Source organism: Exiguobacterium sp. s124 (assembly GCF_018617485.1).
Lineage (GTDB): Bacteria > Bacillota > Bacilli > Exiguobacteriales > Exiguobacteriaceae > Exiguobacterium > Exiguobacterium aestuarii.
In genome coordinates, this window is sequence record NZ_JACSKH010000001.1 from 1,780,396 (window position 1) to 1,838,066 (window position 57,671).

Sequence of the window (57,671 nt, forward strand, 5' to 3'; positions counted from 1 at the left end):
TTTTCTTAGCTTTCATTTTGAAGACAGTGATCTTCTTAGCGCGGCCGTGTTTTACCACAGTACCGACAACTTTAGCGCCTTCTACGAGTGGAGCGCCGACTTTAACATCGTCACCACCAACGAAAAGAACCTCACCGAATTCTACAGTACCTTCGACATCAGCATCGAGTTTTTCGATGTAGATCTCTTGACCTGCTTCAACTTTGATTTGCTTACCACCAGTTTTGATGATTGCGTACATATACGTGCACCTCCTTGTTAAACTCAGACTCGCCATCCTGGGCAGGGCAAATACCTTTAAAACCCGTTCTGTGCGGTTGTAGCCATTTGGGTGCTTCCAAACGAACTAACGTTATAGATAATACCACTCTCAATTATTCATTGTCAACGGCGAGATAAGAAATTCTGACATTCTGCAGACGTCCCGTAAAAGGCAAACTTCGGATCCCCTTCGATGAGGTGGACGTCGATGTCGAATTCATGCCAGGAAACGTCGTGCCACTTTTTCGGTAACGAGAGGACGACCGCCTCGTATTGCCCGCTGAGATCGAGGAGCGCACGTTCAAACTGCGAGAAAACGGCTAGCTTCGACGACTTGCCCGCATAGGTCATCCGGTCTTGAATCGAGCGCCCGGTCCGCTCCCTCGACAACTCGAACAATCCCATCAATGTGAATCCATACACTTCGACGCGACGTGGGTCGCGTGCCCCGAGTTCTTTCATTTTCTTGAGAAGTCGGGTCTGTCCTTCTTTCGAACCACGGAGGAAGTCGATGACGATCATCCCGCCAATATTACGTAAGCGCAACTGTTCCATAATCGTATAGAGTGCCGCTTCATTGATCGTATCGGCCGCACGTCCTTTATCTTTGACGGCGACGTTCTTCCCGCTGTTGACGTCGATAACGGTCATCGTCTCGACTTGTTCGATCAAGACGAACGCCCCTCCATCCAACCAGACGGCACGACTTTCGAGCTTTTCAATCATCCCATCGAGACGTTTCGCCTCCGGGATTCGTCCTTTGCCGATATGACGTTTCACAGGGACGTCGAGTCGCTCAATGCGCGCCTGTCCTTCCTTGTCGTTCAAAAGGACTGATTCGACCGCATGACGGCGTACGAAATGTTCACATAGTAGCTCGTCTTGACCGTAGCGCTGTTCAATCACGGTTTTCGCACGATCACGAAGCAAGTCGAGTTCTTCCTGTAAGGCGTCTGGTGCCACTTGGCCGGCCTCCGTCCGAAACAGGACCCCTTCCTCTTCTGAAAGGGCGACCGACTTCGAGAGGCGGTCCTGCGTGACGAGGTCGAGCTTTCGACTGAACAACTTCCGACGACCGTATGGGAAGTAGACGAGATAGCGTCCACCGAACCGAATGTTCTCCGTCACCTTATGATGCTTGCCATTGATGCCTTCTTTCGTCACTTGCACGAGTCGTTTCTCCCCGACGACAGCCGCTTGTCCGATCGCCGGCACGTCCGGATACGAGGCGAGCGCGCGAAGCGTCTCCGCAATCGGTAAAAAGAACGTCGTCTCCCCGTCCGTCAAAAAAGCCGCCCCGAGTGACGGATGAATCCGTTCAATCGCAGCCTCGACGATTGTACCGACCGACAACTGGTCGACGAAGCGTTCCTCGACTTCGAGCAAACGTTCCCCGTCCACGAGCATCGCCCGTTCGATGGAAGGTGTTCGTTCGTAGATTAACTTCATGTGCACCTCTCCTTTCGACAGAAAAAGGCAACTTTCGTTGCCTTTACGCTTTTTTCATTCCAAATTTCATCATGAGTCGTGCCCAGAAGCCGACCGGTGCCGTCTCCGTCTGAATCGACATGAGCGGGACCGATTCACCAAGGATGCGGCGCGTGATGTTGCGGTACGCTTGTCCGGCATTGTTGTCCGGGTTCATCGTGACCGGTACCCCACGGTTCGCAGCGGCAATGACTTCCTCATCATCGATGACGACGCCAAGGAGGTCGATCGACAAGATGCGCATGATGTCATCGATATCGAGCATATCACCTGATTCGACGAGGTGATTTTTCACCCGGTTGACGATCAGCTTCGGCGCTTCGATGTGATTCGCTTGTTCGAGCATCCCGATGATGCGGTCTGCGTCTTGGACGGCCGCCTTCTCTGGCGTTGTGACGACGATCGCCTCGTCCGCCCCCGCGATCGCGTTCATGAATCCTTGCTCAATCCCCGCAGGGCAGTCAATCAAGACGAAATCATATTCCGTCTTCAATTGGTCGACAATCTCTTTCACTTGCTCAGGATTGACCGACGTCTTGTCTTTCGACTGCGCGGCCGGAAGCAAGTACATCTCTTCGAACCGTTTGTCGCGAACGAGCGCCTGGTTCAATTTACATTGTCCTGTAATGACGTCGACGAGGTTATAGATGCTCCGGTTGTCGAGTCCGAGAATGATATCGAGGTTACGCAACCCGATATCCGTATCGACGAGACAGACCGAGTGTCCAGACAAGGCGAGCCCCGTCCCGATGTTGGCGGTCGTCGTCGTCTTGCCGACGCCCCCTTTTCCTGATGTCACGACGATGGCTCTGCCGTTTTTCACTTCTTTTTCTGTATGTACAGGCTCCACTACTTGCTCCATTCCACTCACCCTCTCTGTAATTCCATTGCATATGCGTCTTTCAGACCGGTCATGACGTGGCGGAGACGTGTCATCTCGATCCCGTCATTCGTCTGGTACGCACAACCCATCTCAATCTCAGGAAGTTCTTCTTCATCGTCGGACGTGAGAACGTGTTCGCCGATTGCCAAAAACTTCGGATGGAGTAGGCTCGCGGTGATGACCGCTTCTTCCCATCCTTCGACACCCGCACGCACATTTCCTCGTATCGTGCCTAAACAATAAATACTTCCTGTCGCCCGGACCTCTGAGCCAGGGTTGATATCCCCGATCACAAGCACCGAACCATCAAACGTGAGGACCTGCCCACTGCGAATCGTCCCGCTATGGTAGTGGAACGTCTTTCTGCCGTACGTTGCTTTCGCTTCTTCCGTCAACATGACATCGCTCGACAAGTCTTCAATATAAAAAACGCCATGACGAGCGACGACCTCACGAATTTGACGTATCAGCTCCTCGTCAAGATAACGAGTACCCGCGTGCAACTTCAGGGCAATCTTACCGGACGGCGGCTCCATTTCTTGTAATGTCGCTTCAAAGTCCGTAAGCACCTCGTCGATGCCACTCTTCGGATTGAAGTGGATGGCAATTCCGTTGCGATGTCCTTTAATCGTAATGTGTCGTTTACGCTCCATCATGGCTACCCTCTTTTCACAACAGGTCGGATCGTCACATACCGCATCATCGGATAATAAAGAATCACGATGGCGATGGCATTGACGAGCACGGTCCCTGGAATCTGTTCAATCAATAGTGTTTGAATCGTCATCAACGTCCCACCGATCGCCGCCATGATCCCGTATATCGCAACTGTGAATACGACAATCATGAACGTAAAGGTGATGGTGACGGAGAAGAAGTTCTCACCTATATATTTTAACACGAAGCTGGCTAAGAGAGGAATGAGTGAAAAAGTAAATACATAAATTCCAAGCAAGTCGGTATAGACGATATCGTACAGCAACCCGAATACAAGACCGAACCCGAGCGCCGTCTCCCATCTGCCATACAGACTGACGAACATCAGCCCAATCAACGTCAATAAGAGATAGGGCGTGGCATAGTGCCACGAGAAAATCGATGCCCATGTTCCTTCAATAAGAAAAAGGAGGAACAGGGCGATGAACACTTTCATGTTACTCACCCGCTGTTCCTCCTTCCTCGGGACCCGTTAGAAACGGTTCGTCTAGTGTCCGATCAATCACGTACATTTGTGAGAACTCATTGAAGTCGGCCTCCGGTTTGATCCGGGCGACTTGCGAGACGCCATATTCATCCGTCTCGATCGACTCGATCGTACCGATGACGAGTCCGGCCGGGTAACGTCCCCCGAGTCCAGAGGTCGATACGATTTCTCCTTCTTTCAACTTGACGCTATTCGATACTTTCGTGAAGAATAACTCGTTCGTCTCCGTATCGAACCCGTCAATCGTCCCATATGTCGCTTTGCCGTCCGCATCTTTGACGACAGCCGAGACGTTGTTCGTCCGGTTGTTGTCGCTGAGCAGTTGCACTTGTGACGTATAGGCACTCGTTTGAATGACACGACCGACCATTCCGCTCGCTGCGGTCACGGCCATGCCTTTCTCAACGCCGCGTTCAGAACCGACGTTGATGGTGACGTAGCGTTGCCAATCGTTCGGTGTCCGACCGATGACCTCCGCAGGAATGAGGTCGAAGTCGCGTAACGACTTGTCTTTCGCTTCGACCATTTTTCGAAGCTCCTCATTCTCACGGCGCAAGTCATCTGCCTCAACCGATACCTCGGCGTACTTCGCCAAATGTTCTTTTAGTTGGCGGTTCTCTTCGTAGATGTCGCGGACGTCCGAGATGGATGAGACCGTCGAGTCCATCCATCCGATTGGTACCGCGAACACTCGCTGGAACGTGCCGACCACATCACGCGTGACGTCTTGGTACCAGGCTGATTCCGATCGTCCTCGAATCGAAACCCCTAAAATAACGAAAAACAAGATCAGTACAATTAGCGTGATGATGAGCTTTTTATTGCGTACGAATCGGCTCATCGTGTCTCACCTCTCATCGACGTGACGAGATGCCTGATTTCGAACGGAGGACGTCCATCATTTCAAGAGATTTTCCTGTACCGACTGCTACACAGTCGAGTGGCTCATCCGCAACGAGTGTCGGGATGTGCGTCTCGTCTGAGATGACGTCGTCCAAGTTTTTGAGGAGCGCGCCGCCGCCTGTCAAGACGATTCCACGGTCCATTACGTCAGCCGCGAGTTCTGGTGGTGTTTGTTCAAGGGTCTGCTTGACACCTGCCAAGATGGCTTCGACTGTATCCGAGAGTGCTTCGCATACTTCTGTAGACGACACTTCGATTTGTTTCGGAAGTCCCGTCACGAGGTCACGACCACGGATTTCCATCTTCTCCGCCTCGTTCGATGCGTCGATGCGCGCCGAACCGACTTCCATTTTGAGCGTCTCGGCCGTACGTTCCCCGATCATGAGGTTGTACTTGTTTTTGATGTAACGAATAATGGCGTCGTCCATTTCGTCACCACCGACACGAATTGATTGGCTTGTCACGATGCCGCCGAGTGAGATCACTGCGACTTCGGTCGTACCGCCACCGATATCCACGACCATCGAGCCAGTCGGTTCCCAAACCGGGAGACCTGCGCCGATTGCTGCCGCGAACGGTTCTTCGATTGTGTATGCTTCACGAGCCCCTGCTTGTTTCGCAGCGTCTTCGACAGCACGTTTTTCAACAGACGTGATACCACTTGGTACACAAATCATGACGTTCGTCTTCGATGAGAACAAACCGCCTTTTGATTTTTGAGCTTGTTCCATGAAGTATTTAATCATCGTTGCTGTCGTTTCAAAGTCAGCGATAACGCCGTCTTTCATCGGACGACGAGCAGAGACGTTCCCTGGCGTACGTCCAATCATATCTTTGGCCTGGTTACCAACGGCCTCAATTCTACCTGTATCTGTACGGAACGCCACAACGGACGGTTCACGAACAACAATTCCTTGACCCTTTACGTAAACGAGCGTGTTAGCCGTTCCAAGGTCGATTCCGATTTCTCGGTTAAAACTACGAAACATAGGTGTTGCTCCTCTCTTCGTTACACTATTTTTTATTATAACGGAAAAATCATGTTTGAAAACGTTCATTCGATTACAGGTTATTTACAATAACCGCATCTCAGTCCTGTCTCACCGTCTACTAGTTTGCCTTCTTTTGAGGAAAAAGGCAAATCAAAAAAAGCAGACGCGAGTAGGCGTCTGCCTAAGAGAGAACGGTTACAAACCTGGTTGGAGCGGGAGGAGTAACATCGCGCCGTAGAAGAAGACAGAGAAGATCAGCACCGGTCGAAAGAAGCGGGACGGTTTCACACGCGTCGCTCCGGCTAAAAAGCTTGTCGTCGTCATCACGAATATATAGATTCCAACATACATGAGAAGTAAGCGGACGAGCACCGTCCAGATTCCGAGTTGATCGAGTTCATTGAAAGAGACTACCACCAGACCAAGATAGCCGATGAGTGATAGAACACCTACTCCGACACCGACGATTGGTGAGACACGGTCGAGCCAGTGGTCCTCGTCGAACCGAAGGAATAGTGCCGTACTCACGAATAAAAACAGGACGAACAGGACGAGCGAGAAGATGGTCGCGTCTAGTTGGACGTAGCTCACGAGGAGCGATACGCCAAGCATGAACAACCAGATGATTTTTTCCATGTTGAACACCTCACCTGATATTTTATCAAAGTCCACGAATCAATTGGAGGAAATTGTATATTCTTTCTCCCTCGTCACAGTTTCTTCAATAAATGAAGGATAGATTGTTGCAAGGAGATGTGGAGATTGTCTTCGTTTAATCGGATGTACAGACTTTTCAAAAATGTTTTCACGTTATGAACGACATACCAATACGATTCCTCATCAAGATGTTGTTTACGCTCCTCCAGAAGATGTGGGAACCGCTCTACATGATGAAGGAGGATTTCAGAATCCAACCCCCGTTCGAGTAAACGTAGGACTGGATTGATAAGACGTTCGTCTTCATCATGCGCCAATATGTCGGAACGCATGATTTGTTCGATGATGATATTGAAAAGTTCAGGAAATGACTTCGGATTGAGTTTGGGATTTGCGATGAGCTCGTCTACCGCATCTGCAGCATGGGCAATCGAGTGGGCCCATCCCTTCCCATTTACGTATCCTCTTGTGTCTTTCTCTAATGTTAAATATTGAATAAGAGCAGTCGTTGTCCGCTTAAACTGCTCCTCTGCCAAAAAGTCCTCTTCTATATCCCGATGGAGGATCAATGCTATCATTAAAGTCGTGAACGCTCTCGTGAAAACCGCATCCGACTCTCTTTCCTCAATAATTATTACAATGCTCTCTGTGATATCTTCCTTACTCACAATTTAAGGTTAGAATTTATTATCTTCACCCTAACTATATAAACAATTTAAGAATAGAAACCGATTTTTTTTAAATGTTCATCTCTTACTCGGATTAATTCAAAAAGAAACTTTCTATCTTCATCCAAGAATTTTTCATCGTTTGAATATGAACTTTCTTCACCTGTCAACAAAAGTTTCACTTCAAATTCTCTACGTATTTCGTCTTGATACCTCCATAAGATATTATAAAGATTTGAATCTACAAGATGGCGATTTCTTGAAAAAATTAAATCAATTTTCTTTACGTCATTCATGGAAAGACCTTCATAATAACCATTTTGAATAATGTATTTTTCGATGTCTACAAGTATAGGACTATATATTTCTTCTACTGCCTTTTCAGATAATTTCAAAGAAAAATCAACTCTTTTATTTTTCTCATAGTAACGTGCGGCTAAAATTGCCGCCAAAGCAACTGTAAAAATCGGCGATACCATTTTGCCTATCTCAATCCAAGTCTGAGTCGTCATTAAATCACCACTTTTTTAATAATAATTACGCAATAAAGTTCAATGAACCTAATTACCGCTATCTATCATTATAAATATATCACTCAATTAACCATTTTCGCTTCTGTCTTTCACGTGATTATCTTCTACTATTTTCCTAATTAAAAACTTATACTAACATCATGAAATATTAAAGGAGTCTACATATGAAACGTGAGCATATAAATTACCCAATGATTCTCAAGTCCGCAAAAGACATGGATTTCAAAAAGATTATTGCTGATACGCTAGATTTTGGCATTTCTTCAAATTTGAGTTTTCCTTTACCTGCACGCGCGATTTTAGACCACTGTGAAACATTTCTGCAAAGTCTTCGCGTAAACTATCTAGATGTTTTGATGGCAAAAGTATATATCGATTGCGAGCGTGATCAAGACTATTTAAAAGAATTATTTTCACAACTGACAAAAAATGAAGCACTCATTGCTTATATCGGTAGAGCTTCAGAAGTCTCTAAACAAACTCATAGCAATCAAGCAACTATACTTTTAGGAATATATTCAGGACAAATAGTTGTAAAGCCCGAACTGTTAGAGAATCATATTTCTATAGTAATGTTAGAAATTCTATCAAGTTTGAATGATACTGATATTAATCATTTTTGCTTATTATACGATTTCTTAATTTGTAATCCAGAGTCGGATATCGTTTCACACCAAGCCTATTATGGTTTCAATGAAATGAAACACGGATCATTCCTCAAAGAACAAATACAAGTTGACCCTAATTTAGTTTCATATTTTACAAGCGCTAATAAATTTATAAACTTGGGATTAATATCAAAAGGTGCTAGTACTTGGGGTGCTATTGATAATTTTATAGTTACAACCAATATTTATAGCACTTCTCTTAAAGATTTGATTCTAGAATACGAAGAACTTTCAAAGTATAAGATATCACCATAATTTGAAAACTTCTGCAATCAGTATACAAAGTCCATACAGAACATTATAGTTCGTGGAATTCTCCTTCTATATTTGCAATCCCAAATTCTCAATCACTCTTAAGACAAGTAATTGCGAATTTCATTCACACAATCAGCTCTATTTTTAAGATCATTTAGTTCACGCCTTGCACCCACAATCAAATGAAAAGCAGGCACCCTAATGCCTGCTTCCCACTCCTCACCCATTCATATATCCCCGCTGCTTCATGCTGACGTAATGGTCTTCCCCGATGATGACGTGATCGAGACACGCGATGCCGACGATGTTCCCCGCTTCGACCAACCGCTCGGACACTTCGATGTCTTCTCGACTCGGCGTCGCGTCACCGCTCGGATGATTGTGCACGGCGATAAAACACGCCGCCGATAACTTGAGCGCTTCTCGGAACACATCGCGCGGATGCACGATCGACGAATTGAGTCCACCGACAAAGAGCGTCTTCCGGGCGATGAGTTGATTCTTCGTATTCAAGTACAGACAGACGAAATGCTCCTGATTCAAGAGCCTTAACTCATCTCGCAACAACTCATACGCATCCTGGGGCGACCGAATCGTGGGCATACTCGCTTTCGGTTCTTCGACGTATCGAATCCCAATCGTGAACGCGGCGAGGAGCTGCTCCGCTTTCTTCTTCGTCATCCCTTCGATTTTGCACAAATCATGGACGGATGCCTGTGACAGCGCCCGTAACGTCGGATACACGTCCGAGATGCGGCGCGCCGTCTCCATCGGGTCGGGTCCCCGTCCTCCGATTTGAAGCAATCTGGCGATAGCGGTCTCTACACTACGGTCAAGCACCATGGTCATTCCTTCACCTACTTTCAAGGCATTCACAGGAAGCGAGGCGTCACCCCATGCCGGTCGAGCGTCTTGACGAGCGGATGGATCGGTAAGCCGACGACGTTGTAAAAATCACCTTCGATTTTCTCAACGAAAAGACCACCCGACCCTTGGATGCCATAGGCACCTGCCTTATCATACGGCTCTTCTGAATCGAGGTAGTCTTCCATCCAACTCTCGGGAATCACATCGAACGTTACATGCGTCGTCGTAACGAACAAGTCTTGGGTCGCACCGATGATGCTCACGCCAGTGAGCACTTCATGAGTCGAGCCGGATAAGCGTTCAAGCATCCGTTTCGCATCCTCCCGGTCAGTTGGTTTTTCCAAAATGACACCGTCTAAGACGACGACTGTATCCGCACCGATCACGATGGCATCTCGATGATCACGCGCCACGTCCAACGCTTTTTCGCGGGCGAGACGCCCGACATACTCACTCGGAGATTCCTTGCCGTCCGTCCCTTCCGTCACGTTCGATGGGATAACTTCATGCTCAATTCCTGCTTTACGCAGTAGCTCGGTGCGTCGTGGTGACATCGAGGCGAGGATGACACGCTTCTGTGTTGTATTCATTGTATCGACTCCTTCTCTTCTTCTGAAACGGGCTTCCTTGCCGTTTCTCACTTCTCTGTTGATTGTAGGCAACACGCGTCATAAACACAATCACTCGGGTCGAAAAAAACGCCCCTTCATTTTGTGAAGGGACGTGTCGATTCATGGTGTCGTGTAATCATAGACCGGGATATCCTTTTGCTCGAACGCCGGTTCTGGGATGTAGCGATCTGGAACAAGCTGATCGAGGTCCGGGCGATAGAAAGCATCCAGTTCGACCGTAAAATCAAGCGCCTGTACTTCTTCGACCGTATTCGGTCCCGTCTCGGCAGGTCCTGTGAACTGGACCGTCCGCAAAACATGGATGCGGTTCATCGACTCGATTGATTCTAAGAACGAGACGAGGGCATCGTATGTCTCGGCCTGAAGGGTCACGGTTGAACGAACGGTCGAAGCATTGACCGGTGCAACGTCTGTCGGTTCAGCCGGTTCGTTCGTCTCACTGACGTCAGCCGGATTGAACGGTTCGACCGTCTCGGGTACTTCCGACTCAGCCACCAAACCGTCCGCGAAGGCGATGCTTGTCACATCAACACCAGCGAGCAGGCTCGCCTGAGACAACGCCTCGACGACCGTGTCGAGTGCAGGGGCTGTCGGAACGCGTGTCTGGAGCGTTTGTGAGTCCGCCACATCAACGGCTTTGCCTTCCTGACGCAACAGTTCAAGTTTCGTCCGTTCAAGCGAGAGGTCGCGTTCAAGCGCCTCGACTTCACCTTGTTTGATGAAATACGTATATCCGAAGTAAGCCGGTGCTACGATGGCTATGAGGAGGCAAATCGCAAATAACGCATAAATTGTCGAACGTTTCATTGACTCACCACCTCCGCATCTGCTTCCTCTTCTTCAGTCAATTCTTCCTCCACGTCTTGGAACATGAACGTGAACTCTCCGATATAACGTGGAAGGGGATCTTCTTCGAATGAATTCTCCTCTTCCTCTTCTGCCGCCTTCAATTCGGTCGTCACGCCGAGGAGCTTCACGTCAAGGAAACGTTCATCGGTCATGAGCGAACGTTGGAAGGCGTTCAGATCCTCAAGCGTCTCAAACTGAGTCCGCACGCTCATAATCGAGCCGTCCGCGTAGTTATACGTCAAGACGTATCCCGTCGGAGGCAATTGTTCCGTCAACGCCCGTAGTGCCGGTACCGCATCTTTCTCCATATCCGTCAACGCCGTCACGGTCTGGTCGAGGGCGAGCACTTGTTGCGCCTTCGAGTTCACCTGTTCCGTTTGATAAATCTCCACGAGCTGAAGTTCTTCTTCGATACGTGCCTGATCCGCTTCCAATTGACCGACCTCATAGTACAGGTAACCGGCAGCGCCTCCACCGAGGAGTAATGCAACGAGCCCGGTCACGATCGGCCAGCGGAGCGTCACATCGGTCGAGTTGATGAAGTTCGTATTCTGATCACGTTGCAGAGTCGCCATCCCGAGTAGTGGGAGCATCTGATGCGAGAGCGGCGTCCCGTGCGCAATCGCGAGCGGTTGTTCGACCCGTGTCACGGGAACAAGAGATTCAGTTTGAATCATGCGGACCAAGTCGTCCACTTCAGGTACCGTACCCGAGACGTACAGGTGGTCAATGGCACGACCATCCGTCCGTAGCGAATAACGATAGAAGTCGAGGAAACGGGCGAGTTCGTTCAACCAGTCGTCCATCTGGTTCGCTTTCATCTCATCCGTCCCATTGTATGTATACGTCACAACGCCATCTTTCGTCCCGACTTGGTACGGGAGGTCCGACTCGATGGAACGAATGAAGCGAATCTGCCCCTCTTCAAGTACAAGCAATTGATGCGAGAACGGGGTCACATGCCAAATCAACGTCGACTGAAGCGAATCGATCTCCGATAAACGCATGACACCATTCGCGACCGCGACGGAACGTGGCGTGATCTTCTTCAAGGCGAGACCACGTTTTTTCATATAAGACCGAAGCGACTTCGTCAGCTCGATCGATACGGCATGAAGCATGACGTCCGTTTTGACACCATCTTCGCCTAACACTTCATAATCGAACGACACGTCATCGAACGGTAAAATGATGGAACTGCCGATTTCCATGAACAAGTAGCCACGGATTTCGTCTTTCGGAATCGTAGAAGGAATCTCGACTTTCCGAGATAACACTTCGGTCTCATCCAATGCGACCGCACACGTCATGCCACGTCGGACTTTCAACTTGCGACAAAGTTCGTCGAAAGCGAGGCTGAACGCGGTCTCGTCGAGGATTTTTCCTTCTCCGTACGCATCTTTCGCCAATTGAACCGAGGCGCTTCGCTTGAACACTCCTTGCTTGATGACGGCACCGTGGATGCTGAGTGCATCAAACGAAAAATAGGTGACCGTCCCTTTCTCTATCCCACGACTCATGATCGTTTTCCCCCTACATCAACTCAAAATACCAATCAAAAAAGCTTTCACTAAACCAAAACGTCAACATCGTCCCGAGCGCGATTGATGGCACGAACGGAATCGGTTGTTTACGTCCAATTTTTTTCGAAGCGATCAAGCCCATCCCGACCACGGCTCCAATCAAGCTCGACAAGAACAATGCGACGAGCACATCCCGTGGACCGAGCACGAGACCGATCATAGTAAACAATTTGACGTCCCCTGCCCCAAGTCCCCCTTTTGACACGAAAAAGACAGTCGCTAAAAGAGAAAATCCGAGAAGCGCCCCAGCAAGCGGTGACCACCACGTGGCCCCTGCCACATAGGTAAGGACGAGTAATACCGGTGCCGTGATCCGCAAGATGACGTTCGGCACAAGCATCGTCGATAGATCAGATACTGCGAGCGCCAATAGCGTCGATAAGAAGGCGAACGCAAGGAGCGTCGTCATGCTAAATCCGTAGAGCGTATAGCTATAGCCATATCCAATGGCTCCGAGCAATTCAAAGATTGGATACGTCGGCGCGATCCGCTCGCCACACCCACGGCATCTCCCACGAAGGGCGAGATAGCCGAAAATCGGGATGAGTTCCCACGGTGACAATTCATGACCGCAAGACGGACAATGTGACCGTGGCGTCACGATTGATTGTTTGCGTGGCACGCGGAGCCCGACGACGTTGGTGAACGACGTGATGACCGCCCCGAGGATGATGCTATATAAGAATCCAATCAATTCGATCAAGGGAGGATCCTCCTTTTGTCAGTATATGCCAAAAACAGAAAACCGGCTAGGCTGAGCGAGTGCCCAGCGCCAGCCGGAGTAAATAGTTACGGTGTTGATAAAGAAGATTTACTTAGAGAACCTTCTTCTACACCATTAATATTAAATTTTGAGCCTTTAAGAGTAACAGTGTAAGTATACTTACCTCCAGACTCAGCAATTGCTACTGAACCAGCTTTATAAGATGCATCATTAAAAGGATCTTCTAATTTAGAAATATACTTATATCCCTCTTCTTCAGTTGAGTCATCAGAAGCCGTTGCTCCTGCTTTAAGGAATACCAAATCATGATCTCCTGGATTTGAAGCACTGTAGAGTTTTGCGGCCGAAATCATTTGTCTAGCATCGGCAACCATTGCATCCTTCTTCGAGTTCTCAATAATCCCACCAATCGCAACAACCGCAATCGCTGCGATAATCCCTAAAATAACGACGACGACGAGCAACTCGACGAGTGTGAGTCCACGCTCATCTTTTAATTGTTTGGCATCTTGCCAAATCATTTTCAACTTCTCTACCATGATTCATTCTCCCCTTTTGTGTGTTGTGCTGCATGTAAGCTAGATTCATTACGAAAGACCTAAACTAGAAGTAGAACAATTTTACTATACCTTCTAATTTTAGTATTGAAAAGGTATATTTTCAAAACTTTGCATATTCATTTTATTGATTTTGAATATCGCCATAGATTTGGAACATCGGGACCACGATGGAGATGACAATCACCCCGACGACACTCGCGAGAACAACGATGAGAAGCGGTTCGATGATGGACTTCAGTCGGTCCGTTGTCGTCTCAACTTCGGTCTCATAAAACTCGGCGACTTCGTTCAACATCGAGTCCAAATCTCCACTTTCTTCCCCGACCGCAATCATCTGTGTCATGAGCGGAGGAAAGTTCGAGTTACGCATGAGCGGCTCGTGGAGCGGAATCCCTTGTGCCATCATTTCCCGTGCCTCCGTCAATCCTTTGCGGATCACGCGGTTCGACACGATGCGTTCCGTAATCTCAATGGCTGTTAAAATAGGGACTGCCGCCTGTAACAGAACGGCTAAGCTTCGTGTGAGCAACGCGATTTGAGACTTCGTCACAATCGGTCCGAAAATCGGCATCTTGAGCAATAATCGGTCAATGACATATCGTTCCCGGTCCCGTTTCAGCATCCATGTGAACACAAATACCCCAAGCATCGCGATAGCGAGTAAGAGCCACCAGAATGCTGCGATAAAGTCCGAAACGGCGACGACGATTCTCGTGATGAGCGGAAGCTCACCGCCAAGTTGCCCGAAGATGCTCGCAAACGTCGGGACGACGTTCACCATCAAGAACGCGACCACGCCGATGGCGACGATTGAGACGACCAACGGATACGTGAGCGCGGAGATGACTTTCCGCTTCACATCATACTGCTTCTGGAGTTGCAGCCCGATTTGGTCGAGTGCCTCCTCCAAGTTCCCGCTCGTCTCCCCGGCGAGAGCCATCGAACTAAAGAAGTTCGAAAAGACGCGCGGATGTTTCTTGATCGCCTCGGAGTAGGCAATCCCTTCTTTCAAATCGTCTTCAACCTGACTGAGCGTCTTCTTCAATACTTTCGACTCGGTCTGGACTCTCAGAATCGAAGTCGCACGTACAATGGGTACCCCTGCACGGATCAGCGTCGCAAACTGTCTGACGTACATGATCAGATGTTCAATCTTGACGCGTTCTGGCAGGATGTTGACCTCTTTGTTCAGTCCGGTCGACTCGAGCTCGGACAAATCCGTCACGAGAATCGATTCTTGTCGTAATTTATCTTTCGCCTCCCGAAGCGAGACGGCCGTGATGCGACCTTTCTTACGCTTCCCGTTCAGGAGCTTTCCTTCATACTGAAATATCGCCATCACTCATCACCTCATCTCTTCTGTCGGAACGGCGTTCGGATTGATGATTCCTTGCCTTACGAGTTGTTCAATTGCGGCATCCATCGACTGCATGCCGTGCTGGCGACTCGTCTGGATGACGGTCGGAAGCTGGAACTCTTTTTCATTTCGAATCAAGTTGGCGACAGCCGGGTTCCCTAACATGATTTCCATCGCAGCGACACGGCCTTTCGGGACATCGATCCGTGGGAACAACCGTTGACTGACGACCCCGAGTAAGACGTTTGCGAGTTGCGTCCGGATTTGATCTTGTTGCTCGGCCGGGAACGCATCGATGATTCGGCTCACCGTCGACATTGCACTCGACGTATGAAGAGTCGCCATGACGAGATGCCCTGTCTCGGCTGCTGTCATCGCCGTCGAAATCGTCTCTAAGTCGCGCATTTCCCCTAGCAAAATGACGTCCGGGTCTTGGCGAAGTGCTGCGCGGAGACCGCTCACGAACTTCATGACGTCCGAACCGATCTCCCGTTGGTCGACGATGCTTTGGTCGTGTGAATGCAAATACTCGATTGGATCTTCTAATGTGATGATTCGCTTCCGTTGCGTCCGGTTGATTTCATGGATCATGGCCGCAAGCGTCGTCGATTTCCCTGAACCGGTCGGCCCCGTCACGAGGATGAGACCGTGCGGTTTTTCAATCAATCGCTTCAACACCGTCGGCAAATTAAGTTCATTCAATGTCGGGATTTCCCCGGAAATGGAACGGAATGCGATCGCAATCGTCCCCCGTTGATAGTAGGCGTTGACACGGAAGCGTGAGACACGCGGCACCCCGAACGAAAAGTCGAGATCACGTTCATGCTCGAGGCGTTCACGCATATCCTCCGTCATAATTTCTTTTAAAAACCCTTCAAGATGATGGGGCAGCACTTTCTCCTCGCCCATCGTGATAAGACTTCCGTCCACTCGAATGATTGGTGGCGAACCCGCCGTCAAATGAATATCTGAGGCTCGTCGCTCGACCGCATTCGTCAAGATGACTTCAATCGATTGATTAATCATATGCACTCTCCGTAATGACCGTTCGTAATATTTCTTCAGTTGTCGTCAAACCGGCGGCGACTTTCTCTAACCCGTCAGCCAGTAAGAACGTCGCTCCTTGCGACTTCGCATACTCCACCATCTCCGACTCGGTCGCCTGGTTCATGATCATTCGGCGTAACCCTTCGTTGATCGGAATCACTTCATGAATGGCAAGACGCCCTCGGTAGCCTGTCGAGTTACAAGATGAACACCCTTTACCGCGTACAACCTGATCGATATGAACGCCTTCTGCCTCGAATAGGCGTTGTTCACTTTTTGAGACCGGTTCTGCCTGACCACAGTCGCGACAGACACGTCGTACAAGACGCTGTGCGACGAGTCCGGTCGTCGAAGCGGCAACAAGGAACGGTTCGACCCCCATATCGACGAGACGGGTGATGGAACTGATGGCCGAGTTTGTATGTAATGTCGATAGGACAAGGTGTCCCGTAAGTGAGGCGCGAATGGCAATCTCGGCTGTTTCGGTATCACGAATCTCCCCGACCATGACGATGTTCGGGTCTTGTCGCAAAATCGAGCGGAGACCGGACGCGAACGTCAATCCGACTTTCGAATTGACCTGGACTTGGTTGATACCATCGAGCTGATACTCGACCGGGTCTTCTACCGTGATGATATTTTTCGTCTCATCGTTCAATTCTTTGAGTGACGCATATAATGTCGATGACTTCCCAGAACCGGTCGGGCCGGTGATAAGGATGATGCCGTTCGGACGTTTCAGCATCTCACGGTATGCTCGCTCGTTCTGCTCCCCGAACCCGAGTTTCGTCAAGTCCGTCAGACCTTGCGACGAGTCGAGCACTCGAATAACAATCTTCTCCCCATACATCGTCGGGAGCGTCGACACACGGAAGTCATACGCACGATTTCGCAACGTATACTTGATCCGTCCGTCTTGTGGTAGACGACTTTCGGTGATGTCGAGGTTACTCATCACTTTGAGGCGTGTCAGCATCACGCTCTGAATCTTCTTCGGATAGATTGTTTCCGTACGTAAATCCCCGTCAATCCGAAAACGGACGTGAAGTTGTTTCTCATGCGGGTCGAAGTGGATGTCCGATGCGCGTTGGTCGATCGCGCTTAAAAAGATTTGGTTCACGAGACGGATGATTGGCGCATCGTCTCGACTGATTGTTTCTTGCTGATCGATTTCCGGTGCATCTTCTTTTAAAATCTCGACGAGCGAGTGATCCATCTCATAGTAACGACTGATCGTCTTTCGAATTTGTTCACGCGTCGAAATCCCAATCTCAATGTTCATCCCGGTCTGCAATCGGACATCATCGATCGCAATCAAGTCGAGCGGGTCGGCCGTCGCAACGTGAAGCGTATTCCCAATCAGTTTATATGGCATAACGTCGTGTTTTTGCGCTAACGCTTTTGGTACGAGTTTCGTCACCGTCACGTTAATATCTTGCGAATACAGTTCGATAATCGGAACGTGTAACTGTTCATGAATCATTTGAATCAATTGCGTCTCGGTAATATGGTTCAATCGGATAAGTGTATCCCCTAACTTTTCACCGATGCGCTTTTGTTCGAGTGCCTCATCAAGCTGGCTCTCCGTAATCAGCCTTGCCTCGATTAGCATCTCGCCGAGTCTTCGTTTCGTTCGTCTCACGTTACTTCACCATCCTTTGAGGAGCCTCCTCTTGCTCGACTTCCCTCTCTTCGACGAAAGTACTAGCCGTCACTCCACCAATCAATATGACAACAAGTATGAGCCACGTCCACCATGCCTCGGTCAAATTCTCCGTGATCATAAAGTAAATCCCAGCAGATAGAAGAGCCGTCCATAAACTGATAAGTAATTTCGTTTCACGCTTTTTCATCGATGGGACGGACAAGGCGAACAGCGTAAGCGTCGCCAATACCCAAAAGCCGAGTAAAATCATATAACCGATCATCCGACCGCCTCCTGATCTGCAGGATATTCTTCAAAAACGGGTGGTTCTTCGAAGTTGTCATCTAATTCATCGTCAAAAATCGGGTCTTCTTCCACCTCTTCATCCGGGAAAGTTGGAATGACCGGTTCGACCGGTTCAGGTGGCGGAAGCGGTACCGAACTCTTCGTTACGATTTCCGGTGTCGGTGCATAAAAATCAAAGCCGAGCAACTCCATCGTTTCTCCTTCTTCCGTCACTTTGACGCGGTAAAGTTTGCCTGACTGACCAGTTTGTCCGGACTGCGTGACAGATGAACTGCCTGAAGGAAGGGATGAAGAAAAACGGACGACTTTTTGATAAGGAACCGACGTCACCTCTTCCACTCGTGCCTCGTAAGCCGAATCAAACGGTTGACCGAGTAATTGGACGGTCACTGCATCTCCTTCATTCAAGACGAGAATGGCGTATGACGACTCCTCACGATTTTGCACCGCAAAGTTTGATCGGGCATCCACTTTCGTGTCGTATCCGAGTTCCATCCCAGAAGGAAGCGTCTCGTGTGGTACACGTTCGAGAATGGCGAACGGCGTGGCAGCAAACATGCGATAGAACGAAGAACCGAGCGTCGTGAGTGCCTCAAAGTCTTCGCCGAATGATTTGAGGCTGAAGATATCCCCTGCTGCCATCTCGAATCCGTTCATTCGGTCGAGTGTCGACTGCATCGCCGGAGTCGGACTCACGGTAAATGAGGCTACGACTTCACTTTCCGCCGCGACTTGTTCTAAAGTGACCGTCGACTCGAGCATCGATGCCGCATCCATCAGTGCCGGTGCAATCATCGTCATCGTCACGGGTTGACCATCAAGATATGGCTCGACTTTTGTTTCATCGATTGCAGCCAACAATGGATAATCTCCCGCCTCGGTGATGGAATCGAGCGTATTCGGCACATCGAATGTCACGACCTCTTTTCCAATCTCGATGATGGTTCCGTCCATCAAATTGACCGAAAACGGTAGCGTATTAAAATCTTTAATTGCGTTATCGAGGCGGACGTCAGCTTCTTCCTTCGTCATCTCGGAAACGTCTACACCGGCGACCGTTGTTTCTGTATATGTAGCGCTTGACTCGGCGGACGCATCTAAGTAATTGACGAGTCCGATTGTCGGCAATGTCACGAGTGCGACGAGTCCAATCAAAATGAAAAGATGCATCCCATACCGCTTCATGTAAAAATCCCCCTATGTCTTATATGTCTACTATTCTATGTATCCGTTCAGTGTATAACTTTAGTATAATATGTCTTGTACAAAAAATAACAATTTATTCATTATTCCATACGTTATTTACCGATTGTTTCACTTTTTTTGAATAGGAGGTCAACGTTTTGTCGCATAACGAAAAAGGATTTACGCTCGTTGAAGTGCTCGTCTCGATTGTCGTCGTCTCCATCTTGGCAGGAGCCATGATGAGTATCTTCTCGAAAAGTCTTCAAATTACCTCTTCTGATTTAGATCGAACGGTTGCAAATCAAATTGCGCAAAACACGTTACATACGATTGAACGTCGTTCGAAGGAAATCGACACCGCATTTTCCATTGATGCATTGAAGACAGATGTGAATGGCATATGTGATTTATGTTCGGCCACAATCAACGGTCGTGATTATTCGATTGACATTGATTCTATTCAAACTTCTTCGAACGTCATGGACGTGACGATCATTGTCGACTCCGATACGTTGCTCCAACCAATCACATTGAAAGGAGTCGTGACCGATGCAAGTCTTCATGAAAAGTTCCCTGAAACGAGCAATCCAGAAGCTACAACGCTCTGAAGAAGGTGTCACACTCGTCGAATTGTTATTGGCGCTTGTCATTTCCACCATCTTCGCCGGAATTATCATTACGGTGTTTTTATCTGGTACTCTCGGCTTTCGGTTAACCAATGATTCGAGTTCCCTTCGAGCCGAAGCGGACTATTTGATTGCTTCGGTCATGCAGGACTTAAACCAAACGAAATTTGATGCGATGACTGAAAGTAACGGGGTCTATACGTTTCACGTTTTAAACGATCCAAAAGTCTCGTCGAACGGGATTTTGTATCGTGAAAGTGGCTATCTCGATACCGGAAAAACGTTATCCGCTGCCTCATTCTCTTCTTCTACGAATGATGTCGTCCTTCAATCAATGGACATTTCGATTGTGGACGGTACCGTTGAAGCAAGAAACAATCAGCCGACCTATTACAAATCCGGTCTCATTGAATTGACGATTACACTATCTCCAGCCAATGACCCGTCTGAGACGAAGACGTTCACGAGCGCCATTCCATTCTGAAAAGGAGTAAGTTCCTATGAAGCAAGATGAACGAGGTTATGTACTCATTCTCGTACTCGTGACAATGGCGGCATTAGCCGTCCTGTCACTCGCCGCCATCCAAGTCAACTTGGCGACGAACAAACAGACCGTCATCCGTGTCGACGAGACACAACTGGATGCAGACGTCAAAAGTACGTTGAACCTACTGGTGGCAGACTTAAAGAAAACATTTCCGATTCACGACAAAGCGGATGTACCCGATTACATGAAATCTGAACAAGCCTTTCAAGACGAAATCACTTCGTTACTCGTCAGTCATCAACCATATACGGGGAACCAATTGTCAGGAGATAACGACGTCATCTATTCGATCGAGCGCTCTTCTGCAGATCGAACCGATGCACCGTTCACGACCGTACTCACGCTGACAGCAACGGGAACGACCGTCCCAAAAGCTGAGCAGCCGACCCAAACGACTACGTATACACAAGAAGTATATGTAACTGCCTTACCTTCTTTTTTGTATTACGTGCTCGGATCAGACGAGCAATTGACCGTCAATGGTCCACCTAAAATCACAGGAAACATCTTTGTTGGAAATCGCGAGGGCTCGACGGACGAATTGAATGTTCAACGGACTGCCTCCTACCAACTAGGTTCAACAAAGAAATCACTTGAAAATAGTTCGACGAGTCGATTTTATTTGGACGGCAAGATCGACTTAGGCCCTGGAGCGACTTGCAGTGGTTGCGACTTAAACGAATATTTCACGAGTGACACGACACCAGTCGCAGGAGAAAAACCTAAGATCGGCGAGATTGAATCTTCCTTCTCCCCATTCAATTTCGACTATTCGATTATTCAATACGTCAACCGCTTCCAATCCGGTACGAAACTAAGCTACGAAGATGCGCCTGGCACTTCCATTTTTAATAGTGGTCACATCACGTCAATTTCAAGTCCTCCATATTTAGAGCAGCCCAACCTCGGATTGACGGAATATATCGACAAACAGCAGATTGATGCGATTGATTCTCTTAAAATCATCTCATCACCCGTCGCCGCTTCGACCATTATTAGTGAATCGGTCGCGAGCTCTAACGTGCCACTCTTATTTGATGGTGACGTCATCATCGAAGCGGTACGTCCAATCACAATTAGTCGCCCACTTATTGTGAACGGGAACCTTACGATTCGAGGAAATGTCGCGTTCAATACGACCGTATATGCCTTAAAAGATGCCTTTATCGACCGTGCCACAATTACAGGTGTCAGTCAGTCGCAAAACAGTTCCCTCGTCCTCTTGGCGAAAGGGAAAGTGCTATTGAATCGAATCAATGAATTTGAAGATACGACGACACCGCTTCAAGCATTTCTATATAGTGACTCAGAGGAGAAGAGTAAACTATATGCGGTTGGCTCGATCATCAATATTAAAGGTGGGCTCTATAGTCGTGGACCCTTGGAAATCAATACGTTCCGGGGAACGTTCCGTTCATTACCAGCCCAAAGTGCACAAGAAGCGTATTTCGCTCCTGGTAACCGAACGCAATTGGACGATATCGAAAAATCACGCCTCATCATGACGTACAACGAAGGCGTGTTTGAACAAATCAATACGTTACCTGTTTCCAACCAGCTTCAACTATTCACCGCACGTCCTATCAAACAATAAACATGAAAAAAGAAGCCGACATCAAATCGGCTTCTTTTTCGTATACTTAGTAAAAATCACCAGCTGGTGTATCGATACCAGGGTTTGGATCTGTCCCGTCTTTCACTTGAACGTAGAAATATTGAGAAATGGGCTCGGGGCCCCCACCATTCGGGAATGAGGCGCTGACATCTTGTGTAACAAGTCCCACTTTCGCAAGTCCTGGTTTCAACAGTTTGAGTTCCCCTTGTTCGATCCTTAGCACATCTGTCCCTTCCAATACCGTCAATCCATAGCCCGTGACGTTCGCTGTATCCGGATAGAAAGTGATTTGTTTTCCATACGAATATGGACTGTCACTCATGTAAAGGATGACGTTTGGCGTCGAAATCAACTGCGGGTATTCTTTGACGTCGATCAACGTGCGTTTCGATTGCCCTGGATAATCTGTAAGTTCACCAAGTATTGTCACGCCACCCTGACTCCCGTGTTCGGCACGAACCGTTGCAACGTTCACGCCAGTTTCAGAGACAGACAACGCAGTGGATGAGGACGTCCAGTCTACCTCTAATGGTCCACTCAATTTAGACCCGTCTAATTTCGTCTGGTCCAAGGTAATGGTCACAGATTGTTTGATGAGGGTACCTTCTGCATCTTGATATACCCATAGTTCGTTCGGTTTCGGATTCAATGCGAGATCCGGCAACTTCACCATCACTTTTAAATTATTTGACTTCACAACATAACCATTCGGATACGTATATGTCGCTCGAATCAAAGTCTCTCCTACCATTTTAGGGGTGATGGATACGGTTGTTCCATTTGACTGCAGACCGACAATCCCATTGTTGTCGCTTTCCCATTTCACCTGAGAAGAATCGATGGTGCCTGTGGCGTCTACATTCGTAGAAGCCCCTTCTCCTACATACAACGTCAACGTATTCGGAACGGTCAAAGTCGTTCCTTTTACCGTAACGATTTCAGGAGAAAATGTTCCTGGACTGCCATTTATGTCACGATCATGCTTCGTCGTTCCTTTTCCAGAATGCTCCGCATAAAATGAATACGCATACTTACCTGTGTCAAATGTAAATGTTCCAGGGGTTGTAGCGATTAAAGGAATGGAGAAATCAGAAGTTAGTGATTCGTTCTTCAGTACTTTGTTACATTTATTTTCGTTACTTCCATTCTTCTTCGCACATTCTAGCGAAAATTCTCCTGTTAACTCTCGTGTATTTTTATTGAAAGCAAAACCTTTAGGCAAATCTATATCATCAGGTACCGTAAACTCTTTAGGAATCTTCTCCACAATTTTCACATTCCATTGGATTAATTTATAAGAATTTAGACTAGGACCTTTCTGTCCATTTTTCTTAGGACCCTTCACTTGTGACAGGATATTTTCTAAGTTTAAGGAATACGTCAACGTAAACGTTGATTGCACCCAATCTTCGTCTGGAGATATCGTCCGGGTGACTTCACCGTTGACCGGTAACGTGATCGCATCATCGTTGTTATTCGTAGCAAATGAAAAAGAATAAATGGAAAGGATGAATACTGTCGCAATCAATATGATCAGGCCGTACTTGGATCTAGGATGCTTGAACATGGAAAGTCCTCCAGTCGGTTTGTCGTCACACTTCTTCAGTTAATTCATACCCTTTCCAATTCCATTTAACAAGTTCATTTTTTCAAACTTTGGAAATGAGTTCTTACTTCACTGATAAAATACAGTGATCCCGTCACAATCAACGTCCTGCTCGTCGGCGCTTCCATCCAATCGGTGAGCCAGCCTTTCCATTCGACGAAGCGTGCTCCGTCTTTTTCAAGCTGCTCTTTCGTTCTCGCACGTGGAAAGTCGAACGTCGTCTCATATACGTCACCAATCTCTTGAAGCGCATCAATCATCGTATCGCGGTCTTTGTCTTCTAAAATGGCTGTCAGCACCGTCACGTCTGTCTCGTGTTTGGCTTGCAGAACTAATGCCTCGATCCCTTCCGGATTATGCGCCCCGTCCAAAATCACCCGTGGTCGTTTCGAGACAAGTTCATATCGTCCCGGATGTTGTGCCCGCTCAAGACCCGAACGAATCGCCTCTTCCGTCCAGCCAAGATGACGAGCTACCGCGACGGCACATGCCCCGTTATAAGCTTGATGATGACCCGTCAATCCGAGCACGACATGTGGCATTCCCTCATACGTCACGACTGTCTCAGCACCGTCCTCGACCTCTGTCACAAGCGTTCGTACATCATGAATGGAAGTACCTACGTCTTCCCCTTTTTGAAGCAACAATCCGACCAACTCTTCCTCACTGATACTATGGAACATCGGCACGTCACGTTTCATGATGCCGAATTTTTCAAGCGCAATCTCTTCCAGCGTATCGCCAAGAATCCCTTGATGGTCATGTCCGATCGATGTCACCACCGTCGCGAGCGGATGTGCCAACACGTTCGTCGAATCCAGTCGTCCCCCGAGGCCGACTTCCCAAATGATCAAATCTGGGCGCGTGTCATCAAAATAGCACCATGCCATCATCGTCAATAGCTCAAATTCCGTCAACGTTTCCGGCGCCTTGTCCGCACACGCTTTGACTCGGTTCGCCACGTCGACGAGCGCATCTTCGTGAATCGGTTCCCCGTTCAACATGATCCGTTCCTCGAACTGAATAATATAAGGAGAGGTGAACGCCCCGACGGATAAACCATTCTCCATCGCCATCGCCCGTAAAAACGCAACGGTCGACCCTTTTCCGTTCGTGCCCGCTACATGAATAGATGGACGTTCTTCTAACCTTAACTGCTCAATCATCCAGTTCATCCGCTCAAGACCTGGCTTGATCCCGAAGCGAAGCTGCCCACTTAACCAATCGAATACATCTTGTCTCGTCTTCATCTTCCACACTCCTACTGTTTACACTTCTGTTTCATCTTATCAAAATTCACGACAGCCGTTATGGAAAACAGTCTGTGCTATACTCGAAGCGAAGAAGGAGGCATGCGCCATGACAACTGACTGGAACTTCGAGGCGACGTACCTCGAACTACGTGACATCTTTTACGACCGTGGACCCATCCATCCGGTCGACAATCCGACACTCGTCTTGTTTAACGATACATTAGCCGCTACACTCGGGCTTGATGCGCAAAGACTCAAACAAGATACCGATTTACTTGCCGGCAATCGTCAAACGGATACGTCGTTCTCTCAAGCCTACGCCGGACATCAATTCGGCAATTTGACGATGCTCGGGGACGGACGTGCCCTCATGCTCGGGGAACACGTGACGCGAGACGGGAAGCGTGTCGATGTCCAACTTAAGGGCTCAGGTCCGACGGAATACTCTAGAGGGGGCGACGGTCGGGCGGCACTCGGTCCGATGGTACGAGAGTTTATCATCAGCGAGGCGATGGACGCGCTCGGCATCCCGACGAATCGGGCACTCGCCGTCGTTCAGACGGGAGAAGCGATCATGCGACAAGGTCCGAAACACGGGGCCATCCTGACCCGGGTCGCCTCGAGTCACTTGCGTGTCGGGACGTTCCAATTCGCGGCAGGTGCCGGCTCCATCGATGACGTCATCGCACTCACGGAATTTGCGATCAAACGTCACGACCCTGACTTGGTCGATACACCCAATCGCTACGAACAGTTCCTCGGACGCGTCGTCGAAAGACAAGCGAGACTCATCGCCAACTGGCAACTCGTCGGGTTCATTCATGGGGTGATGAATACGGACAATATGTTCATCAGTGGAGAAGGTCTCGATTACGGACCGTGCGCGTTCATGGATACGTACCACCCGGAGACGGTCTTCAGCTCGATCGACCGGGAAGGACGATACGCCTACGGAAATCAACCGTACATCGGGTCTTGGAACCTTGCCCGACTCGCAGAGACATTGCTGCCGCTCCTCGGTGAGACGAAAGAAGAGGCAGTCGATGTGGCGAACAAGCAACTCACCCGCTATACCGAGCTGTATAAAGAGGCATACTTTACCGGACTTGCACATAAGATCGGGCTATATGTCCGAAAAGACGTTGACGATGCGCTCGCGGATGAGTTACTCCGCTTGATGATGGAGACGGAGGCCGATTATACGAATACGTTCCGCGCGTTGACGCTCGGTGAAATCGAGTCGCTTCCATTCGCTACTCGAGATGATGGGAAGGCATGGCTCGACGCTTGGCAGAAACGCCTGAGCGAACAAGGTCTCCCGAATGAGGACGTGGGTCGAATCATGCGTCAATATAACCCGTCCGTTATTCCACGTAATCATCATGTTGAGAAAGCCATCCAAGCAGCAGAACGAGGCGACTTCGGTCCGACCGAAGCGCTACTCGAGATTTTGCGAGACCCTTATAACGACGACCAACCGTCTGAGTACGTATCAGCAGGTCCACCGCGGACGTATCCATACCAGACATTTTGTGGCACATGAACCATTTCGCATTCGCGGAATGGTTTTTTTGAAACATTTTCCAATCTTCAAACGTAAGATAAGGTATCACAAAATGGAGGTACTTATATATGCGCTTACTCACCTCACTTGTCTCATTAGGGTTTGCTTGTTTGATTTCACTCGAACTTTGGCAAGCCCCATACTTAAGCAATATCGTCTGGGCGATGCCCGTCTTTTTCTTGAGCGTGTCGTTCGTCCAGTACATGAAACATCTGAATGAGTCGGAATGGAGTGATACAAAATGAAGTGGCTTATTCCGCTCATGATCCTCATCACCGCTTCAGCATCTTATGTAGTTTATAGTCTTTATTTAACTTTAGTCGGCCAACCGATTCAGCCACATTTGACCGGTTTGGCAATCGGTGCACTCTTCACGTCTTCGTACTACGTCACAACAGGTCGCTTGCCATTTTGGAGTGAGGAGGAAGACGCGTGAGACACATCTATATCGCACTATTGTTCGTTGTTGGCGCCCTATATTTCACGTATATCGTTCACCTGTTTCGAATCGGTTTCACGACCCCACTGTATACTCAACTCCCGATGCTGGTGGGGATTGGAGTCATTAGCTGGTGGCTCGTCAACAAAACACCCGAACGTCGCACTTGACGCTCGGGTGTTCGCATTATTCCGATTCGCGGAAAGGAAACGAGCCTGATGAAGGTTCGGGTAAAGAATCAACCAGCTTCAACAACTCCGCTTCCGAGACATTTCCTGTCACAATAATGAGTTTACCTTGGGATAAGTAATATAAGCCGTTCCCGTATGCTTGCTCCATCACATATGGTTTTGGCTGATCCGACATCTCCCCTTCGATTTCAGTGAAATCGTCCGTCGCAATGATACTGATGAGGCGTGTTTCATCGTATAACGTCCAAAGCGTCACGGGCCAATCGTTACCTGAATAGTCAGAGCTGATCACTTCCATCTCTTTGACTGGAAAATCTAATCCATGAGTAGACGCACTGGACGTCTCCGGTATCCCGAAGCGTTGCATCCCGCGTTGCGCCCATCCCGTCTTACCATCATGAATGAATACGCCAAACGGGTTTTCACGGTCAGGGACGGTCATCGCAACTAATCCGATTCCCCCGACCATCGTCTCCGTTAAAATGTGATCCTTCGACAACCGTCCTGTCGAGCCGTCTTCATATTGTAGGGTGATTTGTGCCAAGACCGCGTCCGAGACCCGTTCTGTGCCTGATGGTACTTCAGCAATCATCGTCCCCGTCACTGCTACGTCGGGAAATTGCGATTCATCAGTCACTTCTACTTTCTCTACTTTTTCCACATCAATCGTCTCCACAGACTTCGTCTCTTTTGGAGTCATACACCCCGCTAGTCCCAAAACAAGAACACACAATACCCCGATTCGTCTCATTTCATATCCCCTTTTCTACGTCCACATCTCCAAATTCTACCAAAACACAAAAAAACCTTCTCCAGAGAATAAATCTCTGAAGAAGGTGAATGGCTTACTTACGCAACTCTTCCAAACGGGCGCGGACCGCGTCACGCTTGTCGAGGTAATCTTTTTCTTTTGCTTTCTCTTCGTCGATGACGTGAGCCGGTGCCTTGGCGATGAAGCCTTGGTTTCCGAGTTTCTTCTGCACGCGCTCGACTTCTTTCTCATACTTCGCCACTTCTTTTTCAAGACGCGCGATTTCTTCTTCGAAGTTGATGAGATCTGCGAGCGGGATGAAGAGCTCAGCACCCGTCATGATCGCTGACATCGACTTATCCGGAGCCGTGAGACCACGTCCGATTTCAAGCTCTGTCGCGTTCGTGAACTTGCCGATCGTCATTTCGTTCGCGCTCAAGTAACCTTGTGTCGCATCGTCGCTCGTCGAGATGAAGAGCTGAATCGGTTTTGACATCGGTGCATTCACTTCGGCACGGATGTTACGAACCGAGCGGATGACGTTCATCACAGCTTCAAATGCTGGAACCGAGTCTGCGAAGTGAAGGTCGTCACGACGCGTCGGGTAGCTTGCACGAACGATTGAATCGCCTTCGTGCGGCAAGTGTTGCCAGATTTCCTCTGTGAGGAACGGCATGAACGGATGCATGAGACGCATGATCGAATCGAGCGTGTGCGCGAGGACCGAACGTGTCGTGTGCTTCGCTGCTTCGTCCTCACCGTAGAGCGTGAGTTTCGCCATCTCGATGTACCAGTTACAGAACTCTTCCCAGATGAAGTTGTACAGGTAACGACCTGCTTCACCGAACTCGTACTTGTCGACGAGGCGTGTCACTTGGTCGATTGTATCGTTCAAGCGTGTCAAGATCCACTTGTCCGCAAGCGTCTTCTCGCCCGTGAGGTCGATGTCTTCGACTTTGAGTCCGTCCATGTTCATGAGTGCGAAACGGCTTGCGTTCCAAATCTTGTTCGAGAAGTTCCATGTCGACTCGATCTTCTCCCAATAGAAACGAAGGTCGTTCCCTGGTGTCGAACCTGTGAGGAGGAACCAACGGAGGGAATCCGCTCCGTACTGGTCGATGACTTCCATCGGGTCAACGCCGTTACCGAGAGATTTCGACATCTTGCGTCCTTCCGAGTCACGGATGAGACCGTGGATGAGAACATCGTTGAACGGTTGCTTCCCTGTGAACTCGAGTGATTGGAAAATCATACGTGATACCCAGAAGAAGATGATGTCATAACCTGTGACGAGTGCGCTCGTTGGGAAGTAACGGTTGAAGTCTGGTGCGTCCGTATCCGGCCAGCCCATCGTTGAGAACGGCCAGAGTGCTGACGAGAACCATGTGTCGAGAACGTCTTCGTCTTGTGTCCAGTTCCCACTGTCCGCTGGCGCCTCTTTCCCTACATATACTTCTCCTGTCTCGTTATGGTACCAAGCCGGGATACGGTGGCCCCACCAAAGTTGACGGCTGATACACCAGTCGCGGATGTTTTCCATCCAACGGAGGTATGTGCCTTCGAAGCGCTCTGGGACAAAGTTGACTTTCGTGTCGTCGTTTCCTTGTGCTTCAAGTGCCGCTTTTGAGAGTGGCTCCATATCAACGAACCATTGTTTCGAAAGGTACGGCTCGATGACCGCGCCTGAACGTTCTGAATGTCCGACCGAGTGCGTGTGCGGCTCAATCTTCACGAGTGTGCCGTCCGCCTCTAGGTCTTTGACGAGTTGCTTCCGGCATTCGAAGCGGTCGAGCCCTTCGTACTTGCCAGCGTTCTCGTTCATCTTCCCGCCTTCGTCCATGACAAGGATGCGTGGAAGCTCGTGACGGTTTCCGATTTCAAAGTCGTTCGGGTCGTGGGCTGGCGTGATTTTCACGCAACCTGTACCGAACTCCATGTCGACGTAGTCGTCCGCAACAATCGGGATCTCACGGTTCATGACCGGAAGCATGATCGTCTTGCCGATGAGGTGCGCGTAACGCTCATCTTTCGGGTTCACGGCAACCGCTGTATCTCCGAGCATCGTCTCTGGACGTGTCGTTGCGATCTCGATGTGACCTGAGCCGTCAGCGAGTGGGTATTTCATGTGATAGAACGCACCCTCGACTTCTTGGTAAATAACCTCGATATCCGAAACGGCCGTCTTTTGTGCCGGGTCCCAGTTGACGATGTATTCGCCGCGGTAGATCAAGCCTTTTTCATATAAACGAACGAATACTTCTTGAACGGCTTTTGAGAGCCCTTCGTCGAGTGTGAAACGCTCACGTGAGTAGTCGAGGCCAAGACCAAGTTTTGACCATTGGTCGCGGATCGTCTTCGCGTACTCGTCTTTCCACTCCCACGTCTTCTCGAGGAACTTCTCACGTCCGAGGTCGTAGCGCATGATGCCTTCTTCACGGAGCTTTTGTTCGACTTTCGCTTGTGTCGCGATGCCGGCATGGTCCATCCCTGGGAGCCAGAGTACGTCATATCCTTGCATACGCTTGAGGCGTGTCAACAAGTCTTGGAGCGTCGTGTCCCAAGCGTGACCGAGGTGAAGTTTCCCCGTAACGTTCGGTGGCGGGATGACGATTGTGTACGGTTGTTTCGAATCGTCCTCGTCTGCTTTAAATACATCGTTTTCTAACCAGTAGTCGTACCATTTTGACTCCGTCGCACTAGGATCGTACTTTGTCGGCATGGTAATTTCATTTGTCTCATGGGCCATGTGTGGCGCCTCCTCTATATATTAATGAACACAAAAACGGCTTCTCTCGTCCTATACGCTAAGGACGAAAGAAGCCGTGATCTTCCGCGGTACCACCTTAGTTCGCCAACAAATTGGCGCACTCAAAATCGAATAACGGTCGATGGACCGAACTTTCCTACTCCATTCAGAAAGTCAGCTCCGAGGCGACTTCCGCGTCCATCCCTCGCAACCTTTCACCAAGCGGTCGCGTCTCTAAAAGGAATGAATGATGCGTACTACTCCTCATCAAAGCCATTCATCGTATCTGTTAGATAATTGTAGCGACAGAAACGTCAGCAGTCAAGATTAGAGCGAAAACTCTTCTTGAAGCTCTTTAAAAGTCGCTTCGACCGCTGCAATCGTCTTCTCGATATCCTCATCCGTATGAGCCGTCGAGAGGAACAATCCTTCGAACTGTGACGGTGGCAAGAATACGCCGCGCGCAGCCATCTTCTGATAGTACGAACGGAACATCTCGAGGTTCGCTGATTTCGCTTTCTCGAAGTTCGTCACTTTCTCGTTCGTGAAGAAGAAACCGAACATCGAGCCGGCACGGTTCGTGTCGTGCGGGATGTTGTATTTCTCACCGGCCTGCGTGAATCCTTCCGCGAGACGGTCTGCTTTACGCTCAAACTCCGCGTAGTGCTCAGGCTTCAGTTGCGAGAGTGTCGTGTAACCGGCAATCATCGCGAGCGGGTTACCCGAGAGCGTCCCTGCTTGATAGATCGGACCTTGCGGCGCAATCTGTTCCATGATTTCGCGTTTCCCGCCGTAAGCACCGACCGGAAGTCCGCCGCCGATGACCTTACCGAGACACGTGAGGTCCGGCGTGACACCGAAGTACCCTTGGGCACAGTTGTATCCGACACGGAAGCCCGTCATGACCTCATCAAAGATAAGGAGCGCACCGTTTTGTTCCGTGATCTCACGAAGTCCTTCGAGGAACCCTGGTTGTGGTGGCACGAAGCCCATGTTTCCTGCGGCTGGTTCGACGATGACGCCGGCGAGATCGTCGCCGTATTTCTCAAAAGCAACTCGGACTGCGTCCAAGTCATTGTAAGGAACCGTGAGCGTATGGCTCGCGAGCTCTTTCGGCACACCTGGAGAGTCTGGGAGACCGAGTGTCGCCACACCAGATCCTGCTTTGATGAGAAGCGAGTCCCCGTGTCCGTGATAACATCCTTCGAACTTCAAGATCTTCGTCTTCCCTGTATAGCCGCGTGCGAGGCGAAGTGCCGCCATCGTCGCTTCCGTACCCGAGTTGACCATGCGAACCATCTCGATCGATGGGACGCGGTCGATGACGAGTTCTGCCATCTTTGTCTCAAGCTCGGTCGGCGTCCCGAACGTCCAGCCTTTTTCAGCTTGTTCTTGAATCGCCTTCGTGACGACAGGGTCACGGTGACCGAGGATGAGCGGTCCCCATGAGAGGACGTAATCGATATACTCGTTGCCGTCGATGTCGTAGACGCGTGAACCTTCACCGCGTTCTGCGAAAATTGGCGTCATGCCGACCGATTTATAGGCACGGACCGGACTGTTGACACCGCCTGGCATGAGCGGGCGGGCTTGTTCGAACGCTTCTTGTGAGCGCGTTTGGTTGTATGTCATGCGTAGTCTCCTTCCAAATAGCGACAGACGTCTTTTGCGAAATACGTGACGATGAGATCGGCACCGGCTCGTTTGAATCCGACCATCGTCTCCATGACGATGCGTTCTTCGTCGACCCAGTCATTGAGTGACGCGGCTTTGATCATCGCGTACTCTCCGCTCACGTTATACGCCACGATCGGCATATCGAGTGAGTCGCGCATGTCACGGATGATGTCCATGAATGCGAGAGCCGGTTTGACAATCATGAAGTCGGCACCTTGCTCCACGTCCGATTGAGACTCGCGGAACGCCTCGCGACGGTTCGCAGGATCCATCTGATACCCTTTACGGTCGCCTTCACCTGGAGCCGATTGGGCTGCGTCACGGAACGGTCCGTAATAAGCAGACGCATATTTGACCCCGTAGCTCATGATCGGGATATGACTGAATCCGTTTTGGTCGAGACCTTCACGGATGGCTGCGACGAATCCGTCCATCATCGAGCTCGGTGCGATAATATCGGCACCCGCTTGTGCTTGCGTGATCGCCGTCTGAACGTGAAGCGGAAGCGACGCATCGTTATCGACGTCCCCATCCTTCACGAGGCCACAGTGACCAGTCGATGTGTATTCACAAAGGCACGTATCAGCGATGACCGTGAGCTGTGGCGCCCACTCTTTCACCTTACGGATTGCTTCTTGGACGATGCCGTGGTCATGATACGCTTCACTGCCTTCTGGGTCTTTATGTTCCGGTACACCGAACAAGAGGACAGATTGAAGACCGAGGTCGACGATTTCTTTGATCTCTTCTTCGAGTCGGTCAAGCGAATAATTAAAGACGCCCGGCATCGAGCTGACTTCACGTTTAATGTTTGTCCCTTCAATGATGAAGAGCGGGTAAATCAAATCTTCTTTCCGAACATGATTTTCACGTACGAGGGCACGCATCGACTTCGATGAGCGAAGACGACGGTGACGGTCAAACTGGTTCATGAAAAATCCTCCCCTACACACTGTATTAATGCATCCATAGTATAACATTCTGGCACTCGTACCGGTAATGACGACACTTGTCGGATGGCACGTTCGGTCACTTCGCCGATGGCATACCACGTCCCGTTGAAGCGGGACAAGTGTGGTGCGAGCGCCTCGACGGCCGACGGGCTCAAGACGAGCAGTGCCTTCACGGTTTCGAGTTGTTGCTGTTGCGCCGGTGTCAATGGCACCGAAATCGTCTCGTAGACGACCCAGTCCTCGACGTGAGAGAGCATCGTCATGTGCGACGTGTTCGCCAAATTACCACGCGCGAACAAGACGGTCTCGTCAGGCGACACGACGTCACGCAACTGTTGAAAGAGCGCCTCGCCCGTATACGTCTCCGGCATGAGCGAGACGATAAACCCTTCCGCTTCAAGCACCCGTTTCGTCTTCTCTCCGACAGCAGCGACTTTGACGTCACGCGTCAGATTCCGAAGCGCGGGTACCGCGTTTTGACTCGTGACGACGAGCCAGTCGAATCGTTCCGCGGGCGGCGGTGCATGCGTCTCTCTCGTCTGAATGAGCGGGACATGATGAACGGAAAGACCGCTCGCCTCGAGCATTGCCCGTTGCGAAGCGGTCATTCGTTTCGTTCCCGTGTACCAGACGTCACTCATTGACCGAGGCGAGGATTTCACGCCCGCCACGTCCAAGCAAGTCTTCTGCGACGTCTTGACCGAGCGCGACGCCGTCCGTTGACGTTTTCGTCACACGAAGCACTTCTTTCCCGTCCACTGACGCGATGAGGCCCGTGAGCGTCACTTCGTCACCTTCGACCGTCGCATAACCGCCAACCGGTACGTGACAGCTTCCTTCGATCGCTTTTAAGAAGGTCCGTTCCGCCGTCGCGGCTTTCGCCGTCACGTCATCATGCAACAACTGAAGTACGGCTGTCACTTCCGCATCGTCTTTACGGCTCTCGATGGCGAGTACACCCTGTCCGACAGCGGGAACCATGACATCTGGGTCAAGCGCTTCGAAGTCGACGCGGTCTGTCCAACCCATGCGTTCGAGCCCGGCTTTCGCGAGCAAGATGGCGTTGTAGTTCTCTGAGTCCAACTTCTTCAGACGCGTGTCGATGTTTCCACGGATCCATTGAATCTCAAGGTCAGGACGTGCCGCTAAAATTTGTGCCCCGCGACGGAGTGAGCTCGTACCGACGATCGAACCTTTCGGAAGTGTCTCGAACGTGTAGCCGTTCTCGCAGATGAGGACGTCACGTGCGTCGACACGTTTCGGCATACAGCTGATATAGAGTTCTTCCGGGAGTTCAGCCGGAACGTCTTTCATGCTGTGTACGGCGAAGTCAATATCCCCGTCGAGCATCTGTTGTTGAATCTCTTTGACGAATAGACCTTTCCCACCGACTTTTGACAATTGCACGTCAACGATTTGGTCGCCTTTCGTCACGATTTCTTTAATCTCGAACTCGTTTTGTGCTCCGGCTTGTTTCAATTGCTCGATGACCCATTTCGTTTGAGTCATGGCGAGTTGGGAACGGCGTGAGCCGACGATAATTTTTCGCATGTTGAGTCTCTCCTTCATAGAAAAAGGCGACAGACGTCGCCTTTTTAATCTTGTTAGCGCATCAATGCGCGAAGTGGTGCTTTGGCAGAAGTAGCATCCGTTTCTTCCACTTCGTCTACCGGCTGTTCTGGTAACTCGACATCGAGTCCGAACGTCTCGACAAACTGGGCGATTCGAACGTTTGCGTCTGGCTGAGCCGCTGCGTCCTTAATATAGTCGATTGGGTCGCGAAGCATTTGGTTGATGATCGACTTCATATGCTTCCCGATGACTTTCTTGTCGCGCGCCGACAAGTGGTCGAGCTTACGCTCTAGACTCGTCATCGTGTCTTCTTGAATATCAAGGGCACGCGCACGTAACTCATTCATAATCGGCACGACACCAAGCGTGACGAGCCATGATTGGAACTCTTGAATCGCTTCATCGATTTTCATCTCAATCTTCTCAGCCTCAACGAGACGAGCCTCGAGATTCTTGTTGACGATTCCATTCAAATCATCGACATCGAACAAGTGAACACCCGGAAGTGTCGCGACCGCTGGATCGATATCTCGCGGCACAGCTATGTCAATGAGAAGGAGTGGACGTTCACGGCGCAATAGTTGAGCCGCTGCCACATCGTCATATCCGATGACGGCGTCTTTTGCTCCGGTCGAACTGATTAAAATATCAGCATCTAGTAATCCACATGCGATTTCACGAATCGAATGGGCACGACCTTTGAACTTATCCGCAACGGCCTTCGCCTTGCTCTCCGTCCGGTTAAAGACAGCGATTTGCTTGGCTCCTGCCTCGAACAAGTTGAGTGTTGTCAATTCGCCCGTCTCTCCGGCTCCGACAACGACGACTTGTTTATCTTCGAGCTGTTGGTACATCTCTTGTGCAAGCGTCACGGCAGCCGAACTGACCGATACAGACATTTCCCCAATTTGCGTGTCCGTATGGGCGCGCTTGGCGAGTGTGACCGCTTCTTTAAATAATTTGTTGAAGACCGTTCCTGTCGTTCCATGCTCTTGGGCACGGAAGAAACTCGTCTTCACTTGACCTAAAATTTGTGTTTCCCCGATGATCATCGAGTCGAGGCCCGATGTGACACGGAACAAGTGGCGAATCGCCTCTTCCCCTTCTCGAATCGACAAGTATGGTGTGAACTGCTCCATCTCTAAGTTGAACCAGTTCGCCAAGAAACGTTTCGTGTAATAACGTCCAGTATGGAGTTGATCTGTCACGACGTACAGCTCCGTCCGGTTACACGTAGACAAAATAACCGACTCGAAAATGCTCTTCTCTTCGCGAAGTGCAATCATCGCATCCACGATTTCTTGCTCCCCAAACGAGAACTGCTCCCGAATCGCGACAGGGGCTGTCTTGTTATTTAGTCCAACGACGACAATATGCATGTATCTCTTCCCCTCATCTAAAATCCACCGACGGTTCTTCTTTTTTCAATCTCTACCGTACATTATAACAGTTCTTATCTGGTAACTATAATCTTCTGTTTGATTTTCCTGAAATAAAATAAGAACTTTTTGTGACAAAAAGAAGTAGAAATGGAGAAACCCCATTCCTACCCTCTTCTTTATGAATTTGTCGAGTTCGGGTCCGTGATAATGGAGCTTTCCGTCTCTTCTTTGTCCAAATATTGTTCGCGTTCCTTTAGTTTATAGATGCGAACGATATTCTGGACAACCGTTTTGGCGACCGCATAGAACGGTACGGCGATGAGCATCCCGATAATCCCAGCCAAGTTCCCAGCCACGAGCAAGACGATGATGATCGTGAGCGGGTGGACTTTCAACGATTTTCCTTGAATGAGCGGTGAGATGACGTTCGACTCAATCTGTTGCACGATAATGATGACGACGATGACCCAAACAACTTTGATTGGATCTTGAATGAACGCCACGATGACAGCCGGGACGGCACCTAAGAACGGTCCGACGTATGGGATGATGTTTGTCACCATCATGAAGAGCGCGAGCAAGATGGCGTAATCCACTCCGACGATCCAAAGACCGATGAGCGACGTGATCCCAACGAAGAACGCGACGAGCAACTGTGCGTTGACGTAGCTGCGTACCGTCTCGTGCATGTCATGCAAGATGTGACGCGTCTCTTTCTCATAGCTCGATGGGAGCAATTTGACGATGGCGTCCGGGAGACGCTTCCCGTCGAGCAACATGTACAAAAGCATGAACGGGATGACGACGATCGTGATGACCGCTGACGTCACGAATCCGACGACTTGACCGAATGACGATGCGATGTTTCCGAACAAATCGCCCAAATACGACGTGATGTTCGTCGTCAAGTTTCGGAACATCTCATCATTTTGTGCCATGAAGCGTGACAAGAACTCATTTTGCATCAATGTATCACGGACAGCGAACGCCTGTTGTTGCAGTTCTTTCGCGATACTCGGCATCGCATTGATGAGCGACGTAACCTGCTCAGCAAGAACCGGACCGAGAATACTGAAGACGATGGTAAAGATCAGGACAAGACCAATCAATGTAATCGCGACGGCAAGCGGACGTTTCCCTTTCAAACGTTTTTCTAAAAAGTCGACAATCCCGACCAAGAAATAAAAGAACAGCCCGGCCACAATGAGTGGGACCGTGACGAGTGCCAAAATGACTTGAACCGGTTCAAACACGAATGAAATCTGTGTTCCGACCCAAATGACTAAAAAGATGGTCAGCGTCCAGAAGAGGGCGCGGTACCATTTACTTTCAAACATACGTTGCATTTCTCCACCTCGTTTACGATTATGACTATGTACTAACTATGATTATACGATAATTACCCGCTTGCGGGATGAGAAAAACAAAAAGGCGAAGGAATCCCTTCGCCCATTCTTCATTCGCCCTCAGTGATGAGTGCATAAATTGCTTTCCATGCGTCGTCTTTTCCTTCCGCCGTCTCGGCTGAGAAGGCGACGAAACGATCTGACGGATCGAACTGAAGCTTGCGTTTCACTGCCGCCTCGTGCTTTTGACGCTGGCTCTTCTTGATCTTATCGAGCTTCGTCGCTACCACGATGACAGGAATGTCATAATGCTTCAAGAAGTTATACATCGTCACATCGTCACCCGTCGGTTCATGACGGATATCGACGAGTAGTACGACGCCGCGAAGCGCCTCTTGGCTCGTCAAATATTGCTCCATCATGACGCCCCACTTCTCACGTTCCGTCTTCGATACTTTCGCATAACCGTATCCTGGAACGTCAACGAACATGATTTCATCATTGATGTTGAAGAAGTTGAGGGTCTGAGTCTTTCCTGGTTTTGAAGACGTCCGTGCGAGCGCCTTCCGTTGGCAAATCTTATTGATGAACGACGATTTTCCGACGTTCGACCGTCCGGCAAGTGCCACTTCCGGCAACTCATGGACCGGATAATGGTCTGGCGCGACGGCACTCGTCACGAATTCTGCTTTGTTGATCTTCATTTAATTTCCTCCAAATGCTACATCTAGTACTTCATCGAGTGTCGTCACGGGAACGAACGTCAATTTCTCACGCACCGTCTCTTGAATGTCATCGATGTCTCGCTCATTATCTTTCGGAATGACGATGGTCGTCAACCCGGCCCGATGAGCAGCGAGCGCTTTTTCTTTCAATCCACCAATCGGCAAGACGCGTCCACGGAGCGTGATCTCGCCTGTCATCCCGACATCACGATGGACTTTTTTCCCAGTCAACGCGGAAATGAGTGCGGTCGCAATCGTAATTCCGGCCGATGGTCCATCTTTCGGGACAGCCCCTTCCGGAACGTGAATATGGATATCTTGTCGCTCATAGAACGTCGGGTCAATTCCAAACCGTTCCGCATTCGCGCGGACATAGCTGTACGCCGTCTGTGCCGACTCCTGCATCACATCACCAAGTTTACCCGTCAACTGAAGTTTGCCTTTCCCTGGGGCGAGCGCAACTTCAATCGTGAGCGTGTCTCCACCGAACGCCGTGTAGGCGAGGCCCGTCACTGCACCGATCGAGTCTTCGGTCTCCCCTTTTCCGTAGCGATACTTCGGTTTTCCGAGATACGTGATGATGGCTTTTTTCGAAATCGTGACCCGTTTCTTCTCACCGATTGCGATTTGTTTCGCTGCTTTTCGGCAGAGCGAACCGATGACACGTTCTAAGTTCCGGACACCCGCCTCACGTGTGTAGCGGCGTACGACTTCGTAGAGCGCATCTTCTTTAATCGTCAACTGGCTCTTCTTCAATCCGTGCTCTTTCAACTGTTTCGGCACTAAATGACGCTTCGCAATCTCGACTTTCTCAAGCTCCGTATATCCACCGATTTGAATGAGTTCCATCCGGTCAAGGAGCGGTGCCGGGATTTGCGAGACATCGTTCGCTGTCGCGATAAAGAGGACGTTCGACAAGTCGAACGGTTCTTCGATGTAGTGGTCCGAGAACGAGACGTTTTGCTCCGGATCGAGCACTTCGAGCATCGCCGACGCCGGGTCTCCTCTAAAGTCAGAAGCCATCTTGTCGATCTCATCGAGTAAGAAGACCGGGTTTTTACTTTCTGCTTGCTTCAACCCACGGATGACACGACCTGGCATCGCGCCGATATACGTCCGGCGGTGACCACGAATTTCTGCCTCATCACGCACTCCACCGAGCGAGACACGAACGAAGTGACGTTCAAGTGCCGATGCGATGGAACGGGCGAGCGACGTCTTCCCGACCCCTGGAGGTCCGGCAAGACAGAGGATTGGTCCCCGAAGCGAGTTCGTCAACTGACGGACGGCCAAATATTCGAGGATTCGGTCTTTCACCGACTCCAAGCCGTAATGGTCATCGTCGAGGACGTCCGCCGCATGTTTCACATCGAGCTTGTCTTCTGTCTCAATGCCCCATGGAAGCGACGCGACCCAGTCGAGATAGTTACGGATGACCGCATACTCCGGTGACGTTTGTGGCACGACGTTCAATCGTTCGGCTTCACGCATGACGTTTTTCCGAGTCGTCTCTGGTAAGTCGAGCGCCTCTAACTTCTCACGAAGACGGTTCGGTTCAGACTCTTGCGTCTGGTCACCAAGCTCTTGTTGAATCGTCTTCATCTGTTCGCGTAAGTAGTACTCGCGCTGTGACTGCTCGATTGACTTCTTCGTCCGCTCGCGCATCTCTTGTTCGAGCTCGATCACTTCGACTTCATGGGCGATAATTTCAAGTAGCTCAAGTCCTCGTTTGACCGCATCCGCTTCTTCGAGCATCGCTTGGCGAAGTTCGACGTCGACATCTAGTTTCGACGTGATATAGTCTGTGAGCGATTCGAGTCGCTCGTACATCTCGAAACGACGACGTTCGTCCGGTGACATCCCTTTGATGTTCGCGACGAGTTTTCCGAACTGTTCTTTCAACAGACGGACGAGTGCCGTGCGTTCGACCTCTTCCCCTTCTACGAGTTCGACCGGTTCGATGTTTGCGAACCAACCTTCATCCGTCGATTCGACCGAATCGACGCGGACGCGCTCTTTCCCGACGATCCGAACCCGAATCGTCTCGTTCGACAATTCGCTCATCTTCGCGATGTGGACACGTGTTCCGATCGTGTACAAGTCTTCCGGTTCTGGCGACTCGTTCCCAGTTTCTTTTTGAGTCACGACAATTAAATCTGTCTCATGCTCCTTTGCAGCAAGGAGCGCCCGAAGTGATAACGGGCGTCCGACATCGATTGTCACACCGATGAGCGGATATACGACGACTCCTCGCAACGGAAGGATTGGTAATTTTTCCATCTACAACGCCTCCTGTGCAAAAAGGCCCAAAACTCGGATTGTGCCGAGTGTTTGAGCCTTCTTCGTTAACAAATTATGCTGTCTCTTTGTTGTCCCCTGTCTGTTCGACAGTACCATCACGAAGGACGTATTTCGGACCGGCAAGACCCGTAATCGTTTCATCTGTGATGATGACTTTCTCGATATCGTCACGCGATGGGACGGTGAACATCACATCGAGCATCATTTCTTCGATAATCGAGCGGAGACCACGTGCGCCAGTCTTACGTTTGATCGCAAGTTTGGCGATTTCGATCAATGCCTCGTCTGTGAACGTCAATTCGACATCGTCAAGCTCGAGCATTTTCTCGTACTGACGAACGAGTGCATTTTTCGGCTTCGTCAAGATTTCAACGAGCGCCTCCTCATCGAGTGTCGTAAGTGTCGCCATGACTGGCAAACGACCGATGAACTCTGGAATCAAACCGAATTTTTGAAGGTCTTCAGGTAGTGCGCGAGCGAGCAAGTCTTCTTGCGTCAACTCACGGTTCTCTTGATCGTTTCCGAAACCGATGACTTTCTTCCCGATTCGGCGTTTGACGACCGATTCGATGCCGGCGAATGCGCCGCCGACGATGAAGAGAATGTTTGTCGTATCGATTTGGATGAATTCTTGATGCGGATGCTTACGTCCACCTTGTGGCGGTACGCTAGCTGTCGTGCCTTCAAGAATTTTAAGGAGTGCCTGCTGAACCCCTTCACCGGATACGTCGCGCGTAATCGATGGGTTTTCAGACTTACGAGCAATCTTATCGATCTCATCGATGTAGATGATTCCTTTTTCAGCCTTCTCGACATCGTAGTCAGCCGATTGGATCAATTTGAGCAAGATATTCTCAACGTCTTCACCGACATAACCCGCTTCTGTTAAGCTCGTCGCATCCGCGATTGCGAATGGGACGTTCAAGACGCGAGCCATTGTCTGGGCGAGAAGTGTTTTCCCGCTACCTGTTGGTCCAATCATGACGATGTTTGACTTCGCAAGTTCGACATCATCTGAACGACCGCCGGCGTTGATACGTTTATAGTGGTTATAGACAGCTACTGAAAGCGCACGTTTCGCGCGGTCTTGTCCAATGACGTAGTCGTCTAGGATGTTACGAATCTCTTGTGGTTTTGGAATGTCTTTGAATTCGACTTCTTCCTCTACACCGAGCTCTTCCTCAACGATTTCATTGCAAAGTTCGATACATTCATCGCAAATGTATACGCCTGGTCCGGCGACTAACTTACGAACTTGTTCTTGCGATTTTCCGCAAAACGAGCACTTGAGTTGCCCCTTTTCCTCGTTAAATTTGAACATTCGATACACCCCTTCTGTGGTGAAAATGGATGTAAGTGCGATAAATCGCGATTTGTATTTTCTGGTGCGATGCACCGTGAAAAGACATTTTACATCTCTGCGTTGAAATAATTGTAGCATGAACATATTGCGACTTCAAAGAATTACACATGCAAAGTGTTGTGACAGAAAAAAGGACGACCGCTAAGCAGTCGTCCCACTAAAAATCAACTTACTTCGCTTTACCGTTTTCAACGAGGATGTCGATCGCTTTACGGAATTTGAGGTCACCTTTAAGTGTCTCAAGACCGCCTTGTGGAGCGAGCATCGTACGGAGTTGGTCCGGTGCGATGTTGTAAAGTTTAGACATTTCTTCAAGCTCTTTCTCAGCATCTTCGTCAGATACTTCGATTGCTTCTTTGTCAGCGATTGCTTTCAAGACGAGACGAGCTTTTACGCGCTCTTCAGCTTGCTCTTTCATCTCTTCACGCATTGCTTCTTCAGAAGTACCAGTGAGTTCGAAGTACATGTTAAGGTCGATTCCTTGTGAAGATACACGTGAACCGAACTCTTGTACCATGCGGTCTACTTCTTGGTCAACGAGAACTTGTGGTACGTCGATTGTCGCGTTAGCAGTTGCCTGCTCAACGAGTTGGTCGCGCATTGTACCTTCAGCTTCTTGTTTCTTACCAGCTTCTAAACGCTCACGGATGCTCGCTTTCAACTCGTCGAGTGTTGAAACAGACTCGTCGATGTCTTTTGCGAACTCATCGTCGAGTTCAGGAACTTGTTTTGTTTTAACTTCGTGAAGTTTGACTTTGAATGTCGCTGGTTTACCCGCTAAGTTTTCAGCGTGGTACTCTTCAGGGAATGTTACTTCAACGTCTTTTTCTTCACCAGCAGTCATGCCGATCATTTGCTCTTCGAATCCTGGGATGAATTGACCAGAACCAATTTCGAGTGTGTAGTTCTCAGCTGTGCCGCCTTCGAACTGCTCACCGTCAGCGAAACCTGCGAAATCAAATACAGCTGTATCGCCGTTTTCGATTGCACCTTCTTTAACAGCGAGTTCTGCACCTTGCTGTTGAAGTGCTTCAAGTTCTGCTGTTACTTCGTCTTCTGTTACTTCAGTTGAAACAGCTTCGTACTCGAGGCCTTTGTATTCGCCAAGCTCAGCTTCTGGCTCAACCACGAATGTCACTTTGAAAGCGACTGGTTTGCCTTTCTCGAGCGTGCCGTCTACATCGATGTTTTCGAGCGCGATTGGTTCGAAACCAGCTTCTTCAACCGCACCTTGGATTGTGTCGCGGTAGAGAATGTCGAGCGCATCTTGATAGAGTGCTTCTTCTCCATACATTTTGTTGAACATTGGGCGTGGCAATTTCCCTTTACGGAAGCCAGGCACGTTCAAGTCTTTGACGACTGTTTTAAATGCGGCGTCAACTGCTTTATCAAAAGCTTCTGCAGGAGCTTCGTACGTGAGTACGCCTTGGCTACCTGATGTTTTTTCCCATTTTGCTGTCATGCTAAGTCCCTCCAACAATTCGTTTATACCGTACAAAAATGTACAACAATCCGTATTATAGCATAAATCCTCCGTAAGCACACAAGGATTTAGTCTAATAACGCCTGTGTGAAGCGCAGATCCGCCTCTAAAATCGAAGCTGCCAAACCGTCGACTGCCTCGTCATGCAAAATCGCTTGTTTCGCCTGTACAAGCGCCTGTTCTACGTCCGCTTTTTCTGCCGGCACATACGGATAATGCGTATACATATAATTCATCAAGAGTTGCGTTCCGATCTCATCGCCCTCTACCGATTTTTGGAGCGATAAGACGGTTTTCTCCCACGTCTCGATGTGCGATGTCGCCTCCATTTGCGACATCTCATTCGTCGAATCTCCATCTGTCCATTTGATGACCGATAGTTCAACGAACGCTTTTTCTAACACGATCAGTTTGATCAGTTTCGGTCGGTTTGACACGAGTAGCTCATGGAGCACATTGTCGAGCACCGTATCGATATTGAAGTGAACATGTTGCAGCGCTTCGATTTGTTCCCCTGTACTGCCGCGCGTCAACGTCCGCTTCAATTTGGCGATTGCCGCCGGAAACTCGGTCATCTTCAACACTTGGAGCACCTGATGTGCTTGCGTGTTGACCGTATCTTTTTTGTTTTGCCATTCGAGATACTGGTTGATCCAGTGCGCCGCTTCAAACGGTTGGTCCCGCATGATGTAATACTGTGCGATCTGTAATCCACCCGAAGCTGGTTCTTCTGCTTCTGCCATCTGAATGGCGACGAGTTCCTGCAACTTTTCGAGCGTTTCCGGGTCGTCCGGTTTTTCCATCGCACATTGGAAGATTTCCATGAAAATAAACGGGTCACCCGGAATCGCCTGATACCAATCCCATAAAATCGGTTCGATCCGCTGTCGTTCCCCAGAGGCATCCGCCTCTTGAATCATCTTATGCAGACGCGACCAATTCCCGGGGAACGGATACTCCTGATCCTTTTCCTTCTCCATCTTCCCTCACCCTCTCTTCCATTCCCTTTCATCTTCCGTTAGGACGCGATTCCTTGTCAATCGATTTCCTGGAAAATGAAAAAAGAGACGTTCTCCGTAGAGAACATCTCTATTTTAATGGAAGCGTCCCAAGAGGGATTCGAACCCCCGACCGACGGCTTAGCTTACCACCATGACTTTCGTCACCAACATCGTGTTGTTTGTAGTCTGGACTATATCTTCACCGTTTCAGGTGCGACACGTGTAGTCTCTACGGAACCTCACGATAATCATCTGCAAAAAGAATATTTTGCTTTTGATTATTCTTTGGTGTTTTTACCCTCAATGAAATAGATTTTTCAAAAAGATTCGGTTCAAAGTAATAACAGGTATCAGTCTGTGGACAATATACACAGTATACATCGATTTCATCTTTGTTTATAAACCGCGTCTGAACTCCACTCGCGGTACTATAGCTAGAACGAAACCGAACATTTAGAACCCCATTTGTGTTTAGTTCTCTGTACTTAACTTGAATCCGTTTAAACTGATTGTCTTTGTAAACAACTAAGTCAAACGGCGCATGTTCAGTTGCAGGGAACAAAATCATAAACCCTTTTTGATATAAATCTACTTGAGCCTTTAAAACACCTAAATCTCCCTTACTTTTTGTGTGATGATACATAAAACATCACTCCTTAAGAGATCGTAAGTTTCCTCGGTATTACCATCAGCATAATCTGTTAAGGCTTCACCGATATAGTGTCGTCCACTTTATAGGTTTCTGTTTCCCTATAAAGGCTCCTATTTGTCTTGAAGGCCGTTGCTCTATCCTGCTGAGCTATTGGGACATTGACATGAAAACTATAATAGAAAAATGGTTTCCTGTCAATCAATTTCCCATTCGAAACTCATAGTTTTCCTGAGATGTCTAAATCTTCAACGTGAGAACCGTCTTCTGAGCGATAAAAACGCACCGCCGCTTCCCTGTTTTCTAGGTCAAGAAGCGCATATGTTTTGTCCGCTCGTCCCCGTGGCATACGGATCGAACCTGGGTTGATGTAGACGACTCCATCTTCGATCAAGGCACCCGCCACGTGCGAGTGACCGAACAAAACGACGTTCGCACCGACCTCTTCAGCCCGATATCGCAACCGATTCAAATCGAATTTGACGTCGTGATGGTGCCCATGGACGATGAGAATCGTACCTGCATCTGTCGTCTCGATCCGTTCGAGTGGAAGGTCTCCCCCAAAATCACAGTTCCCACGGACCGTTCGATACGGCAATAAATGTTCATCGACTAAAGCGAGTTGAGAGTCGCCGCAATGATAGGCGTCATCAATCTCTGTCTCGTGTCGCTCAAAAATCGTTGTCAATTCCTCGGTCAGACCATGACTATCACTCACTATTAGAAAACGCATAAGCTTCATCCTTTCATGAATGGAATGATTTCTGCCTCCAGTTTTCGTAATGCTTGTCCACGGTGACTGACGACCGCTTTCTCTTCACGTTCTAGTTCGGCTGCCGTCTTGTGGAGCGATGGGACGATAAAGAGTGGATCGTACCCGAAACCGTTCTCGCCTCGTGGTGAGTAACCGATCGTCCCTTCAATCGTTCCACGAACGGTCAACGTTTCCTCGGTCGGTTTCGCCAGACAGAGCGCACAGACGAAACGCGCCGCGCGGTTCGTTTGCCCGTTCAACTTTTCAAGAAGAAGCGCATTGTTCGCCTCATCCGACTTCTCAGGACCGGCGAAGCGGGCCGAATACACCCCAGGGGCCCCGTCGAGTGCATCGACTTCAAGACCTGAGTCGTCCGCGAGTACGGCATGCCCGAAATAGGCGGCCGCTTCCGTCGCTTTCAACGCCGCATTTTCTTCAAATGTCGTCCCCGTCTCATCTGTTTCCGGTGCATCCGGATAGTCGAGCAACGATTTGACCTCGAATCCGAGCGGTGTCAACATCCCTTCCAGTTCTTTCACTTTTCCAGGATTGTGTGTCGCAATGATCAACTTCATAATGTCTCCTCCGAACGTTCTCCGACGTACCACCAAGAAGCACCGAGCGCCTCTTCAGCCGTCTTGAATAATGATTCGATTCCGTGTTGCGCGAGCGCGAGCATCTCGTTCATCTCTTGAAGGGTGAACGTCGCCTCTTCTCCTGTACCCTGTACCTCGACGAAACGACCGCTCGCCGTCATGACGACGTTCATATCGACCTCAGCCGCAGCGTCTTCCATGTAGTCCAAGTCTAGGACAAGTTCATCGGTCCGTCCGACAGAGATTGCCGCAACACCTTCTTTGATTGGGGTGTCGTCGAGCTTCCCTTGACGAATCAAGCGGTCAACAGCGAGGACGAGGGCACAGAACCCACCGGTGATGGACGCCGTACGCGTACCACCGTCCGCTTGAATGACGTCACAGTCAATCCAGATCGTCCGCTCGCCGAGGCGCTCTAGGTCAACGACCGACCGGAGCGACCGCGCGATGAGACGTTGAATCTCCATCGTACGACCTGATTGTTTCCCACGTACCGATTCCCGGACGGTCCGGTCACCGGTCGCACGTGGCAACATCGCATACTCGGCGTTGATCCAGCCTTGTTTCTTTCCGCGAAGGAAGTTCGGGACGCGCTCTTCGACAGTCGCCGTACAAATCACTTTCGTATCACCAATCGAAATGAGGACAGACCCTTCCGCATGTTTGTTCACATGAGGAACGATTTCTACCGTTCGTAGTTCATCAAAACGTCTTGTATCACGCAATGCCTGTCACCTCTACTTTCTCCGCATGGACCGGACGACCGAGCCATTCGCTCGCCAATCGGTCGAACAGTTCAATGTCACCCGTCGCATAAAAGGCATGGGATGGGACGGTATCTAATCCGTTCTCCAACTCTTGATAGTCAAGGATCGCTGCAACTTCGAGCGCCGTCTCGTCACCAGACGAAATCAGATGCACGTTCGGCCCGACCACGTCCTGGATGACGGGAGCGAGAATCGGATAATGCGTGCAACCGAGAATGAGCGTATCCATCTCAGAAGATTGTAGCGGCCGTAGCGTCTCCTCCACGATCTGGTGGACGCGGTCTCCTGACACTTCCCCGGCTTCGACGAGTGGGACGAATGGCGGGCAGGCGAGTGAGTACACATCGACCTCACCGGCTACATGGCGAAGTGCCTTCTCGTACGAACCACTTTCAATCGTCATCTTCGTGCCGATGACTCCGATATGTTTGTTGCGCGTGCCTTTGACGGCCGCACGGGCACCTGGGTCGATGACGCCGATGACCGGGATATCGAGGCGTTTCCGCGCCTCTTTCAAAACGACAGCCGTTGCTGTGTTACACGCGATGACAATCATTTTGACGTCTTTCTTCAATAGAAACTCAATGAGTTCCCATGTATAAGCTTCAATCTCATCGTGCGGACGCGGCCCATAAGGACAGCGTTCCGTATCCCCGATATAGATGATTTCTTCTTTAGGGAGTTGGCGCATCAATTCTTTGACTACCGTCAACCCGCCGACTCCTGAATCGAGGACTCCAATCGCTCGTTTCATTTTGCATCACTTCCATTCTCACCTATCTTACCAAAAAACATCGGACGGAAAAAGAAACGTTCCCATGACAAAAAAAGACGAGGTCGCCAGTGGCGCCTCGTCCGTTACCCGAATTACTGAGCAAGACCTTCGCTAGTGAGCATGTCAGAAAGCGTGTTGATCGCTTCTTCTGCATCTTCACCTTCAGCAGTGATCTTGATTGTAGAATCTTTTGCGATACCGAGTGAAAGTACACCCATGATCGACTTCAAGTTAACTGTTTTACCATTGTACTCGAGGTTGATGTCTGATTGGAACTTAGAAGCTGTGTTAACCAACTGAGTAGCTGGACGAGCGTGAATTCCTGAATCAGCAACGACTGTGAACGTTTTTTCCATGAGATGATGGTCTCCCTTCAAAATTCAATTCTACAGGCGAACCGGCAGAATATTTTTTGTTTGTGAACTCATTATCAAATGATAGCGGATTCGCAAAAATTCTGCAAGCGGTTTTTATATTCCGGAGTCCATTCCGTTGGACGACCTTCCTTCGTCAAATGAACGAGGCTTGTCCGTCCCGCGAATAGGAGTTGATCTCCGTCATATGCCCCGTAATGAATATCACATGAAGTGTTTCCGACCGTCAAGATATTGGCATGCACGGTCAGCTGTTGACGTGGCATGACTTGTCGAACATAGTCACATTGCGCATCGGCGACGACGACAAATCCGTCCTTTAAGGAGAATCCTGTCGCTTCTAACAATTCGATTCGCGCATCTTCGAAATAGATGAACGGAATCGTATTGTTCATGTGACCATACGGGTCGCACTCCGAAAATCGGACTTTCACATCGAGCGCGACCCCTGCTTTGACACGTGTTTCCCAACCTGGCTCTCGAAAGTACTTGGTCATCGGCTCGCTTACGCCTCGACCGCAGAACCGGTGCGACCTTTGTCACTACCGAAGAACTGTTTGAACGAGTGAAGCGTCGTTTGACGGTTCATCGAAGCGATAGACGTCGTGAGCGGGATGCCTTTCGGACAAACTTCGACACAGTTTTGTGCGTTTCCGCACTGCATGATCCCACCGTCTTCCATGAGCGCTTCGAGGCGATCTTCCGCGTGGAAGGCACCTGTCGGATGCGAGTTGAAGAGACGGACTTGTGAGATAGCAGCTGGACCGATGAAATCTGATTTGTCGTTCACGTTCGGACACGCTTCAAGACAAACCCCACATGTCATACACTTCGAAAGTTCGTACGCCCACTGACGTTTGTTCTCAGGCATACGTGGTCCTGGACCAAGGTCATACGTTCCATCGATTGGAACCCATGCCTTCACTTTTTTCAACGCGTCGAACATGCGTTGACGGTCGACTTGAAGGTCACGGATAACCGGGAACGTCTTCATCGGCGCGAGGCGAATCGGTTGCTCGAGTTTATCGACGAGCGCTGTACACGACTGGCGTGGCTTCCCGTTGATGATCATCGAGCAGGCACCACACACTTCCTCGAGACAGTTCATGTCCCAGTTGATCGGTGTCGTCTTGTCCCCGTTCGCATTGACCGGATTACGGCGGATTTCCATCAGTGCCGAGATCACGTTCATGTTCGGACGGTACGGCACCGTGAATTCTTCTGTATACGTTGCTTGATCCGGTCCATCTTGACGTTCGATGATGAAGCGGATGTCTTTTTGTTCAGATTGCATCGGCGTCGTCATTTCGTCTTCGCCCCTTTCTTCGAGTAATCCCGTTTACGTGGCGGGATTAACGAAACATCGATGTCTTCATACGAGATATCGACTTCCCCATTTTTGTAACGTGCCATCGTCGTCTTCATGAACTGCTCGTCATTACGTTCCGGGAATTCCGGTTTATAATGGGCACCACGACTCTCGTCCCGTTTGAGTGCGCCAAGTGTGATGACGCGTGCGAGGTCGAGCATGTGGTCGAGCTGTCGGATGAACGATGCCCCTTGGTTGCTCCAACGTGCCGTGTCCGTAGCTGAGATGTTATGGAAACGTTCACGCAATTCTTGGATTTTCTTGTCCGTCGCTTCGAGCTTGTCGTTATAACGAACGACCGTGACGTTGTCCGTCATGAGTTCACCGAGTTCACGGTGAATTTGATACGCATTCTCTGTCCCGTCCATCGCAAGGATGTTGTTGAAGCGTTCAATCTCTTCACGCTCGTTGAAGTTGAAGAGTGCTTCTGAGACGCTTTCTGTCGCTTGGTCGAGACCACGCATGTAGTTGACCGCCGCAGGCCCCGCTTCCATTCCGCCATGAACAGCTGAAAGAAGTGAGTTTGCGCCGAGACGGTTCGCACCGTGCATCGAATAGTCACATTCGCCGGCTGCAAAGAGTCCCGGGATGTTCGTCATTTGATCGTAATCGACCCATAGTCCGCCCATCGAGTAGTGGACTGCCGGGAAGATTTTCATCGGTACTTTACGTGGATCGTCTCCTACGAACTTCTCATAGATTTCAAGGATTCCACCGAGTTTGATGTCGAGTTCTTTCGAATCTTTATGAGACAAGTCGAGGTAGACCATGTTCTCGCCGTTGACGCCGAGCTTTTGGTTGACACAAACGTCGAAAATCTCACGTGTCGCGATGTCACGTGGTACAAGGTTTCCGTAAGCTGGATATTTCTCTTCGAGGAAGTACCATGGCTTCCCGTCTTTGTATGTCCAGACACGTCCACCTTCCCCACGAGCCGATTCACTCATGAGACGGAGCTTGTCGTCCCCAGGAATCGCGGTCGGGTGAATTTGGATGAACTCCCCGTTCGCGTAGACAGCACCTTGGCGGTAAACCGCTGCCGCTGCTTGTCCTGTGTTGATGACCGAGTTTGTAGACTTACCGAAGATGACCCCTGGGCCACCTGTCGCTAAGATCACCGCATCCGATGGGAACGCTTTAATTTCCATCGAGCGCAAATCCTGGCAGACCGCACCGCGGCAGATGCCTTCTTCATCGATGACGGCACGAAGGAATTCCCATCCTTCATACTTCTCGACGAGACCTTGCGCTTCGTAACGGCGAACCTGCTCATCAAGTGCGTAAAGAAGTTGTTGTCCTGTTGTCGCTCCAGCATATGCCGTACGGTGGTGAAGCGTTCCACCGAAACGACGGAAGTCTAAGAGACCCTCTGGCGTACGGTTGAACATAACCCCCATCCGGTCGAACATGTGGATGATTTTTGGCGCATTTTCCGCCATCTTTTGTACAGGTGGTTGGTTGGCGAGGAAGTCGCCTCCGTAGACCGTGTCATCAAAGTGTTGCCAAGGAGAATCACCTTCCCCTTTCGTGTTGACAGCCCCGTTAATCCCACCTTGGGCACAAACTGAATGTGAACGCTTGACCGGTACAAGCGAGAATAGTTTTACCGGAACACCCATCTCTGCCGACTTGATGGTCGCCATGAGTCCAGCTAGACCGCCACCGATGACGATCAAACTTTGATTTGCCATGTAAAATTCCCCCTAATTACAAGATGCCTGCAAACGTCAAAATCGAACGGATGCCGACAAAAGATAGTGCCAAGAACACGACACCTGATACGTAGCTCATGAGACGTTGCGAACGAGGTGACTGTGTGATTCCCCACGTGATCGAGAACGACCAAAGACCGTTCGCGAAGTGGAACGTAGCCGAAAGGATTCCGACTATGTAGAAGATCAACATGAGCGGATTGTCGACGATGTTTTGCATCATCTCCGCATTGACTTCGACCCCGCGTAATTTCGCTAGACGCGTTTCCCAAACGTGCCACGCGATGAAGATCACGAGGAAGACTCCTGTGAAGCGTTGGAAGAGATACAACCAGTTGCGTGCGTATGAATAACGGTTCGAGTTGATCGACCCAAGAAACGCATAGTACACGCCGTACACTCCGTGGAAGATCATCGGCAATGCGATAATCGTCACTTCAAGGAAGTACAAGTACGGTAAGTTCTCCATGAATTTTGCTGCTTTGTTGAATGACTCCACCCCATCGACGATGTAGTAGTTGACCGACAAGTGAACGATCAAAAACAAACCGATTGGAATGACCCCAAGTAGCGAATGGACTTTACGACTGAAGTAGTCACGATGCGCTGCCATTCTAGTTCCCCCTTTTCACGAGCATTGGCTCGTATTGTCAATAAAAGCGTTTTCAAATGCAGATATAGCTTTCTGTCTCCTATTCTACTCTTGTGAAAATTGTATGACAAGACAACCTAACCGATTTGTGCCACATTCTTTTCAAAAATACAGGATGACCAAATTCCGATTGGTCGTTATAATGATATAGAGAGATTGGAGTGATGGGATAGAATGGAAACGATGAGCCAACCAATTTTCGCGATTGAACTTCTTCGCGACTATGTGTTGACGGACTTGCTTGGTGAAGATTACGCCCAAGTCATCTATTGGTCAGGAAAGCGGGTCGCCCGAAAATTCCCGACGATGTCTGACGATGAACTGACTGCATTCTTCGATGAGGCAGGTTGGGGAGCGTTGACGCTCAAAAAGGAACGTGGGAGTAAATTTACATACGAACTCACCCCACCACCTGCGACCCAAGCCAAAACGACAGGTTACTATCAGCTTGAAGCTGGATTTTTAGCCGAACAGATTGCAGGTCGTTTCCAGTGCGTCGCGGAAGGGTATGCCGATCCCGCCCGAAGAACTGTCCAAATCACCGTCCAACTAGACCGGAAAGACGATTACGAATAAGAGTCGATGCGTTTCGCATCGACTCTTATTTTTGTTTCTGCTGAAGTTGCTCGTTCATAAACCGACGTACGTCATTGAGTTCGTTTTGATCAAACGTCACGTCTTCCCCTTTATAACCCTGAGCTGCCTTACGAACGACCGCTACAACATTTCCCGGAAAATGTCCGTTCTTTAACAACCAACCGAGTGTTTCCTGTTTTGAAAGAAGGACATGTTCTCGTTCATAAGCCAGACCGCGTATCAAGTTCAATGCGCTATAGATTGGATTTTTTTCAATCGTGTTGAGGCAATCGAGTGCATCTATTCGAATCGAATCAGAAAAATGAGCTGAATCAAATCCGCAGAGCAATTCATGAAGCGGTTGCCCTCGCCAAGTTATACCTCGCTCTAAAATCACTAGTACGTGAGCCGCCAAATCAGGATCGGTAAATCCTTGTTGCAACTCGGTACGCTCTTTCCTACTTGCCTCTTCGAAACGCGAGCGCCACCCTTCACTATAATGAAACTCAAAAGGACTCGGATGACACCAGTCTTCTAGCTGCGCCGTTGTCAGTATACTCAGTTCGAGCGGATATGGTTCGTTGGAGTATAAGAGACAACAGTCGATACATTTTTGCCGCTCCTCCCGAGTCAATGCGTTCGATACGACGAGCAACAAATCTACATCACTTCGTTTTGGATGAAAGCCACCCATCGCTAATGAACCATGAATGTATAGATGCTGAACGGTTGGTAGAAATTCATCAATCGCTTTCACAAATGAAGCAATTGTATTCTCCACGTCTGTCGGAAGATGTCTCATTCATCCGTATCCTCATGCACATATTGAAGGACAGTCTCCGCCAGTTTTTCTGGTAGTCCCGCTTCTTTCAATTGTTCAAGCGAGGCCAGACGAATCTGTTTCATCGACCCGAAATGACGGATGAGCTGTTGACGACGCTTCGGACCGACTCCCGGAATCTCATCTAAAATCGATTTCGTCATCTTCTTCGTGCGCAAGCTGCGGTGGAAAGTGATGGCGAAACGGTGGACCTCGTCTTGCATCCGCTGTAAAAGATAAAAGGCACTCGATCGTGGATGGAGTTCAACGACCGCACCATGTTCTCCGAACAACAGTTGACTCGTCCGATGTCGGTCATCCTTTTTGAGTGAGCCGACCGGCAAGTCGAGCCCGAACTCGTTTTGGATGACGTCGAGCGCCGCATTCAACTGCCCGATTCCCCCATCAATCAATAGGAGATCCGGTAACCGCTTGTCTTCCGTCAACAGGCGGCGGAACCGTCGCCGCACGACTTCGCGCATCGTCTCATAATCATCGGGTCCTTGGACGGTCCGAATCTTATATTTTCGATATTCTTTTTTAAGCGGCTTCCCGTCTTCAAAGACGACGAGCGCCGATACGGCGTCCGCTCCTTGGATGTTCGCGTTATCGATGATGTCAACGCGTGATAAATGCGGGATCCCGATGGCTTCCCCGAGTTCACGCATCGCGAGTAACGTCCGCTCTTCGTCCCGGGCGAGCAATTCGAACTTCTCGTTCAAGGCGATTGTCGCATTCTTCGTCGCCAAATCGAGTAGCTGTTTCTTTGCCCCACGTTTCGGTTGCATCACTCTCGTACCGATGGCGTCATTCAACAAGTCGAGCCGGACCGTCTCCGGTACGAGGATTTCTTTCGGCACGACGTTTTGTTCGTAGAACTGGACGATGAAACTTTCGAGCTCTTCCGAAGGCTCACCGTGCATCGGGAAGAGGGAGACGTCTCGCTCGATCATTTTGCCGCCTCGCATATAAAAGACTTGAACGCACATCCAACCTCGGTCGAGTGTATAACCGAAAACGTCACGTGCCGTTGGGTCGGCCGTAATCATATTTTGTTTGTTCATGATCGATTCGACCGCTCGAATCTGGTCGCGTAGTTCCGCCGCCCGCTCGAATTGCATGTCTTCAGCGGCACGCCCCATCTCGACGTTCAATTTCGCGAGCGTCTCAGCTGTCTCCCCATTCAAGAAGCGACGAATCTCATTGACGATCTCTTTTTGCGAATCCGTATCGACCGCCAGTTCACAAGGTCCTAGACATTGCCCGATGTGATAATAAAGACAAAGTTTCTTCGGCATCGGCTGACATTTCCGGAGCGGGTATAGCTTATCGAGCAGACGTTTCGTCTCGTTCGCCGCGTAAGCGTTAGGATACGGTCCGAAATAATGTCCGCCGTCTTTCTTCAGCTTACGTGTCGTCAAAAGTCGCGGATACGGTTCGTTCGTGATTTTGATGTACGGATACGTCTTGTCATCTTTCAGGCGAATGTTGTATTTCGGGTCGTGCTTTTTGATGAGTGTCATCTCCAGGAGCAACGCCTCGAGTTCACTCGCTGTCACGATATACTCGAAGTCACGAATCTCCGCGACGAGGCGCATCGTCTTGATGTCGTGTGCTCCCGTAAAATAAGAGCGGACCCGATTCTTCAGATTTTTCGCCTTCCCTACATAGATGACCTCTCCATATTCGTTTTTATGCAAATAGCAGCCCGGCTCGTCCGGGAGCAGCGCTAATTTATGTTTAATGTGGTCGGTATGACTCAATTCCATTCACCTCAGTTTAGCTTCCTCCTAGACGGGAAAAAGAGTGTGATATCTCGTCAGAGGAGGATTTTATATTATGAAACGATACGATGTCATCATTGTCGGTAGCGGGTCTGCCGCTAGCCAAGCCGCCACGATTTTACGTGACGCCGGTAAAGAAATCGCCATCATTGAAAATTGGACGTTCGGAGGAACGTGCCCCCAACGCGGATGTGACCCGAAAAAAATGCTCGCCGAAGGTGCCGAGCTACTTGCCCGGACCGAGCGCATGCGCGAGCTCGGCGTCGAAGGAAGCCTGTCACTCGATTGGCAGGCCTTTAAAAAGCGGATTGATGAATATCGCTTCTCGATTCCCACGTCAAAAACACAACATTGGAACGAGATGAACATTGATTTATATCAGGGAGAACCTCACTTTATCGATGAGGATTCCATTGTCATCGAAGGTCACGAGCTATCGGCCCCTCAATTTTTGATTGCGACCGGTCAAACGCCACGCCCTCTTGATATCCCAGGTGGCGATCAGGCCATCACGAGCGATGACGTTTTCGACCTCGACGCGTTACCGGAATCGATTCACATCGTCGGTGCCGGCTATATCGCCTTTGAATTCGCCCATATCTTTCGACGTTTCGGAAGTGACGTGACACTCCTCATCCGTTCACAGGCACTAAAAGCATTCGACCCGAACGTCGTCCATCGACTCGTCGAGGAATCGAAGCGCATCGGCATCAGCGTCCGATACGACGTCGAGCCGACACGAATCGATGGGAACGTCTTAACGTTATCAGATGACTCTACCCTTGAAGGAGTTGTCCTTAACGCTACCGGACGAATTCCAAGCGTCGAACGACTCCACCTCGATGCAGCCGGGGTCAAGTCAGACCGTCAAGGCATCCATGTGAACGAATACCTACAGACGAGTAACCCCGCTGTTTATGCCGCCGGAGATGTCGCGTACAGTCCAAATCCTGCCCTCACCCCGTTCGCCGGTCAGGAAGGACGCCTCGCTGCGTTGAACATGCTTCACGGAAACACTCGGGTACTCCCCGAACGCCCGGCGCCGACAATCGTCTATGCGACCCCACCGATTGCCAAAGTCGGTCTCACCGTGGAAGAGGCTGAGGCAGAAGGAATCGACTTCGACGTGAAAGAGACGGACATGTCACACTTCCTCACCTATTCACGGATCAATGACGCGACCGCCTATTCGAAAGTATTGTTGAGTGAGGAAGGTCACGTCATCGGGGCACATTTGATTGGACACCATGCCCCAGAACTCATCAATCTGTTCTCTTTCATTATACAGAACAAACTGTCGCATCAACACGTGAAGCACTTAGAAGTCGCCTATCCGACCGCTGCTTCTGACCTGACTTACCTGATCTAAACAAAAGACGGGATTCGCACCGAGGCGAATCCCGTCTTTCTTTCATTCGATCCCTTTATCCTTGTCTTCTTTCAATGCGTCTTGTAACGACTTCTCCCAAAGCGGGACCCCTTTCGCGTGCGCCGCACGTGAAATGAGGTGACCGCCAACTGGAGCCGTCAAGAGGACGAAGAAGAGACCGAGCAAGAGTCTTGCGTCAAATACACGTTCATCGACATAGACGTGAAGCACGGCCGCAAAGAGGACGAACATGACACCGAGTGTCGCGCTCTTCGAGGCTGCGTGTGTTCTCGAATAAATATCTGGGAGACGGATGAGACCGATCGCGGCGACGACGGTGAAGAAGACGCCGATGATCGTGAAGATGCCGGTAATGAGATCAAAGATCATTGTCGCGGTCATGTTGAATAATCTCTCCCCTCTCTAAGAATTTCGAGAACGCTACCGTTCCGATGAACGCCAAAATACTGAGTAGCAAGATGACTTCAAAATACAACGTCGTATCGAGCAGGATCGACAGCAACGCGACGACCGAGATGAGCGCGATCCCGATTGAGTCGAGCGCGATGACTCGGTCAGCCGTCGTCGGTCCTTTGACGACGCGATACAACATCATCAACATCGCAAGCAAGAGAATGGCGAGCGAGATGTAGATGAGAATGTCTAGTAAATCCATCACTCTGTCGCCTCCTTAATGCTTGATTCAAAGTTATCATAAATATCTTTTCGTAATGCTTCCTTATCCGGCATGTTGAGTGCGTGGATATAGAGCACGGAATTGTCTTTCGACACCTGAACGACGAGCGTTCCCGGTGTGAGCGTGATCAGCATCGAGAGCAAGCTGACTTGCCATCCTTTGTCGAGGGACGTGTCGTACCGGAAGATTCCCGGTTGAATCTTCAACTTTGGACTGAGGACGAGACGTAACACCTCGAAGTTCGCGAGGAACAGTTCCCGGATGAAGATGAGGAGCAGTTTGAACAGACGCCAGACGCGTGTGAAGTAAAAACTGCCGCCACTAGATTTAAAGAATCGGCGCATCATGAACAAGATGAGCAATCCGAGT

Annotated in this window: 61 protein-coding genes and 2 other annotated features (2 of these 63 only partly in view); of the genes, 10 read left to right on the forward strand and 51 right to left on the reverse strand. The window is 49.7% G+C overall.

Annotated features, from left to right (window positions below; all coding sequences use genetic code 11):
• The 10 genes from rplU to KNO85_RS09320 all read right to left on the reverse strand — a co-directional run.
• Positions 1-241, reverse strand: partial view of a 50S ribosomal protein L21 gene (rplU, locus tag KNO85_RS09275; RefSeq protein ID WP_015881153.1) — the 5' portion only. It extends 68 nt beyond the left edge of the window; the window shows 241 of its 309 coding nt (coding positions 1-241); it begins with the start codon at positions 239-241; its stop codon lies beyond the left edge, outside the window.
• 15 nt (positions 242-256) lie between these two features.
• Positions 257-329 (reverse strand) — a sequence feature (ribosomal protein L21 leader region).
• 55 nt (positions 330-384) lie between these two features.
• Positions 385-1,710 (reverse strand): ribonuclease E/G, encoded by a 1,326-nt coding sequence (locus tag KNO85_RS09280; protein WP_214789317.1) that lies wholly within the window; start codon positions 1,708-1,710, stop codon positions 385-387.
• 43 nt (positions 1,711-1,753) lie between these two features.
• Positions 1,754-2,611 carry a septum site-determining protein MinD gene (gene minD / locus KNO85_RS09285; RefSeq protein ID WP_214789320.1) on the reverse strand — a complete coding sequence of 286 codons (858 nt, stop codon included), beginning with the start codon at positions 2,609-2,611 and terminating at the stop codon, positions 1,754-1,756.
• Between the two features lie 5 nt (positions 2,612-2,616).
• Positions 2,617-3,285: a septum site-determining protein MinC gene (locus KNO85_RS09290; RefSeq protein WP_251130613.1), complete on the reverse strand. Its 669-nt coding sequence runs from the start codon at positions 3,283-3,285 to the stop codon at positions 2,617-2,619.
• Positions 3,286-3,290: 5 nt separating this feature from the next.
• Positions 3,291-3,785: a rod shape-determining protein MreD gene (mreD, locus tag KNO85_RS09295; RefSeq protein ID WP_083600174.1), complete on the reverse strand. Its 495-nt coding sequence runs from the start codon at positions 3,783-3,785 to the stop codon at positions 3,291-3,293.
• A gap of 1 nt (position 3,786) precedes the next feature.
• On the reverse strand, positions 3,787-4,677 hold the full coding sequence (gene mreC, locus KNO85_RS09300) for a rod shape-determining protein MreC (RefSeq protein ID WP_214789326.1): 891 nt from the start codon (positions 4,675-4,677) through the stop codon (positions 3,787-3,789).
• Positions 4,678-4,690: 13 nt separating this feature from the next.
• Positions 4,691-5,728, reverse strand: coding sequence for a rod shape-determining protein (locus KNO85_RS09305; RefSeq protein ID WP_214695333.1), 1,038 nt, complete (start codon positions 5,726-5,728; stop codon positions 4,691-4,693).
• 198 nt (positions 5,729-5,926) lie between these two features.
• Positions 5,927-6,367, reverse strand: a complete 441-nt coding sequence (locus KNO85_RS09310; RefSeq protein ID WP_214789329.1) for a hypothetical protein — start codon at positions 6,365-6,367, stop codon at positions 5,927-5,929.
• Between the two features lie 74 nt (positions 6,368-6,441).
• Positions 6,442-7,056 carry a DUF2785 domain-containing protein gene (locus KNO85_RS09315; protein ID WP_214789332.1) on the reverse strand — a complete coding sequence of 205 codons (615 nt, stop codon included), beginning with the start codon at positions 7,054-7,056 and terminating at the stop codon, positions 6,442-6,444.
• Positions 7,057-7,103: 47 nt separating this feature from the next.
• On the reverse strand, positions 7,104-7,568 hold the full coding sequence (locus tag KNO85_RS09320; RefSeq protein WP_214789335.1) for a hypothetical protein: 465 nt from the start codon (positions 7,566-7,568) through the stop codon (positions 7,104-7,106).
• Positions 7,569-7,753: 185 nt separating this feature from the next.
• On the opposite strand from KNO85_RS09320, the gene KNO85_RS09325 reads away from it, so the two are divergent.
• Positions 7,754-8,512 (forward strand): hypothetical protein, encoded by a 759-nt coding sequence (locus KNO85_RS09325; RefSeq protein WP_214789337.1) that lies wholly within the window; start codon positions 7,754-7,756, stop codon positions 8,510-8,512.
• A gap of 219 nt (positions 8,513-8,731) precedes the next feature.
• Here the strand turns inward: KNO85_RS09325 and radC are convergent, their stop codons facing one another.
• From radC to KNO85_RS09380, 11 genes are all read right to left on the reverse strand, one after another.
• Positions 8,732-9,361, reverse strand: coding sequence for a RadC family protein (gene radC / locus KNO85_RS09330; RefSeq protein WP_015881143.1), 630 nt, complete (start codon positions 9,359-9,361; stop codon positions 8,732-8,734).
• Between the two features lie 23 nt (positions 9,362-9,384).
• Complete coding sequence (locus KNO85_RS09335; protein ID WP_214789340.1) at positions 9,385-9,969, reverse strand: Maf family protein; 585 nt, start codon at positions 9,967-9,969, stop codon at positions 9,385-9,387.
• A 141-nt stretch (positions 9,970-10,110) separates the two neighbouring features.
• Complete coding sequence (locus KNO85_RS09340; RefSeq protein ID WP_214789343.1) at positions 10,111-10,818, reverse strand: hypothetical protein; 708 nt, start codon at positions 10,816-10,818, stop codon at positions 10,111-10,113.
• Complete coding sequence (pilM, locus tag KNO85_RS09345; RefSeq protein ID WP_214789345.1) at positions 10,815-12,380, reverse strand: pilus assembly protein PilM; 1,566 nt, start codon at positions 12,378-12,380, stop codon at positions 10,815-10,817. The genes KNO85_RS09340 and pilM overlap by 4 nt, the downstream gene beginning before the upstream one ends.
• Positions 12,381-12,393: 13 nt before the next feature.
• Positions 12,394-13,146, reverse strand: a complete 753-nt coding sequence (locus KNO85_RS09350) for a prepilin peptidase (RefSeq protein ID WP_214789348.1) — start codon at positions 13,144-13,146, stop codon at positions 12,394-12,396.
• An 86-nt stretch (positions 13,147-13,232) separates the two neighbouring features.
• A complete protein-coding gene (locus tag KNO85_RS09355; protein WP_214789351.1) occupies positions 13,233-13,706 on the reverse strand; it encodes a prepilin-type N-terminal cleavage/methylation domain-containing protein in 474 nt (157 codons plus the stop codon).
• 142 nt (positions 13,707-13,848) lie between these two features.
• Positions 13,849-15,066 carry a type II secretion system F family protein gene (locus tag KNO85_RS09360; protein ID WP_214789354.1) on the reverse strand — a complete coding sequence of 406 codons (1,218 nt, stop codon included), beginning with the start codon at positions 15,064-15,066 and terminating at the stop codon, positions 13,849-13,851.
• A gap of 6 nt (positions 15,067-15,072) precedes the next feature.
• Complete coding sequence (locus tag KNO85_RS09365) at positions 15,073-16,110, reverse strand: type IV pilus twitching motility protein PilT (protein ID WP_214789356.1); 1,038 nt, start codon at positions 16,108-16,110, stop codon at positions 15,073-15,075.
• Positions 16,103-17,773 (reverse strand): GspE/PulE family protein, encoded by a 1,671-nt coding sequence (locus KNO85_RS09370; protein ID WP_214789359.1) that lies wholly within the window; start codon positions 17,771-17,773, stop codon positions 16,103-16,105. The genes KNO85_RS09365 and KNO85_RS09370 overlap by 8 nt, the downstream gene beginning before the upstream one ends.
• Position 17,774: 1 nt before the next feature.
• Positions 17,775-18,059 carry a hypothetical protein gene (locus tag KNO85_RS09375; RefSeq protein ID WP_214789362.1) on the reverse strand — a complete coding sequence of 95 codons (285 nt, stop codon included), beginning with the start codon at positions 18,057-18,059 and terminating at the stop codon, positions 17,775-17,777.
• Positions 18,056-19,267 carry a G5 domain-containing protein gene (locus KNO85_RS09380; protein ID WP_214789365.1) on the reverse strand — a complete coding sequence of 404 codons (1,212 nt, stop codon included), beginning with the start codon at positions 19,265-19,267 and terminating at the stop codon, positions 18,056-18,058. The genes KNO85_RS09375 and KNO85_RS09380 overlap by 4 nt, the downstream gene beginning before the upstream one ends.
• 158 nt (positions 19,268-19,425) lie before the next feature.
• Here KNO85_RS09380 and KNO85_RS09385 point away from each other — a divergent pair, with 158 nt between their 5' ends.
• From KNO85_RS09385 to KNO85_RS09395, 3 genes are read left to right on the forward strand one after another with little or no spacing between them, the layout of a single operon-like run.
• The gene (locus tag KNO85_RS09385) at positions 19,426-19,875 is read left to right on the forward strand and encodes a prepilin-type N-terminal cleavage/methylation domain-containing protein (RefSeq protein WP_214789367.1); all 450 of its coding nucleotides are present in this window, start codon (positions 19,426-19,428) and stop codon (positions 19,873-19,875) included.
• Complete coding sequence (locus KNO85_RS09390) at positions 19,817-20,377, forward strand: PilW family protein (protein WP_214789370.1); 561 nt, start codon at positions 19,817-19,819, stop codon at positions 20,375-20,377. Before KNO85_RS09385 ends, KNO85_RS09390 begins: the two co-directional genes overlap by 59 nt.
• Before the next feature lie 16 nt (positions 20,378-20,393).
• Positions 20,394-22,034: a hypothetical protein gene (locus KNO85_RS09395; RefSeq protein WP_214789373.1), complete on the forward strand. Its 1,641-nt coding sequence runs from the start codon at positions 20,394-20,396 to the stop codon at positions 22,032-22,034.
• Between the two features lie 46 nt (positions 22,035-22,080).
• Here the strand turns inward: KNO85_RS09395 and KNO85_RS09400 are convergent, their stop codons facing one another.
• Positions 22,081-23,622, reverse strand: a complete 1,542-nt coding sequence (locus KNO85_RS09400) for a hypothetical protein (protein ID WP_214789376.1) — start codon at positions 23,620-23,622, stop codon at positions 22,081-22,083.
• A gap of 74 nt (positions 23,623-23,696) precedes the next feature.
• On the reverse strand, positions 23,697-24,911 hold the full coding sequence (locus KNO85_RS09405) for a bifunctional folylpolyglutamate synthase/dihydrofolate synthase (RefSeq protein WP_214789383.1): 1,215 nt from the start codon (positions 24,909-24,911) through the stop codon (positions 23,697-23,699).
• Between the two features lie 109 nt (positions 24,912-25,020).
• Here KNO85_RS09405 and KNO85_RS09410 point away from each other — a divergent pair, with 109 nt between their 5' ends.
• From KNO85_RS09410 to KNO85_RS09425, 4 genes are all read left to right on the forward strand, one after another.
• Positions 25,021-26,457, forward strand: a complete 1,437-nt coding sequence (locus KNO85_RS09410) for a protein adenylyltransferase SelO (protein ID WP_214789386.1) — start codon at positions 25,021-25,023, stop codon at positions 26,455-26,457.
• Between the two features lie 89 nt (positions 26,458-26,546).
• A complete protein-coding gene (locus KNO85_RS09415; protein ID WP_214789388.1) occupies positions 26,547-26,723 on the forward strand; it encodes a hypothetical protein in 177 nt (58 codons plus the stop codon).
• Positions 26,720-26,914, forward strand: coding sequence for a hypothetical protein (locus tag KNO85_RS09420; protein ID WP_214789390.1), 195 nt, complete (start codon positions 26,720-26,722; stop codon positions 26,912-26,914). Before KNO85_RS09415 ends, KNO85_RS09420 begins: the two co-directional genes overlap by 4 nt.
• A complete protein-coding gene (locus KNO85_RS09425; protein WP_214789392.1) occupies positions 26,911-27,087 on the forward strand; it encodes a hypothetical protein in 177 nt (58 codons plus the stop codon). Before KNO85_RS09420 ends, KNO85_RS09425 begins: the two co-directional genes overlap by 4 nt.
• Positions 27,088-27,103: 16 nt before the next feature.
• Here the strand turns inward: KNO85_RS09425 and KNO85_RS09430 are convergent, their stop codons facing one another.
• The 23 genes from KNO85_RS09430 to KNO85_RS09540 all read right to left on the reverse strand — a co-directional run bounded on the left by KNO85_RS09430 (position 27,104) and on the right by KNO85_RS09540 (position 52,017).
• Positions 27,104-27,859 carry a hypothetical protein gene (locus KNO85_RS09430; protein ID WP_214789394.1) on the reverse strand — a complete coding sequence of 252 codons (756 nt, stop codon included), beginning with the start codon at positions 27,857-27,859 and terminating at the stop codon, positions 27,104-27,106.
• Positions 27,860-27,953: 94 nt separating this feature from the next.
• On the reverse strand, positions 27,954-30,605 hold the full coding sequence (locus tag KNO85_RS09435) for a valine--tRNA ligase (RefSeq protein ID WP_214789396.1): 2,652 nt from the start codon (positions 30,603-30,605) through the stop codon (positions 27,954-27,956).
• Between the two features lie 57 nt (positions 30,606-30,662).
• Positions 30,663-30,885, reverse strand: a binding site (T-box leader).
• A gap of 47 nt (positions 30,886-30,932) precedes the next feature.
• Positions 30,933-32,237 (reverse strand): glutamate-1-semialdehyde 2,1-aminomutase, encoded by a 1,305-nt coding sequence (gene hemL, locus KNO85_RS09440; RefSeq protein ID WP_031421390.1) that lies wholly within the window; start codon positions 32,235-32,237, stop codon positions 30,933-30,935.
• The gene (hemB, locus tag KNO85_RS09445; RefSeq protein WP_015881120.1) at positions 32,234-33,214 is read right to left on the reverse strand and encodes a porphobilinogen synthase; all 981 of its coding nucleotides are present in this window, start codon (positions 33,212-33,214) and stop codon (positions 32,234-32,236) included. Before hemB ends, hemL begins: the two co-directional genes overlap by 4 nt.
• Entirely contained in the window at positions 33,211-33,897 is a 687-nt protein-coding gene (locus KNO85_RS09450; RefSeq protein ID WP_260569764.1) for a uroporphyrinogen-III synthase, read from the reverse strand. The genes hemB and KNO85_RS09450 overlap by 4 nt, the downstream gene beginning before the upstream one ends.
• On the reverse strand, positions 33,869-34,786 hold the full coding sequence (hemC, locus tag KNO85_RS09455; protein ID WP_214789399.1) for a hydroxymethylbilane synthase: 918 nt from the start codon (positions 34,784-34,786) through the stop codon (positions 33,869-33,871). The genes KNO85_RS09450 and hemC overlap by 29 nt, the downstream gene beginning before the upstream one ends.
• Positions 34,787-34,839: 53 nt before the next feature.
• Complete coding sequence (gene hemA, locus KNO85_RS09460; protein WP_214789401.1) at positions 34,840-36,186, reverse strand: glutamyl-tRNA reductase; 1,347 nt, start codon at positions 36,184-36,186, stop codon at positions 34,840-34,842.
• A gap of 179 nt (positions 36,187-36,365) precedes the next feature.
• Positions 36,366-37,535 (reverse strand): AI-2E family transporter, encoded by a 1,170-nt coding sequence (locus KNO85_RS09465; RefSeq protein ID WP_214789403.1) that lies wholly within the window; start codon positions 37,533-37,535, stop codon positions 36,366-36,368.
• Between the two features lie 110 nt (positions 37,536-37,645).
• Positions 37,646-38,239 (reverse strand): ribosome biogenesis GTP-binding protein YihA/YsxC, encoded by a 594-nt coding sequence (gene yihA / locus KNO85_RS09470; RefSeq protein ID WP_074032795.1) that lies wholly within the window; start codon positions 38,237-38,239, stop codon positions 37,646-37,648.
• Entirely contained in the window at positions 38,240-40,540 is a 2,301-nt protein-coding gene (gene lon, locus KNO85_RS09475) for an endopeptidase La (protein ID WP_214789405.1), read from the reverse strand.
• Positions 40,541-40,613: 73 nt separating this feature from the next.
• Positions 40,614-41,882, reverse strand: a complete 1,269-nt coding sequence (gene clpX / locus KNO85_RS09480) for an ATP-dependent protease ATP-binding subunit ClpX (protein WP_015881113.1) — start codon at positions 41,880-41,882, stop codon at positions 40,614-40,616.
• Between the two features lie 211 nt (positions 41,883-42,093).
• A complete protein-coding gene (gene tig, locus KNO85_RS09485) occupies positions 42,094-43,386 on the reverse strand; it encodes a trigger factor (protein WP_214695268.1) in 1,293 nt (430 codons plus the stop codon).
• Between the two features lie 89 nt (positions 43,387-43,475).
• The gene (locus KNO85_RS09490) at positions 43,476-44,387 is read right to left on the reverse strand and encodes a hypothetical protein (RefSeq protein ID WP_214789407.1); all 912 of its coding nucleotides are present in this window, start codon (positions 44,385-44,387) and stop codon (positions 43,476-43,478) included.
• Between the two features lie 250 nt (positions 44,388-44,637).
• Complete coding sequence (locus KNO85_RS09495) at positions 44,638-45,051, reverse strand: group I intron-associated PD-(D/E)XK endonuclease (protein WP_074032786.1); 414 nt, start codon at positions 45,049-45,051, stop codon at positions 44,638-44,640.
• Positions 45,052-45,277: 226 nt separating this feature from the next.
• Positions 45,278-45,790 (reverse strand): metallophosphoesterase family protein, encoded by a 513-nt coding sequence (locus KNO85_RS09500; RefSeq protein WP_214789409.1) that lies wholly within the window; start codon positions 45,788-45,790, stop codon positions 45,278-45,280.
• 5 nt (positions 45,791-45,795) lie between these two features.
• On the reverse strand, positions 45,796-46,386 hold the full coding sequence (locus tag KNO85_RS09505; protein ID WP_214789411.1) for an XTP/dITP diphosphatase: 591 nt from the start codon (positions 46,384-46,386) through the stop codon (positions 45,796-45,798).
• On the reverse strand, positions 46,383-47,132 hold the full coding sequence (rph, locus tag KNO85_RS09510) for a ribonuclease PH (RefSeq protein WP_214789413.1): 750 nt from the start codon (positions 47,130-47,132) through the stop codon (positions 46,383-46,385). Before rph ends, KNO85_RS09505 begins: the two co-directional genes overlap by 4 nt.
• Positions 47,125-47,928, reverse strand: coding sequence for a glutamate racemase (gene racE, locus KNO85_RS09515; protein ID WP_214789415.1), 804 nt, complete (start codon positions 47,926-47,928; stop codon positions 47,125-47,127). The genes rph and racE overlap by 8 nt, the downstream gene beginning before the upstream one ends.
• 113 nt (positions 47,929-48,041) lie before the next feature.
• Entirely contained in the window at positions 48,042-48,305 is a 264-nt protein-coding gene (locus tag KNO85_RS09520; RefSeq protein ID WP_015881106.1) for a phosphocarrier protein HPr, read from the reverse strand.
• Between the two features lie 74 nt (positions 48,306-48,379).
• A complete protein-coding gene (locus KNO85_RS09525; RefSeq protein ID WP_214789418.1) occupies positions 48,380-48,820 on the reverse strand; it encodes an acyl-CoA thioesterase in 441 nt (146 codons plus the stop codon).
• Between the two features lie 8 nt (positions 48,821-48,828).
• Entirely contained in the window at positions 48,829-49,617 is a 789-nt protein-coding gene (sdhB, locus tag KNO85_RS09530; RefSeq protein ID WP_193343274.1) for a succinate dehydrogenase iron-sulfur subunit, read from the reverse strand.
• An 8-nt stretch (positions 49,618-49,625) separates the two neighbouring features.
• Positions 49,626-51,383 (reverse strand): succinate dehydrogenase flavoprotein subunit, encoded by a 1,758-nt coding sequence (sdhA, locus tag KNO85_RS09535; protein ID WP_214789421.1) that lies wholly within the window; start codon positions 51,381-51,383, stop codon positions 49,626-49,628.
• Positions 51,384-51,399: 16 nt separating this feature from the next.
• Positions 51,400-52,017, reverse strand: coding sequence for a succinate dehydrogenase cytochrome b558 subunit (locus KNO85_RS09540; protein ID WP_015881102.1), 618 nt, complete (start codon positions 52,015-52,017; stop codon positions 51,400-51,402).
• A gap of 222 nt (positions 52,018-52,239) precedes the next feature.
• Between KNO85_RS09540 and KNO85_RS09545 the strand changes: the two genes are divergently transcribed.
• Positions 52,240-52,632, forward strand: a complete 393-nt coding sequence (locus tag KNO85_RS09545; protein WP_251126499.1) for a YslB family protein — start codon at positions 52,240-52,242, stop codon at positions 52,630-52,632.
• A 25-nt stretch (positions 52,633-52,657) separates the two neighbouring features.
• On the opposite strand, the gene KNO85_RS09550 is transcribed toward KNO85_RS09545, so the two are convergent.
• Both KNO85_RS09550 and uvrC read right to left on the reverse strand, forming a co-directional pair.
• Entirely contained in the window at positions 52,658-53,434 is a 777-nt protein-coding gene (locus KNO85_RS09550; protein ID WP_214789427.1) for a nucleotidyltransferase domain-containing protein, read from the reverse strand.
• A complete protein-coding gene (uvrC, locus tag KNO85_RS09555; RefSeq protein ID WP_214789430.1) occupies positions 53,431-55,221 on the reverse strand; it encodes an excinuclease ABC subunit UvrC in 1,791 nt (596 codons plus the stop codon). The genes KNO85_RS09550 and uvrC overlap by 4 nt, the downstream gene beginning before the upstream one ends.
• A 70-nt stretch (positions 55,222-55,291) precedes the next feature.
• Here uvrC and KNO85_RS09560 point away from each other — a divergent pair, with 70 nt between their 5' ends.
• Entirely contained in the window at positions 55,292-56,605 is a 1,314-nt protein-coding gene (locus KNO85_RS09560) for a dihydrolipoyl dehydrogenase family protein (protein ID WP_214789433.1), read from the forward strand.
• Positions 56,606-56,647: 42 nt separating this feature from the next.
• On the opposite strand, the gene mnhG is transcribed toward KNO85_RS09560, so the two are convergent.
• The 3 genes in view from mnhG to KNO85_RS09575 are tightly spaced (each overlapping or abutting the next) and all read right to left on the reverse strand, a layout consistent with a single transcriptional unit that may run on beyond the window.
• Complete coding sequence (gene mnhG / locus KNO85_RS09565) at positions 56,648-57,007, reverse strand: monovalent cation/H(+) antiporter subunit G (RefSeq protein WP_015881097.1); 360 nt, start codon at positions 57,005-57,007, stop codon at positions 56,648-56,650.
• Entirely contained in the window at positions 56,985-57,281 is a 297-nt protein-coding gene (locus KNO85_RS09570) for a Na(+)/H(+) antiporter subunit F1 (protein WP_026826530.1), read from the reverse strand. Before KNO85_RS09570 ends, mnhG begins: the two co-directional genes overlap by 23 nt.
• On the reverse strand, positions 57,281-57,671 hold the 3' portion of the coding sequence (locus KNO85_RS09575) for a Na+/H+ antiporter subunit E (protein WP_214789435.1). It continues 95 nt past the right edge of the window; the window shows 391 of its 486 coding nt (coding positions 96-486); its start codon lies off the right edge, out of view; it ends in the stop codon at positions 57,281-57,283. Before KNO85_RS09575 ends, KNO85_RS09570 begins: the two co-directional genes overlap by 1 nt.

Coding starts and splice junctions, on each gene's coding strand:
- KNO85_RS09280 (WP_214789317.1), bottom strand. CDS start 1,710: ATGAAGTTAATCTACGAACGAACACCTTCCATCGAACGGGCGATGCTC.
- minD (WP_214789320.1), bottom strand. CDS start 2,611: ATGGAGCAAGTAGTGGAGCCTGTACATACAGAAAAAGAAGTGAAAAAC.
- KNO85_RS09290 (WP_251130613.1), bottom strand. CDS start 3,285: ATGGAGCGTAAACGACACATTACGATTAAAGGACATCGCAACGGAATT.
- mreD (WP_083600174.1), bottom strand. CDS start 3,785: ATGAAAGTGTTCATCGCCCTGTTCCTCCTTTTTCTTATTGAAGGAACA.
- mreC (WP_214789326.1), bottom strand. CDS start 4,677: ATGAGCCGATTCGTACGCAATAAAAAGCTCATCATCACGCTAATTGTA.
- KNO85_RS09305 (WP_214695333.1), bottom strand. CDS start 5,728: ATGTTTCGTAGTTTTAACCGAGAAATCGGAATCGACCTTGGAACGGCT.
- KNO85_RS09310 (WP_214789329.1), bottom strand. CDS start 6,367: ATGGAAAAAATCATCTGGTTGTTCATGCTTGGCGTATCGCTCCTCGTG.
- KNO85_RS09320 (WP_214789335.1), bottom strand. CDS start 7,568: ATGACGACTCAGACTTGGATTGAGATAGGCAAAATGGTATCGCCGATT.
- KNO85_RS09325 (WP_214789337.1), top strand. CDS start 7,754: ATGAAACGTGAGCATATAAATTACCCAATGATTCTCAAGTCCGCAAAA.
- radC (WP_015881143.1), bottom strand. CDS start 9,361: ATGACCATGGTGCTTGACCGTAGTGTAGAGACCGCTATCGCCAGATTG.
- KNO85_RS09335 (WP_214789340.1), bottom strand. CDS start 9,969: ATGAATACAACACAGAAGCGTGTCATCCTCGCCTCGATGTCACCACGA.
- KNO85_RS09340 (WP_214789343.1), bottom strand. CDS start 10,818: ATGAAACGTTCGACAATTTATGCGTTATTTGCGATTTGCCTCCTCATA.
- pilM (WP_214789345.1), bottom strand. CDS start 12,380: ATGAGTCGTGGGATAGAGAAAGGGACGGTCACCTATTTTTCGTTTGAT.
- KNO85_RS09355 (WP_214789351.1), bottom strand. CDS start 13,706: ATGGTAGAGAAGTTGAAAATGATTTGGCAAGATGCCAAACAATTAAAA.
- KNO85_RS09360 (WP_214789354.1), bottom strand. CDS start 15,066: ATGGCGATATTTCAGTATGAAGGAAAGCTCCTGAACGGGAAGCGTAAG.
- KNO85_RS09365 (WP_214789356.1), bottom strand. CDS start 16,110: ATGATTAATCAATCGATTGAAGTCATCTTGACGAATGCGGTCGAGCGA.
- KNO85_RS09375 (WP_214789362.1), bottom strand. CDS start 18,059: ATGATCGGTTATATGATTTTACTCGGCTTTTGGGTATTGGCGACGCTT.
- KNO85_RS09380 (WP_214789365.1), bottom strand. CDS start 19,267: ATGAAGCGGTATGGGATGCATCTTTTCATTTTGATTGGACTCGTCGCA.
- KNO85_RS09390 (WP_214789370.1), top strand. CDS start 19,817: ATGCAAGTCTTCATGAAAAGTTCCCTGAAACGAGCAATCCAGAAGCTA.
- KNO85_RS09395 (WP_214789373.1), top strand. CDS start 20,394: ATGAAGCAAGATGAACGAGGTTATGTACTCATTCTCGTACTCGTGACA.
- KNO85_RS09400 (WP_214789376.1), bottom strand. CDS start 23,622: ATGTTCAAGCATCCTAGATCCAAGTACGGCCTGATCATATTGATTGCG.
- KNO85_RS09405 (WP_214789383.1), bottom strand. CDS start 24,911: ATGAAGACGAGACAAGATGTATTCGATTGGTTAAGTGGGCAGCTTCGC.
- KNO85_RS09410 (WP_214789386.1), top strand. CDS start 25,021: ATGACAACTGACTGGAACTTCGAGGCGACGTACCTCGAACTACGTGAC.
- KNO85_RS09415 (WP_214789388.1), top strand. CDS start 26,547: ATGCGCTTACTCACCTCACTTGTCTCATTAGGGTTTGCTTGTTTGATT.
- KNO85_RS09420 (WP_214789390.1), top strand. CDS start 26,720: ATGAAGTGGCTTATTCCGCTCATGATCCTCATCACCGCTTCAGCATCT.
- KNO85_RS09430 (WP_214789394.1), bottom strand. CDS start 27,859: ATGAGACGAATCGGGGTATTGTGTGTTCTTGTTTTGGGACTAGCGGGG.
- KNO85_RS09435 (WP_214789396.1), bottom strand. CDS start 30,605: ATGGCCCATGAGACAAATGAAATTACCATGCCGACAAAGTACGATCCT.
- hemL (WP_031421390.1), bottom strand. CDS start 32,237: ATGACATACAACCAAACGCGCTCACAAGAAGCGTTCGAACAAGCCCGC.
- hemB (WP_015881120.1), bottom strand. CDS start 33,214: ATGAACCAGTTTGACCGTCACCGTCGTCTTCGCTCATCGAAGTCGATG.
- hemC (WP_214789399.1), bottom strand. CDS start 34,786: ATGCGAAAAATTATCGTCGGCTCACGCCGTTCCCAACTCGCCATGACT.
- hemA (WP_214789401.1), bottom strand. CDS start 36,186: ATGCATATTGTCGTCGTTGGACTAAATAACAAGACAGCCCCTGTCGCG.
- KNO85_RS09465 (WP_214789403.1), bottom strand. CDS start 37,535: ATGCAACGTATGTTTGAAAGTAAATGGTACCGCGCCCTCTTCTGGACG.
- yihA (WP_074032795.1), bottom strand. CDS start 38,239: ATGAAGATCAACAAAGCAGAATTCGTGACGAGTGCCGTCGCGCCAGAC.
- lon (WP_214789405.1), bottom strand. CDS start 40,540: ATGGAAAAATTACCAATCCTTCCGTTGCGAGGAGTCGTCGTATATCCG.
- clpX (WP_015881113.1), bottom strand. CDS start 41,882: ATGTTCAAATTTAACGAGGAAAAGGGGCAACTCAAGTGCTCGTTTTGC.
- tig (WP_214695268.1), bottom strand. CDS start 43,386: ATGACAGCAAAATGGGAAAAAACATCAGGTAGCCAAGGCGTACTCACG.
- KNO85_RS09490 (WP_214789407.1), bottom strand. CDS start 44,387: ATGGAGAAGGAAAAGGATCAGGAGTATCCGTTCCCCGGGAATTGGTCG.
- KNO85_RS09495 (WP_074032786.1), bottom strand. CDS start 45,051: ATGTATCATCACACAAAAAGTAAGGGAGATTTAGGTGTTTTAAAGGCT.
- KNO85_RS09500 (WP_214789409.1), bottom strand. CDS start 45,790: ATGCGTTTTCTAATAGTGAGTGATAGTCATGGTCTGACCGAGGAATTG.
- KNO85_RS09505 (WP_214789411.1), bottom strand. CDS start 46,386: ATGAAGTTGATCATTGCGACACACAATCCTGGAAAAGTGAAAGAACTG.
- racE (WP_214789415.1), bottom strand. CDS start 47,928: ATGAAACGAGCGATTGGAGTCCTCGATTCAGGAGTCGGCGGGTTGACG.
- KNO85_RS09520 (WP_015881106.1), bottom strand. CDS start 48,305: ATGGAAAAAACGTTCACAGTCGTTGCTGATTCAGGAATTCACGCTCGT.
- KNO85_RS09525 (WP_214789418.1), bottom strand. CDS start 48,820: ATGACCAAGTACTTTCGAGAGCCAGGTTGGGAAACACGTGTCAAAGCA.
- sdhB (WP_193343274.1), bottom strand. CDS start 49,617: ATGCAATCTGAACAAAAAGACATCCGCTTCATCATCGAACGTCAAGAT.
- sdhA (WP_214789421.1), bottom strand. CDS start 51,383: ATGGCAAATCAAAGTTTGATCGTCATCGGTGGCGGTCTAGCTGGACTC.
- KNO85_RS09540 (WP_015881102.1), bottom strand. CDS start 52,017: ATGGCAGCGCATCGTGACTACTTCAGTCGTAAAGTCCATTCGCTACTT.
- KNO85_RS09545 (WP_251126499.1), top strand. CDS start 52,240: ATGAGCCAACCAATTTTCGCGATTGAACTTCTTCGCGACTATGTGTTG.
- KNO85_RS09550 (WP_214789427.1), bottom strand. CDS start 53,434: ATGAGACATCTTCCGACAGACGTGGAGAATACAATTGCTTCATTTGTG.
- uvrC (WP_214789430.1), bottom strand. CDS start 55,221: ATGGAATTGAGTCATACCGACCACATTAAACATAAATTAGCGCTGCTC.
- KNO85_RS09560 (WP_214789433.1), top strand. CDS start 55,292: ATGAAACGATACGATGTCATCATTGTCGGTAGCGGGTCTGCCGCTAGC.
- mnhG (WP_015881097.1), bottom strand. CDS start 57,007: ATGACCGCGACAATGATCTTTGATCTCATTACCGGCATCTTCACGATC.
- KNO85_RS09570 (WP_026826530.1), bottom strand. CDS start 57,281: ATGGATTTACTAGACATTCTCATCTACATCTCGCTCGCCATTCTCTTG.